We start from the raw sequence: 57,671 nt of genomic DNA, 5'->3' as shown, positions 1-57,671 counted from the left end.
CGCCGTGCTCGATGGGCAACCGGTGGACCTGGGCTTGATTTCTGCCGTCGGCCAAGTACCTGAAGCATCCGCTTCGAGTTTGCTTTGGCAACCGCAGCAGGCCATCGTTCCGGTTCGGGGCGGTGTGGCGGCGCAAGGGCAAAGTCTTTCGGCGCAACTGGAGCTGACAGCCTGGGCGTCGGAAAAAGCCTTGCAGGTACGTGACGCCGTAGTCTGGGAAACCACCGGCCTGTTCGACGCGGTCTCGACGGGCCTCTCAAGAGAAATAACCCTGCGCGCCAGTTTCGCGCCCACCGCGTGCAAAGTGGAACTGTCCAATGGCGGCCGGGTGGAATTCGGTCGGCTAACGAAAAACGATCTGAACGCTGACAAAAGCACCCGACTGCCACTCAAGGATTTGACCCTGCGAGTTGACTGCGACGCCCCGATGGAATTTGCCCTGGTCATGCATGACAACCGCCCGGGCTCGGCAACGATCAACAGCGAGATTTACTACGGGCTGGGTCTGGATCACCGCAGCAACAAGATCGGCCTGTACTCACTGAATGTCGATCCCGCTAACGCCAGCGCCGACAGCTTCGCCCGCGTGTATCGAACCGACTCCACCACCCAGGGCAGGGCCTGGAGCACCTCCAGTTCGACCCCCATACCCTTCGCCCAGAGAAGCTATCTGGGCTTTACCGACAGCGCCGGTAGCACCGCAGGCCCGGCCAATATCCAGAATCTCACAACCACGGTGACGGTCGAGGCCGTCATTGCCCCCACCGCGAGCCTGGACCTGAGCACCGCCGTTCACCTCGACGGCTCGGCGACGATCGAAATTCTTTACCCGTAACACCCAACCCTGCCTTGTTGAAGCCGCGGAGCACTTACGCCCCTCGGAACATTCAAGGCCAACAACGAAAGAAAGGAAGTTTTATCCATGAAAAAGTACCTCGCTGCACTTGCTACAACAGCCGCGATCAGCACCACCCCTCAGGCCTTCGCCGTGGGCGATACCCTGGAGGTCAAAGGCACTATCACACCAGTAGCTTGCACACCGACATTCTCCAATGGCGGTCTCATTGATATTGGCAAGATCTCGTCATCACAGCTTAAGCAAGATCAGAATACGAAGGTTGGGGATGCACATCCGATGCAATTGACCATAGCCTGTGATGGTAAAATCAGTTTCGCACTGAAGCCAACTGACAATACCGGCAACTCATCACCGGTTGGTCAGTTTGCGTTTGGCCTTGGTCTGACCCCCAAGAACGAAAAGTTGGGCTTCTTTGTCCCCAGCGTCACGAAAGTCACAGCGGATACAGCTGAAGGGGAGGCAATCGAATCAACCGACGGATTATCCTGGGCGAAAGCCACCGCAGCCAAACCGGGATATTTCTTGTCCTTTACCACTACTGGCGGCTCCCTACCGATTGACGCTAAAGATGTCACCTATGATTTTACGGTCGACACCTTTATCGCTCGCGCCGACTCGCTGGACCTGACTGACGAAATCGCCTTTGAAGGCTCCGCGACGTTCGACGTGGTTTACTACTAAGCGTCAAGGCACTGAACCGTTCGTTGCCTGAATGAACGGTTCAGCGCCTATACCTCTACGAAAAAAAGGAATTTATCGATGAAGCGTATTCCCATGGCTCTGACCACCGGACTGCTGATGGGCATGGCGACTGCTGCTCTTGCGGTGTCCCCCAATGCACTCTTGGTCAAAGGCACCATCACCCCGGTCGCCTGCACCCCGACTTTCTCCAACAACGGTCTTGTCGACTACGGAAAAATCTCCCGACAGGACCTGAACGTCGACAAAAGGACGCAATTGCGTGACGAATCACTCGACCTCAACATCAGCTGCAACACAGAAGCACGTTTCGCATTGAAAATGCGCGATAACCGCGAAGGTTCGGCCATCGTCAACAGTGAGATCTACTACGGCCTGAACGTCGACCGCAGCGGCAACCGGATCGGTCTGTACTCACTGCACTTCGATCCTGCCAGCACCGTAGCGGACCCTCTGCCGCAAGTGTATCGAACCGACTCCACCACCAAGGGGCAGGCGTGGAGTACATCCAGTTTCAGCTCCATACCAATTGCCGCCAACAGCTATCTGGGCTTTACCGATGTGGCGGGCAGCACCGCAGGTCCTGTCAAGATCAAGAACCTGAGCAGCCGGGTCACGCTCGTCGCCATCATTGCCCCCACCTCAACGCTGGACCTGAGCGAGGATGCAATACTCGACGGTTCCGCGACCCTGGAGGTTGTCTATTTATAGGCATCCGTCACGGTTGAATTTTCTCGCTGCTGACTTGCACATACAGCGCCCTCCCGGCACCCAGACCGGCGATGATCGCCCCCAGGCCGATGACGCCGAAGATCCAGCCCACCGCCGTCCAGCCACCGGTCCAGTCATGCACGAGACCGACCGCGAACGGCCCCATGGACGCCAGGGTGTAACCAAAACCCTGGGCCATGCTCGACAGGTTCGCCGCCACGTGGGAATCCCGCGAGCGCAGCACGATCAGGGTCAAGGCCAGGCTGAACGTGGCGCCCTGCCCCAGCCCCAGCACGATCGCCCAGCCCCACAAACCTTCGATCGGCGCATACAGGCAACCGAACAGACCGCCGAGGGTCAGGACCATCACGATCACGATCGCCAGGCGCTGGTCCTTGCCACGAGTCGCCAGCCAGGGCGCGGCGAGTGAGCTGACCAGTTGCACGATCACCGAACCCGACAGCACCAGCCCGGCCTGGGTCGGGGTCAGGCCGCGACCGATCAGGATCGACGGCAACCAGCCGAACACGATGTAGGCCAGGGACGATTGCAGGCCCATGTACAAGGTCACCTGCCAGGCCAGCGGATCGCGCAGCAAGCCTCGAACACGATAGGCAACGTTGTGCGCGCCGTGTTTCTGGCTGACTTGCGGCAGCCAGAACAGCGCCGCCGCCAATGCCGGAATAACCCAGAAGCCGAGGCCCAGCGCCCAGCGCTTGTCGAAGTGCTCGCTCAGCGGCACGGTCGCACCCGCCGCCATCGCCGCGCCCAGGCACAGGGCCATGGTGTAGACGCCGGTCATGGTCCCGGCCTGTTTCGGGAAATCGCGCTTGACGATGCCTGGCAGCAACACACCGATCACGCCGATGCTGGCACCGGCTAGCACACTGCCGGCAAACAGGCCGATCCCACCGAATGAACTGCGCAGGATGATCCCGCCAGCCAGGGTCAGAAGAATGCCCAGCACCACCCGCTCCGCCCCAAAACGTCTGGCCAGCAGCGGTGCCAGCGGCGCAAACAGGCCAAGGCAAAGCACCGGCAACGTGGTCAGCAATCCTGCCGCAGACGCCGACAAGCCGAGGGACTTCGAGACCTCGCTGAGCATCGGCGCCATGCTCGACAGCGCCGGGCGCAGGTTCAGCGCCACCAGAATCAGGCCCAGCAGCAACAGCCACGGCCGGCGCAGAACCGGGTGGGTTTGCTGAACCTGTTCGTCATCGGCCTCGGCGTCGATCAGCAGTTCTTCCAGCTCTGCCGAACGTTTAGCGGCTGTGGATAAATCACCGCGCGGTATCGACTTCTCGGTTTCAAGGTTCATTGATCAACTGCCTCGACAAGGATTTGGCCCGCTCCGGGTCGCGTTGTTCGACGGCATCGAGCAATTCGATATGCAGGTCGAACACTTCCTGGCGGCGCGGGACGATGCTCAGGGTCTGGCGCAACTGCGCGCCGACGATGCTGGAGAAATAGCGATACAGCTCGCTGAGGGTCGGGTTGTGCGCGGCGTCCACCAGGCGGCGGTGGAACACCAGATCGCAGGCGATGTAGGTGTCGAGATCGCCGTGGTAGTGACTGCCGCTGACACCCAGCGCCTCGCGCAATGCCACCAGGTCCTCATCGGTACGGCGCATGGCAGCCAGACCGATGGCCTCGACTTCGAGGATGTGTCGGGTTTCCCGGGCCTGCTCAAGGGAGCAACGGGACAGCGCCTTCAGGGTATCGAGCGGATCGACCACCGCCCGCACGTAACTGCCGTCGCCCTGGCGGATTTCGATCAACCCGGAAAACGCCAACACACGCATGGCTTCGCGCACGGTGTTGCGGCTGATGCCCAGTTCCGCCGACAACTCGGGCTCGGTGGGCAAACGCTGGCCAACGACCCAGATGCCCTGGTTGATACGCTGGCGCAGTTGGTCCAGGGCCTGATCGACCAGGGATCGTTTCACCAACGGAGAGATTTCTGACATGGAATTCGCCCTCTCATCCAATCATAGGATGAATTTTCTGACATGTTAGTCAGACAAGGCAATCCACACAACCCATCTGTAGGAGCTGGCTTGCCAGCGATGCAGGCGACGCGGTGATCCGTGAAGAACCTTTTTTTGGGGGCTTCCATTTGAGCGTGGGCACGACCCCTTGTAGGAGCCAGCCTGCTGGCGATGGTCGTTAACGATGACGCGTATGAACTGGATAAACGCAGCGCACTTGAGTCCATCGCCAGCAAGCTGGCTCCTACAGTTTCCCGGGATTGCGCGCAGAACCAAAAAATAAACCCGGAACATGTCCGGGTTTATTTCAGTGCCTGGGTTCGATCAATGCAGGATCTGGCTCAGGAACAGCTTGGTGCGCTCGTTCTGAGGGTGATCGAAGAAGTCGTTCGGCGCGGCCTGTTCGACGATTTCGCCCTTGTCCATGAAGATCACGCGGTTGGCCACGGTGCGGGCGAAGCCCATTTCGTGGGTCACGCAGAGCATGGTCATGCCGTCTTCGGCCAGGCCGATCATGGTGTCCAGTACCTCTTTGACCATCTCCGGGTCGAGAGCCGACGTTGGCTCGTCGAACAGCATGATTTTCGGTTTCATGCACAGCGCGCGGGCGATCGCCACACGCTGTTGCTGACCGCCAGACAACTGCCCCGGGTATTTATGCGCCTGCTCCGGAATGCGTACGCGTTCCAGGTAGTGCATGGCGATTTCCTCGGCCTTGCGCTTGGGCATCTTGCGCACCCACATCGGCGCCAGGGTGCAGTTCTGCAGGATGGTCAGGTGCGGGAACAGGTTGAAATGCTGGAACACCATGCCGACTTCGCGGCGGATCGCTTCGATCTGCTTGAGGTCGTTGGTCAGTTCCACGCCATCGACCACGATGCGGCCCTGCTGGTGTTCTTCCAGGCGGTTGAGGCAGCGGATGGTGGTGGACTTGCCGGAACCCGACGGGCCGCACAACACGATACGCTCGCCCTGCTTGACGTTGAGGTTGATGTCTTTCAGCACGTGGAACTGGCCGTACCACTTGTTCACGCCCTGCATCTGAATAATGCCTTCAGGGCTCACAGGCTTTTTATTTGCTTCGCTCATAAAAGAACTCCTAACGCTTGTGGCCTGTGTCGAGCTTGCGTTCCAGATGCATGGAATAGCGCGACATACCAAAACAGAAAATCCAGAACACCAGGGCGGCGAACACATAGCCTTCGGTGGCCATGCCCAGCCATTTCGGATCGGCGGCGGCTTGCTTGACGCTGTTGAGCAGGTCGAACAGGCCGATGATGATCACAAGGCTGGTGTCCTTGAACAGCGCGATGAAGGTGTTGACGATGCCGGGGATCACCAGTTTCAGGGCTTGCGGCAGAATCACCAGGCCCATGCTGCGCCAGTAGCCCAGCCCCATCGCTGCAGCCGCTTCGTACTGCCCCTTGGGAATCGCTTGCAGACCACCGCGCACCACCTCGGCCACGTAGGCCGACTGGAACAGGATCACGCCGATCAGGGCCCGCAGCAGCTTGTCGAAGTTCATGCCTTCAGGCAGGAACAGCGGCAGCATCACCGAGGACATGAACAGCACCGTGATCAACGGCACACCGCGCCAGAACTCGATGAAGGTCACGCAGACCACCCGAATCGCCGGCATGTTCGAACGACGCCCCAAGGCCAGGACAATCCCCAGCGGCAGCGCACCGGCGATGCCGACGGTGGCGATCACCAGGGTCAGCATCAGGCCGCCCCACTGGCTGGTCGCTACCTGGGTCAGGCCGAAGATGCCGCCGTGCAACAGGAAGTAGGCAATGATCGGGTACAACACCAGGAAGCTCAGGCCATACACCGCTTTACGATGAAAGCGCGAGATGAACAACGGGGCCACGCCGATGACCGCCAGCCACACGGTCAGGTCCACTCGCCAGCGCAGTTCCGGCGGGTAGTAGCCGTACATGAATTGGCCGAAGCGCTGCTGGATGAACACCCAGCAGGCGCCGTCCTTCGTGCAGTCGGCGCGGGTCGTGCCCACCCAGTTGGCGTCGAGGATGGCCCACTGCAGGATCGGCGGCACCACCAGGTAGATGAGGTAGAACGCAAACAGGGTCAGCAGGGTATTGAGCCAGCTGGAGAACATGTTCGCGCGCATCCACGCCACCACACCGATGCTGCTGCTCGGTGGTGGCATGTCAGGTTTGAAAGTATGAGTGCTCATGCGCTTTTCCTTACCGCTCGATCAGCGCAATGCGCTTGTTGTACCAGTTCATCAGCAGGGAAATGCTGATACTGATCGCCAGGTACACGCTCATGGTGATCGCAATCACCTCGATCGCCTGGCCGGTCTGGTTGAGCACGGTCCCGGCGAACAGCGAGACCATTTCCGGATAACCGATACCGGCCGCCAGCGAGGAGTTCTTCGCCAGGTTCAGGTATTGGCTGGTCAGCGGTGGAATGATCACGCGCAGGGCTTGCGGGATGATCACCTTGCGCAGGGTCGGACCGTTGCGCAGGCCGAGGGAATGCGCCGCTTCGGTCTGGCCGTGGCTGACCGACTTGATGCCCGAGCGCACGATCTCGGCGATGAACGCCGCGGTGTACACGGTCAGGGCCAGTGTCAGCGCCAGCAGTTCCGGGATCAGCACCCAGCCACCGACGAAGTTGAAGCCTTGCAGCTTCGGCATTTCCCAGTGCAGCGGCGCGCCGAAGATCAGTGCGCACAAGGCCGGGATCACCAGGAACAGCGCCAGGCCGGTCCAGAACTTGTGGAACGGCACGCCGGTTTCTTCGAAGCGCTTGGTGGCCCAACGACTCATCAGCACGATGGCGACGATGGCGACTACAACGCTGACCACAAACGGCCAGAAACCATCTGCCATCAACGCCGCCGGCATGTTCAGACCACGGCTGCTGACAAAGAAGGTGTCGCCGAAATTGTGACTGTTGCGCGGCCCCGGCATGGTCAGGAACACCGCGAAGTACCAGAACAGGATCTGCAGCAGCGGCGGAATGTTGCGGAAAACTTCCACATACACCGTCGCCAGCTTGGCGATGATCCAGTTCTTCGACAGCCGCGCCACACCCACGATGAAACCCAGGATCGTCGCCAGGATCACGCCGATGAAAGTCACCAGCAGCGTATTGAGCAGGCCGATGACAAACACCCGGGCGTATGTGTCCGCTTCGGTGTAGTCGATCAGGTGTTGAGCGATGCCGAAACCGGCACTGCGCTCCAGAAAGTCGAAACCGGAGGTAATGCCCCGGTGCTGCAGGTTGGTCTGGGTGTTATCGAACAGATACCAGCCCAGCGAGACCACCCCGATAATCGTGATGATCTGGAATACCCACGCACGCACTCGTGGATCGCTGAGGCTGAGCCTCTGCTTAGGTGCGCCGATTGAATTTTGCATGAAGTGCCCCGGAAATAATGGAACAGAACATCACCCGGTGGTTGGCCCACCGGGTGATAGAACCATCAGCGCACTGGTGGTGCGTATTGAATGCCGCCAGCGTTCCACAGAGCGTTCAGCCCGCGGTCGATTTCCAGCGGGGTGCTCTTGCCGAGGTTTTTCTCGAACACTTCGCCGTAGTTGCCCACTTGCTTGACGATTTGCACGACCCAGTCTTTCTTCACTTTCAGGTCTTTGCCGTATTCACCGTCGGTGCCGAGCAGACGGGCAACGTCTGGGTTCTTGGTGCCCTTGGCTTCGGCTTCTACGTTCTTCGAAGTGATGCCGGCTTCTTCAGCGTTGAGCATGGCGTAGCCAGTCCAGCGCACGATGGCCAGCCACTCGTCGTCGCCATTACGCACGACCGGGCCCAGGGGCTCCTTGGAAATGGTTTCCGGCAGAACCACGTAGTCCTTCGGCGAAGCCAGCTTGCTGCGCTGGGCGAACAGCTGGGATTTGTCGGAGGTCAGTACGTCGCAACGACCGGATTCCAGCGACTTGGCGCTTTCGTCGGAGGTGTCGAAGGTGATCGGGGTGTATTTCAGGCCGTTGCCGCGGAAGTAGTCGGAAACGTTCAGCTCGGTAGTGGTACCGGCCTGGATGCAGATGGTTGCACCATCCAGCTCTTTAGCGCTTTTCACGCCCAGCTTGTTGTTTACCAGGAAGCCGATGCCGTCGTAGTAGGTGATGAAGCCCGGGAATTTCAGGCCCATGCCCGCGTCACGGGAACTGGTCATGGTGGTGTTGCGCGACAGAATGTCGATTTCGCCGGACTGCAGCGCGGTGAAGCGCTCCTTGGCGTTCAACTGGCTGAACTTGACCTTGGTCGCGTCGCCGAAGACAGCCGCCGCCACTGCACGGCAGTAGTCAGCATCGATACCGACGATCTTGCCGGTGGAATCCGGAACCGAGAAGCCTGGCAGGCCATCGCTGACGCCACACTGCACGAAACCTTTCTTCATCACTGCATCCAGGGTTGCACCCGCCTGGGCAAACCCGCTGACACCGAGTACCGCGGCTGCAGTCACGATAGCCAGGGTGGATTTCAACATCTTCATTCAAACCTCCAGTTTTGCTCTTGTTGTGTCGGAGCGTGAGTCCTGTCGCACCCTTTTGAGGCGTAGTCGACCCGTGTTGGCTTGTTTTGGGGTCAACCGACGTAAGACGTTAGCTATGAGTCTAGTAGGAGAAAATCCACGTCATGGAAAACTCACTCTCACCAGTCGGCCGAACGGGCTGTAGCCCTTTCACGTTCGCGAAGCCCCGTATCGGCCTTTGGCGAACATCCATCACCGGATTCTTTTCAATCCCACTAACAACCTCGGCCTGATAGTGTTACCGACAGGCGTAGGATTTTTCATACAGAGTTCGCCATAGCAAAGCCCGTACCAGACCGCTCGCCGAAGCGGTTCAGCTGCAGGTCAATAGCAAAACTTGTAACCTTGCGACATCTTCGTAACTGATCAACCAGTCACGCACTCAGCCCTCGCACTCAATGAGCGCGCACGCACACTTTTGGAGCAGCCATGACCAACCCCTTGATTCTTGAACCCGTCAAGACCGCAGACGCCTGCGTTATCTGGCTGCACGGCCTGGGTGCCGATCGCTACGACTTCCTGCCCGTGGCCGAAGCCCTGCAGGAATCCCTGTTGAGCACCCGCTTTGTTTTGCCCCAGGCGCCGAGCCGTGCCGTCACCATCAACGGCGGATACGAGATGCCGAGCTGGTACGACATATTGGCCATGAGCCCCGCGCGCGCGATCAACCGCGAGCAACTGGAAGAGTCTGCCAACTGGATCATCGAACTGATCGAATTGCAGAAGGCCAGCGGAATAGACGCCTCGCGGATTTTTCTGGCCGGTTTTTCCCAGGGCGGTGCCGTGGTGTTCCACACCGCGTATCTGAAGTGGCAGGGACCGCTGGGAGGCGTCGTTGCCCTTTCTACTTATGCACCGACCTTCAGTGACGATCTGGAACTGTCCGCCAGCCAGCAGCGCATACCGGTACTGTCGATGCACGGCCAATACGACGATGTGGTGCAGAACTCGATGGGACGCAGCGCCTACGAGCACCTTAAGCATCGTGGTGTCACCGTGACATGGCAGGAATACCCAATGGGCCACGAAGTGTTACCCGAGGAAATTCGCGACATCGGCGCCTGGCTCACCGAGCGCTTGCGTTAACCCTTCAGGTTCCTTTCTTTGTTTAAAAGGCCCCTTTGATCCATCCCACTACGCCGCGCCCGATTCTTGCATTACACTGGCCGGCGTACATTCCTTAACCAATTGATGAGATGACCGTGCTCAAAGCACTCAAGAAAATGTTCGGTAAAAGCGAGACTGAGCAACTCGCGCCAGTCCCCAGCGCTCCGTCTCACGCTCCCAGCCACCGCACCGACGGTAATCAGCCTGAACGGGCCGCCACCACGGCGGCACCCAAGCATGAGCCGAAGCCCGCACCCGCTGCCCAGCCTGTGGCGATAGCAGCCCCGGAACAGCCGCTCAGCGAAACGCCGAAACCCGCTAAACCGCGCCGCGAACCCAAGCCCAAGGCGCCGGTCATCCCATGGAAACTCGAAGACTTCGTTGTCGAGCCCCAGGAAGGCAAAACCCGCTTCCACGATTTCAAGCTGGCCCCTGAACTGATGCATGCCATCCAAGACCTGGGCTTCCCGTATTGCACACCGATCCAGGCACAGGTGCTGGGCTTCACCCTCGCTGGCAAAGACGCCATCGGCCGCGCCCAGACCGGTACCGGCAAGACCGCCGCATTCCTGATCTCGATCATCACCCAGTTGCTGCAAACCCCGCCGCCGAAAGAGCGCTACATGGGTGAGCCACGGGCACTGATCATCGCGCCGACCCGCGAACTGGTGGTGCAGATCGCCAAGGACGCCGCCGACCTGACCAAGTACACCGGCCTCAACGTCATGACCTTCGTCGGCGGCATGGACTTCGACAAGCAGCTCAAGCACCTCGAAGCCCGCCACTGCGACATCCTGGTGGCCACGCCGGGCCGCCTGCTGGACTTCAACCAGCGCGGCGACGTGCATCTGGACATGGTCGAAGTGATGGTGCTGGACGAAGCCGACCGCATGCTCGACATGGGCTTCATCCCGCAAGTGCGCCAGATCATTCGCCAGACGCCGCCGAAGGCCGAGCGCCAGACGCTGCTGTTCTCCGCGACCTTCACCGAAGACGTGATGAACCTGGCCAAGCAATGGACCACCGACCCTGCCATCGTCGAAATCGAAGTCACCAACGTGGCCAACGAAAACGTCGAGCAGCATATCTACGCCGTGGCCGCTGCCGACAAATACAAACTGCTCTACAACCTGGTCAACGACAATGGCTGGGAACGGGTGATCGTGTTCGCCAACCGCAAGGATGAAGTGCGGCGCATCGAAGAACGCCTGGTGCGCGACGGCATCAACGCCGCGCAACTGTCCGGCGACGTGCCGCAGCACAAGCGCATCAAGACCCTCGAAGGTTTCCGCGAAGGCAAGATCCGCGTCCTGGTCGCCACCGACGTGGCCGGTCGCGGTATCCACATCGACGGCATCAGCCACGTGATCAACTTCACCCTGCCGGAAGTGCCCGACGACTACGTGCACCGCATCGGACGGACCGGGCGTGCTGGCGCCGACGGTGTGTCCATCAGCTTTGCCGGTGAAGACGACTCCTACCAGTTACCGTCCATCGAGGAAAAACTGGGGCGCAAGATCAGCTGTGAAACACCACCGACGCATCTGTTGCGGGCGGTTGAGCGCAAGCGTCCACATTAAACGACGCTGAAAAGACAAGCGCAGCCGGAAACGGACTGCGCTTTTTTTTCGCCCGGATATTGTGAGATACAACTAAAAGTCCATAATGGACAAATTAGTTTACTTTCAGTCCCGGAGCCGACCATGTCCAATACGCCCCAAGTGATCAACCAGAACCAGGCTCGCGAGTGGCTGGCGCAGGTCGACGTGCCGCAGATCCTGCGCAAAATGTTCCGTGACCTGGCGGCCGGGCAAGCCGTGCAACCGGCACAACAACTGGTGGAATTTCCCCAGGGCGCCGGCGACTTCATCAACTACCTGGGGGTGTTGGCCGAAGACGGCGTGTACGGCATCAAGACTTCGCCGTACATCGTCCGTGAGCAGGGACCCTTGGTGACCGCGTGGACTGTGCTGATGTCGATGCAGACCGGCCAGCCGCTATTGCTGTGCGACGCAGGTGAACTGACCACCGCACGCACCGCCGCGACCACTGCCGTGGCGGTCGATGCCCTCGCGCCGCTGACTGCCAATCGCCTGGCCATCATCGGCAGCGGCAAAGTGGCCCAGGCGCACCTGCATTACGTGAAAGGCCTGCGCGACTGGCAGAGCATCAGCCTGTACGCGCCGAACCTGAGCGAGGATGCTCAAACCGTGAGCCTGTTGAAAAACATCGAGCCACGCCTGAACATCGTCGAGAGTCGCGAAGCTGCCGTGCAGGACGCCGACGTGATCATGCTCTGCACCTCATCCGCCGGTCCGGTGATCGATCCGTCGAGCTTGCGTAAACCGGCGCTGATCACCTCCATCAGTACCAACGCCCCGCGTGCCCACGAAGTGCCGCCGCAAAGCCTCAATGACATGCAGGTGTTCTGCGACTATCGCCTGACCACCCCGGGCGCGGCCGGTGAAATGCTGATCGCCGGCGAACAACACGGCTGGGACAAGAGCGCAATTGTCGGCGATCTGCCGGACCTGCTCAGCGATAAAGTCCAGCGCCCCGGTTACGATCGGCATGTGTTTTTCCGCTCCATCGGCCTGGGCCTGGAAGACATTGCGCTGGCCAATGCGATCTACCGCTTGCAGCCTTAACCTCACAAACCTGTAGGAGCTGGCTTGCCAGCGATACAGACGCCGCGGTCCATCAGATAAACCGCGGTGATGCTATCGCCGGCAAGCCGGCTCCTACAGGGACTAGCCATTTGTGCTCTTTCAGGAGACGTTCATGAGCCAGGCAGATTTCATCATCATCGGCGGCGGTATCGCCGGCGCTTCCACCGGTTTCTGGCTGTCGCAGCATGGCCGTGTGATCGTACTCGAACGCGAATCCCATCCGGCCTACCATTCCACCGGACGTTCGGCGGCGCTGTACACCGCCGCCTACGGCACCCCGCAAGTTCGCGCACTGACCCTGGCCAGCCGGGATTTTTTCGACAATCCGCCCAGCGGTTTCTGCGAACACCCGTTGCTGACGCCACGCGGTGAAATGACCGTGGATTTCACCGGCGACCCGGACGAACTGAACAGGCAATACCAGAGCGCGAAAGCCACGGTGCCGGAGATGCAATTGCTCAGCACCGACGAGGCCTGCGCGCTGGTACCGATCCTGCGCCGGGAAAAAGTCCACGGCGCGATCTACGATCCGACCGCCACCGACATCGACACCGATGCCCTGCATCAGGGATACCTGCGCGGCATCCGCCGCAATCAGGGCGAAGTCCACACCGACGCCGAAGTCGTCAGCCTGAGCCGCGATGACCAGGGTACATGGCACGTCCAGACCGGCACTCAGACCTTCAACGCCCCGGTCATCATCAACGCCGCCGGCGCCTGGGCCGACAAGATCGGCGAACTGGCTGGCGCCAGGCCCCTGGGCCTGCAACCGAAACGCCGCGCCGCGTTCATCTTCGCCGGCCCGGAGGGCGTGGACATCCATCATTGGCCAATGCTGGTCAGCCTCGACGAATCCTTCTACATGAAACCCGACGCCGGGATGTTCCTTGGTTCGCCGGCCAACGCCGACCCGGTGGAGCCCCATGACGTACAGCCTGAAGAGCTGGACATCGCCATGGGCATCTACCAGATCGAAGAGGCCACGACCCTGACCATTCGCCGCCCGACCCGCACCTGGGCCGGCCTGCGCAGCTTCGTCAGCGACGGCGATTTGCTGTCCGGCTTCGATCCACAGGTGCCGGGGCTGTTCTGGGTCGCGGCGCAAGGCGGGTATGGCATCCAGACGTCGCCGGCCATGGGCCAGGCCAGCGCCGCTCTGGTGCGCGGTGCAGCGTTGCCCGAGTCGCTCGGTCGTTTCGGCCTGAATGCCGACATGCTCTCCCCTGCCCGCCTCGGCTGAGCCTGATCCTCAGGTGACGTGCCCCCACGATTACGGCACACTTTCAGCGCCCCTTTGATGGGGCGCTGACGCTGCCTGGAGTTCCACTGTATGAACGCCCCCGAAAAAGACTCGGCCCTGGACGACACGTCCCTGGATAACTTCCACGCGATCGCCGACGCCATCGCCACGTTGTTTTTCCCCCACGCCGAAGTGGTGCTGCACGACCTGCGCACGCAAAAGGTCGACTACATCGCCAACAACCTGTCCAAGCGGGAAATCGGCGACGACTCGGCGCTGGAAGACATGCTCAGCGACGATGTCAGCGAACGAAACATCGGGCCGTATGAAAAGCTCAATTGGGATGGCCAGAAGATTCGCAGCCTCAGCACGGTGCTGCGCGACAGCGAAGGTCATCCGCTGGCGGTGCTGTGCATCAACCTGAATATTTCGCTGTTCGAAAATGCCAAGGCCGCTTTGGACCTGTTCCTGTCGCCGACCAAGCTGATCCCGCAACCGGATGCACTGTTCCGCGATGACTGGCAGGAGCGGATCAACACCTTCCTCCACGCCTGGCTGCGCGAACGTCAGTTGAGCCTGAACCTGCTGACCCGCGACCACAAACGTGAGCTGGTGCTGGCGTTGCACGCCGAAGGCGCGTTCAAGGGCAAAAGCGCCTCGAACTACGTCGCCAATGTGCTGAACATGGGCCGGGCGACGGTGTACAAGCATTTGAAGGAATTGAAGGGCTAGGCCCTGAGATTTGTATTGCTGGATCTGGCCTCTTCGCGAGCAAGCCCGCTCCCACACTGGTTCTGCGTCGAACACAAAATCTGTGTTTGGTAGAGATCCATTGTGGGAGCGGGCTTGCTCGCGAAAGCGGACTATCAGTCGCCGTAAATGTCGGACTTGAAGTACTTGTCCGAAATCTTCTGGTACTCACCACTGGCACGAATGCCATCAATGGCCGTGTTCAACTCGCTGACCAACTCGGTGTTGCCCTTGCGCACGGCAATCCCCGCACCCTCGCCCACATACTTCGGATCTTTCAGCTCAGGCCCGACAAAGGCGTAACCCTTGCCACGCGGCATCGACAGAAAGTCATTGAGTGGAATGGTGTCGGCAAAAATCGCGTCGAGGCGACCGGCCGCCAGGTCCATGTAGATTTCTTCGTTGTTGCTGTAGCGCTTGACGTTGATGCCCTTGGGCTCGAACACCTCGGTGGCGTAACGGTCGGTGGTGGTGGCACGCTGCACGCCGACGGTCTTGCCCTTGAGGCTGGCGTACTGGTCATCCACCACCGCGCCGTCCTTCATCACCAGGCGCGACGAAGTGAAATAGTACTTGTGGGTGAAGTCCACCGACTTCTTGCGGTCTTCATTGATGGTCATGGACGACAGCGCCATGTCGATTTTCTTCACCTTCAGGGAAGGAATCAGACCGTCGAACTCGCCTTCGACCCACACACACTTGACCTTCATCTGGGCGCACAGGGCATTGCCGATGTCATAGTCGAAACCGACGATCTCGCCTTTGTCGGTTTTCGAAGCGAAGGGTGGATACGCGGCTTCGATGCCGATGCGCAGGGTTTTCTCGGCGGCGAACACAGAACTGCACGCCAACAGGCTCAGGGCCAGACCGGTGATGAGGGGGAACTTCTTCATGTTCGTTTTCTCGCGGTTGTTGTTGGTTTGGCAAGACAGAAGAAAAAGCTGAAACGGGGTGGAAACCTTTTTTGTACTTATAATTCCATACTGGACTTTTATGTATAAATCGTCAATGAGGCAAATACAGCCCGTGCCGGCCGATGGTCGGGTGGTGGTTCTGCAAGGTATTGGGTGAGTCAGATGGCCCCTTCGCGAGCAAGCCCACTCCCACAGGGTTCTGTGTCGTACACAAAATTTGTGTTCAACCAGATCCACTGTGGGAGCGGGCTTGCTCGCGAAGACGGACTAAAGAACGCCGCAGAAACTACTGCTTCCAGCGATCCGCCGCCGCATGGTCACTGTCACGCCCTTCCACCCAACGCGGCCCGTCGCTGGTGTTTTCTTTCTTCCAGAACGGCGCGCGGGTTTTCAGGTAATCCATGACAAAGGCGCAGGCATCGAATGCCGCCTGGCGATGGGCGCTGGCCGCGCCGACGAAGACAATCGGCTCGCCCGGTTCCAAGGCGCCAATGCGGTGCAGCACTTCCAGCTTGAGCAGCGGCCAGCGCTGCCCGGCCTCGACGGCGATCTTGCCCAGGGCCTTTTCAGTCATGCCGGGATAGTGTTCAAGGAACATCCCGGCGACGTCCAGGCCGTCATTGAAGTCGCGCACATAGCCGACAAAGCTCACCACCGCACCCACACCGACATTGGCGTCGTGCATGGCGTTGACCTCGGCGCCCGGATCGAACGGCGTGGACTGCACGCGAATGGCCATGGTTCAGCCTCCGGTCACAGTCGGAAAGAACGCCACTTCATCGCCCTCGCTGACCGGCTCGTCGAGCTGGCAGAGGTCTTCATTGCGGGCGCACATCAGGTTCTGCTCGCTCAAGACCTCGGCACCGTCACGCTGGGCCAACAGGGCCCGGACGTCGTCAACGGTAGCGAAATCACCTTGAACCTTCACCGAGTCCAGCCCCAGCGCTTCACGATAACGGGCGAAAAACTTCACGGTCACGTTCATGGCTGGTCCGCCTGGAAATGTCCGCTCTTGCCGCCGACCTTCTCCAGCAGACGCACGCTTTCGATGGTCATGCCACGGTCCACGGCCTTGCACATGTCGTAGATGGTCAGCGCGGCGACACTGGCGGCGGTCAGGGCTTCCATCTCGACGCCGGTCTGCCCGGACAGCTTGCAGCGCGCCACGATGCGCACCGAATCGTCGCCTTCGGCACTGAGCTCGACCTTGACGCCGGTCAGCATCAGCGGATGGCACAGGGGAATCAGATCGCTGGTTTTCTTCGCCGCCTGGATGCCGGCAATGCGCGCCACGGCAAACACATCACCCTTGGGATGGCCGCCGCTGACGATCATCTGCAGGGTCTCGGGCAGCATGCGCACCAGCGCTTGGGCCGTCGCCTCACGGAACGTCACGGCTTTTTCAGTGACGTCGACCATGTTGGCGCGGCCTTGGGAATCGAGATGAGTCAGCACGGGATTACTCCTGATCAGGAGCGTCGATTGTAAACCTGTGGGTCAATTTTTCGCACGCACGATTATCGGTCCACACATCCCCCTGTAGGAGCGAGCCTGCTCGCGAAAAACGCAAGGACAACGTGGTCATTCAGGCAACACGCATTATCGTTCACGTCCATCGCGAGCAGGCTCGCTCCTACAGGGGTTATGTGTCGGGCATAAAAAACCGGGCGGCCCGCGAAGGCCGCCCGGTTTGGGTGAAGGGTTACAAATGCGATTCGGCGTATTCGGCCAGGATCGAACGTGGCACCCCTTGCAGGGTGATGTGTACCCCGTTCGGGAAGTCCTTGAAGCGTTCAGTGAGGTAGGTCAGCCCGGAGCTGGTCGCGGACAGGTAAGGGGTGTCGATCTGTGCCAGGTTGCCCAGGCACACCACTTTGGAACCGGCGCCGGCACGGGTGATGATGGTTTTCATCTGGTGCGGCGTGAGGTTCTGGCATTCGTCGATCAGGATCAGGCTCTGCTGGAAGCTGCGACCCCGGATGTAGTTGAGGGATTTGAACTGCAACGGCACTTTGCTGAGGATGTAGTCGACGCTGCCATGGGTGCTTTCGTCATCCATGTGCAAGGCTTCGAGGTTGTCGGTGATGGCGCCCAGCCACGGCTCCATTTTTTCCGCCTCGGTGCCGGGCAGGAAGCCGATTTCCTGGTCCAGGCCCTGCACGCTGCGGGTGGCGATGATGCGGCGATAACGTTTGCTGACCATGGTCTGCTCGATCGCAGCGGCCAGCGCCAGGATGGTTTTACCCGAGCCTGCGGCACCCGACAGGTTGACCAGGTGGATGTCCGGATCGAGCAAGGCGTACAACGCCAGGCTCTGATAGATATCACGCGGTTTCAGGCCCCAGGCCTCCTGATGCAGCAGCGGTTCCTGGTGCAGGTCGAGGATCAGCAAGCGGTCCTCTTCGATCTCCTTGATCCAGCCGACAAAGCCCTGTTCATCAATGATGAACTCGTTGATGTGCACCGCCGGCAGGTTGTCGATCAACTGCACCTGATGCCAGGTGCGACCGTGGTCCTGACGGGTTTCGACCTTGCTTACACGGTCCCAGAAAGAGCCGGTCATGTTGTGGTAGCCATTGGGCAGCAAGGACACGTCATCGACCAGTTGGTCGGTGCTGTAGTCCTCGGCCGCGATCCCGCAGGCGCGCGCCTTGAGGCGCATGTTGATGTCTTTGGTGACCAGCACCACGGGCTTCTTCGGGTCGCGTGTGTGCAGATCGATCAGTTGGTTGATGATTTTGTTGTCATTCAGGTGCTCGGGCAGAATCAGGTTCGGCTCGGCATGCTTGCTCATCAGAATTGACAGCAAACCCTTGGGTCCGCTTTTGCCACGCTGGATCGGCACACCCTGCTCGACGTCCTCGGGTGAGGCATCGCCCAGGGTCTTGTCGATCAGGCGGATGGCCTGGCGGCATTCGGCGGCAACGCTGTGATGCCCGCTCTTGAGCTTGTCGAGCTCTTCAAGCACGGTCATCGGGATCGCGACGTGGTGTTCTTCGAAGTTGAGCAGGGCGTTTGGATCGTGAATCAATACGTTGGTATCGAGTACATAAAGGATTGGCTGGTTGGAAGAAGAGCTACGTCCGTGATCATCCATACTCGGTCACCTTTGTGGGAGCCATTCGACGCAATACCCTGACGGTGCTGCGCCTCGAAGTGACTGCCGAATACACCTGCGGGGACTCAAGTGTTTTGCCTGCATGGCGGGGTCTTGGGAGACGCCACCTGTGTTGCAGGTTTCGGCGGTCTGTCTTCGTAATACTCCAAAACGTGTGACAAAAAAAATACTTTGACGCTTTTTTGAAGTTTATTTTTCAGAGTGACCAATAACACTTGGCGGACTGCCATCACCCGTTTACAGTCGGAAGTCAACCTGCAACGAATCCCCCTGCGAGATCGCCAAAAACCCAATGTTTACTGGGTCTGGTCGTTTCAGCGAAACGCATCCTGGCAATCCTCCCAACCGATCCCGACCGGCGCCGTTTGCGTGACCAGCCACGGCAACGCCGTTTTCACCCCCTCCTGTTTCACGTTGAAATTGATGACCCCGTGCCGCCACAGCAGCATCAGGGTCAGCACCCGTTGCGCACTCGGGTTGCCCTTGAGTTTGCCGGCGCCGTCCTGGGCGTCGATGTCCCACAGGGCTACCTGCAAACCCTGAGCCTTGAAGAAGCCTTCGGCATCGGAACGGCGCTGGCCATCGGGCGGACGGAACAGTGGCACGAAGTTCTCCGGCAGCTTGCTTTTGACCAGTTCGGCGCTGCGGCGCACCGAGTCCTGCCAGTCCTGCCAGTGACTGTGGGAGCGAAATTCCCAGCCTTGCACGCCGATGCACTGGGTCGAGTAGGTCGCTTGCAGGTGACTCACCGATTGCTCGGTCAAACGGGACTGGATGTCCTTGCCGAGGACGAAGAACGTCCCGCTGATGTTCGACTTGCGCAGGTACTCGGCGACCCAGGCGGTGTTGTCCGGCGCGGCGTTGGCAGCACTGTCGAAGGTCAGCAGAAACAGCCGGTCGTGCATCCCTTCGCCGGAGCGCTCATAGTCGCCAAAATGATCGACTTCGCTGCTGGTTTGCGGGAACAGGGCGGCCTTGCGCAATTGTTCGTCCAGGTACTGGGTGTGGAACACACGACTCGGTTCGGCCCACTTGATGTAGTAGCTGTCTGCACTGACCTGGAACCTGGCGGCTTGTTCGCGCAGGGTGGGCATGTCTTCGACCAGAAAACAGAACGAGGCATCCTGGTCGCAACTCTGCTGGGCGTAGTTGTAGTTGGCCAGCAGCCGTTGCCACAGATGCTGGCGAACCCGGTTGACCGATTCCAGGTTGATCGTACGCAAGCCCAGGCGCTGGGCCAGGGCGGGTTCATCCAGCGATTCGCTGGCCAACAGCACACTGGAAAACATGAGGATCTCGGCCCTCGACGCCACGTCGAACAGCGTTGGACTGACGAGCTTTTCTGGCCAGGTGCTGCGATCAAGCGTCGCCACATCGCCCGGTGCCGCGATGGCGCCGAAGCTCAGTAGCCAGATCGAGATGAGCAAAGCGATACGCAATGGGATGTCTCCATAACAAAACCCGCGCGGCACTATAGCTGATCGCGGACCTCATTCCCGCAGCAACCCCAATCTCCTGTGGGAGCGAGCTTGCTCGCGATGACGGTGCATCAGCCAACATCTTTTCCGAATGTCAGACCGCTATCGCGAGCAAGCTCGCTCCCACAGGGTTTGGTGCAAGGCCACCGGCCATCACCTATTACCCCGATAGCTGGAGTCAAGGCCGACAACCCCCTAGAATCGCGGCCACGATTAAAGGAGACGACTTCATGCTGATGGTGATTTCACCCGCCAAGACCCTCGACTATGAAACACCGCCGGCGACCCAGCGTTTCACTCAGCCGCAATACCTCGACCACTCCCAGGAGCTGATCCTGCAGTTGCGCGAGTTGTCACCGGCACAGATCAGCGAATTGATGCACGTTTCCGACAAGATCGGCGGGCTCAATGCCGCGCGTTTCGGCAGCTGGACGCCCGCGTTCACCCCGGAAAACGCCAAGCAGGCGCTGCTGGCCTTCAAGGGCGATGTGTACACAGGCCTGAATGCACAAACCTTCAGCGAAGCCGATTTCGACTATGCCCAGCAGCATCTGCGCATGTTGTCCGGCCTGTACGGCCTGCTGCGCCCACTGGACCTGATGCAACCCTATCGCCTGGAAATGGGCACCCGGCTGGCCAACGCCCGGGGCAAGGACCTGTATGCCTTCTGGGGTACACGCATCAGCGAATGGCTGAACGAAGCCCTGGTCGATCAAGGCGATGACGTGCTGCTCAACCTGGCGTCCAACGAGTACTTCTCGGCGGTCAAGCGCAGCGCCTTGAACGCACGCATCATCAATACCGAATTCAAGGACCTGAAGAACGGCCAGTACAAGATCATCAGCTTCTACGCGAAAAAGGCCCGGGGCTTGATGAGCCGCTTCGTCATCGAAGAGCGCATCAACGATCCGGCCACCCTCAAGCAATTTGACGTTCAAGGCTATCGCTACAGCGCTGAACAGTCCAAACCGGACAACCTGGTGTTTCTGCGCGATCACGCACCAGAGTGATGCAGCCGGTCGGCGCATGAGCGAAAAACCCCTCATGCGCTGCCCATTGATCGTCCGACAATTCCCCCTCCAGATCGCCAGCCTATTGGCGTCAAAAAACCATCGATCGTTTTCCTAACTTTAGTTTCACTCGACTTCAATCATTTTTTTGCGTAGTGGCACTGACTTTTTTTAACGGTAGTGGCAAAAAACTATCCGCCCCAATTATCCGCCTATATATAAAGGGCCAAACGGCAAGTGCTATCAATTTGAGAGCAGTGCCATCTTTCTCAATATTTCAAGAAATTTCAGATTTCACGATGAGCGGACTGGAACTATGTCCAAACGCGCCGTTCATACCACCGGTAACGATTCTCGCCGAGCCTGTACGAGATAACTTACGCAGATAAGCGATTCTTGTAGCGAAGTTGCAATAATAACTTGCGCTGACTAATCACTGATTTGAACAACAGCGAGCGGACAGGAGATAACGCGGTATGACTATCCCCTACAAGGCCACGGCAGCGCCCCTATAAACGTGCTCACCCGAGCACCCAACCGCTTGATCTACGGGCTTTCGGCCTGACATCAAGCGTGCAAGGCCGTTGCACCTGCATCCTTCGAAAGGAGGATCGGCTGCATAACAGGGCAAATCATAACAACAAGGCCTAGTTGCGCACCCCTTGAGTGCATTTATTTAGACACTCGTAACTTATATGCCAACACAGGGCATTGCTGCGCCTGTAAGGCGCACTTGCGAGTGCACTAAAACACGCTGAACACCATTAACTCCGGCCATCTAATGGCTTGATCAATACAGAGGTAATTGCGATGCGCATCAGCATATTTGGTTTGGGTTACGTTGGCGCAGTATGTGCCGGTTGCCTGTCTGCACGGGGTCATGACGTCGTTGGCGTCGATGTGGCCAAAGACAAGATCGATATGATCAATGCCGGCAAATCGCCGATTGTTGAACCAGGCCTGGGCGAACTTCTGGCCCAGGGCATCCAGACCGGTCGCCTGCGTGGCACCACCAACTTCGCCGAGGCGATTCGCGACACCGACTTGTCGATGATCTGCGTGGGCACGCCGAGCAAAAAGAACGGCGACCTGGAACTGAACTACATCGAGGCAGTGTGCCGCGAAATCGGTTTTGTCCTGCGTGACAAGACCACCCGCCACACCATCGTCGTGCGCAGCACCGTGTTGCCGGGCACCGTGGCCAACGTGGTCATCCCGATTCTCGAAGACTGCTCCGGCAAGAAGGCCGGTGTTGATTTCGGCGTGGCCGTGAACCCTGAGTTCCTGCGCGAAAGCACCGCGATCGCCGACTACGACCAGCCACCAATGACCGTCATCGGCGAGTTCGACAAAGCGTCCGGTGACGTTCTGCAATCGCTGTACGAAGAGCTCGACGCGCCGATCATCCGCAAGGACATCGCGGTCGCCGAGATGATCAAGTACACCTGCAACGTGTGGCACGCCACCAAGGTCACCTTCGCCAACGAAATCGGCAACATCGCCAAGGCGGTCGGCGTCGACGGTCGCGAAGTGATGGACGTGGTCTGCCAGGACAAGACCCTCAACCTGTCCCAGTACTACATGCGCCCGGGCTTCGCCTTCGGCGGCTCGTGCCTGCCAAAGGACGTGCGTGCACTGACCTACCGCGCCGGCTCCCTGGACGTGGAAGCACCGCTGCTCAACTCGCTGATGCGCAGCAACGAATCCCAGGTGCAGAACGCTTTCGACATCGTTTCCAGCCACGACAAACGCAAAGTCGCCCTGCTGGGCCTGAGCTTCAAGGCCGGTACTGACGACCTGCGCGAAAGCCCGCTGGTTGACCTGGCGGAAATGCTGATCGGCAAGGGCTACGACCTGAGCATCTACGACAGCAACGTCGAGTACGCCCGCGTTCACGGCGCGAACAAGGACTACATCGAGTCGAAGATCCCTCACGTTTCGTCGCTGCTCAACGCGGACTTCGACGACGTGATCAACAACTCCGACGTGATCATCCTCGGCAACCGTGACGAAAAATTCCGCGCCCTGGTGCAGAACGTTCCGCAAGGCAAGCAGGTGATCGACCTGGTCGGCTTCATGTCCAAGGCCACCAGCGTCAGCGGCCGCACCGAAGGGATCTGCTGGTAAGCCCTCTGTAGGGAGCGAGCTTGCTCGCGATGCACCTGAGAACACCGCTGGGTATCAGATACCCAGCGTCATCGTTGGCGACCATCGCGAGCAAGCTCGCTCCTACAGGTTTGTACGCCTGCGTTAACCCGAGATCTAGACGGATGCAGATTATGCACAGGCTAAAGCACGGCCTACTCCAGGCCGCCGGTTGGCTGTTCTACCTGAGTTTACTGATGGGCCTCGCCATGGCGTTGCCCGTGTCCACGTTCGACTCCGAGTCGAAGGACTTCATTTTCCTGATTGGCGCCGTGGGTATCTGGCGCTACTCGATGGGTGCCACGCACTTTGTGCGCGGCATGATTTTTCTGTACATCGTCTACCCGCACCTGCGGCGCAAAGTGCGCAAGCTGGGCAAAGCGGCTGACCCGTCCCACGTGTTCCTGATGGTCACCAGCTTTCGTATCGACGCGCTGACCACTGCGCAGGTCTACAGCTCGGTGATCCGCGAAGCCATCGACTGCGACCTGCCGACCACCGTGGTCTGCTCCATCGTGGAAATGTCCGATGAGCTGCTGGTCAAAAGCCTGTGGAACCGGATGAACCCACCGGCCCGGGTCAAGCTCGACTTCGTGCGCATTCCCGGCACCGGCAAGCGCGATGGCCTGGCCTACGGCTTCCGCGCCATCTCCCGGCACCTGCCGGACGATCGCGCCGTGGTCGCGGTGATCGATGGCGACACCGTGCTCGGCGAAGGCGTGGTGCGCAAGACCGTGCCGTGGTTCCAGTTGTTCGGCAATGTCGGCGGCCTGACCACCAACGAATTTTGCGAAGTGCGCGGCGGCTACATCATGAGCGAATGGCACAAGCTGCGTTTCGCCCAGCGTCACATCAACATGTGCTCGATGGCCCTGTCCAAGCGCGTGCTGACCATGACCGGACGCATGTCGGTGTTCCGTGCCACCGTGGTCACCAACCCGGAATTCATCGCCGACGTGGAAAGCGACTCGCTGCAACACTGGCGCCTGGGTCGCTTCAAGTTCCTTACAGGCGATGACAAGTCGAGCTGGTTCAGCCTGATGCGCCTGGGCTACGACACCTTCTACGTGCCCGACGCGGCGATCAACACCGTTGAACACCCGCCGGAAAAGAGCTTCATCAAGGCCAGCCGCAAACTGATGTTCCGCTGGTACGGCAACAACCTGCGGCAGAACTCCCGTGCCCTGGGCCTGGGGATCAAACGCCTCGGCGTGTTCACTTCGGTGGTGCTGTTCGACCAGCGCGTGTCGATGTGGACCTCGCTGCTGGGCCTGACCGTGGCGCTGATCGCCAGCTTCAAGTACGGCACCGCGTTCATCCTGGTGTACCTGCTGTGGATCGGCATCACCCGGTTCATCCTGACCTTGTTGCTGTCGTGCTCCGGACACCGGATCGGCCCGGCCTACCCGGCGATTCTCTATTACAACCAGATCGTCGGCGCGCTGGTGAAGATCTACGTGTTCTTCCGCCTCGACCAACAGTCCTGGACTCGCCAACCCACTTCTCTGACCCGTGATCTCGCCAGCTTTCAACGTTGGTTCAACACCTGGTCGTCTCGGACCATGACCTTCTCTGCCGGCAGCATTTTTGTCGCCGTGCTGCTGTTGATGGTCTGACCGCCCCCTTATTGAATTAACCAGGAAATCGCCCTTATGAATACCGCCGTCAACGCCAACGTAGTGCACGAATCCGAAGCCCAGCGCCAACACGCCCGCGTGAAAATCCCGGCCAAGTTGCGTTTCTTCGGCCCTGACCGGACGCCGGTCGAAGCCCGGGTGATCGACCTGTCCGCCGGTGGCCTGGCGTTCAACGCCGGTCAGTTGCCGCTGAAAATTGGCGATGTGTACAAGGCCCGCCTGCAATTCGTCATCGACAACCTCGGCCTGGCCATGGACGTCGAGTTGCAGGTCCGCTCCTTCGACCGCGAGACCGGACGCGCCGGCTGCCAGTTCCAGAACCTGGAACCACGGGACATCTCGACCCTGCGTCACCTGATCACTTCGCACCTGGCCGGCGACATCGTCAGCGTGGGTGAAATGCTGGCGACCCTGCAGCGCGACAACTTCACCAAGGCGCGCAAAATGAAGGACGGCGGCCACGGCATGACCGCGTTCGGCCGCATGAAAGCCGTGACCTTCAGCCTGGGGGTCTTCGTTGTCGGTCTGGCCGCCTTCGGTTTTGTTTTCAAATCGGTGTACGGCATGTACTTCGTCAGCCACGCCCAGGCCGGTCTGGTCAGCGTACCGGGCGTGAACATCACCATGCCCCGCGACGGCACCGTACAGAGCCTGGTGAAAGCCGACGGCGTGGCCGCCAAGGGCGCACCGCTGGCGACCTTCAGCACCAGCATGCTCGACGTGCTCAAGGGCCATCTGGACGAAGACCAACTGCAGCCGGCCAAGGTTGAAGAACTGTTCGGCAAGCAGATGACCGGCACCCTGACCTCGCCTTGCGATTGCACCGTGGCCCAGCAAATGGTCGCCAACGGTCAGTACGCCAGCAAGGGCGACGTGATCTTCCAACTGGTGCCGCGTAACAGCGAAGCCAATGTTGAAGCGCGCTTCTCCTATCGCCAGTTCGGCGACGTACGCCCGGGCACTTCGGTGCGCTTCCAGATCGCCGGCGAGGACAAGAGCCGCACCGGCAAGATCGTCAGCAGCACCAGCCTGAAAAGCGCCGACCTGTCGTCGGACATCCGTGTGCTGATCCAGCCGGACGAAACCCTGGACAGCTCCCTCGCCGGCCGCCCGGTGGAAGTGAACAGCGACCGTGGCCCGAACCTGAACTGGCTGATCGACAAAGCCATGGCTGTCGGTCTTTAAGTCGAGGACATGCCTGTGACCATTATCAGTCTGTTGAAAACGCCGCGATCCCTGTGGGAGCTGGCTTGCCAGCGATGGGATCAATGCGGTCCCTCTGAAACACCGAGTCGCCCGCATCGCTGGCAAGCCAGCTCCCACAGGGGTCATATGGTGTGCTCACTGGCATTGGCGGTGAGCCTGGCCGGCTGCGCCGGCCTCCCCGACCAGCGCCTGGCCAACGAAGCGCTCAAGCGCGGCGATACCGCCACCGCGGCGGCGAACTATCGGCAACTGGCAGACCTGGGCTACAGCGAAGCGCAGGTCGGCCTGGCCGATATCCAGGTCGACAGCCGTGACCCGGCGCAGATGAAACAGGCCGAGGCGACTTACCGCGCCGCGGCCAGCGTTTCGCCGCGCGCCCAGGCACGCCTCGGTCGCCTGCTGGTGGCCAAACCCGGTTCCACCGAAGCCGAGCAGCACGAAGCCGAAACCCTGTTGAAAAAAGCCGCCGCTGCGGGCGAAGGCAACACGCTGATTCCGCTGGCGATGCTGTACCTGCAATACCCGCACAGCTTTCCCAACGTGAACGCCCAGCAGCAGATCAGCCAATGGCGTGCCGAGAACAAGCCGGAAGCCGGCTTGGCGCAAGTGCTGCTCTATCGCACCCAGGGCACCTACGACCAGCATCTGGATGACGTGGAAAAGATCTGCAAGGCCGCGCTCAATACCAGTGACATCTGCTACGTCGAACTGGCCACGGTGTACCAGAAACAGGCCAAGCCAGAACAACAGGCCGAGCTGATCAAGCAGATGCAAGCGGCTCACGCTCGCGGCAGCGTTTCGGCGCAGCGCGTCGACAGCGTCGCCCGCGTGCTCGCCGATGCGACCCTGGGCAAGACCGACGAGAAGACCGCGCAATCGCTGCTCGAGCCGATCGCCCCGGGCTACCCGGCGTCGTGGGTCACCCTCGCGCAGTTGATCTACGACTTCCCCGAACTGGGCGACGTCGACCAGATGATGAAGTACCTGGACAATGGCCGCGCCGCCGACCAGCCACGCGCCGAGCTGTTGCTGGGCAAGCTCTACTTCGAAGGCAAACTGGTGCCGGCCGACGCCAAGGTCGCCGAGGAGCATTTCCAGAAAGCCGTCGGCCGTGAAGTCGCCGCCGATTACTACCTCGGCCAGATCTATCGCCGTGGCTACCTGGGCAAGGTCTATCCGCAGAAGGCCCTCGACCATCTGTTGACCGCTGCGCGCAACGGCCAGAACAGCGCCGACTTCGCCATCGCCCAACTGTTTTCCCAAGGCAAGGGCACCAAGCCTGATCCGCTGAACGCCTACGTCTTCAGCCAACTGGCCCTGGCCCAGAACACGCCGCAAGCCACCGAGCTTGCGCAAACAATCCAAACGCAATTGCCGCCCGACCGGTTGGCCGAAGCCCAACGCCTGTTGAAACAAGAACAGGCCGTGCGCGGTGCCCTGAGCCCGAACACGCCGGAACTGCATGCCCTGCAAGAAGAAGATGGCGAGGAATCCCAATGAATATGAATCCATTCATGAAGGCCGGCATACCAGGCCCGGTGAAAACTACCGCGCTCGGAAATGCTGCGTTGAAAACTGGCTCGGACTGCTCATTTACAACACGTAAACTCCGCGTCCTCGCCAGTTTTCGCCTTGCCTTTCCTTCGCTCGCTACGTTTTCACCGGGCCTGGTAGGCCTGACATTCGCGCTGATCTGGTCTTGCCCGACGCTTGCTGCGATGACTGAAGAAACCAAGAACTTCGGCCTGGACGTGAAGATCACCGGCCAGTCCGAAGACGACCGTGACCTCGGCACCCAGCGCGGCGGCGACGTCAACGGCCTCGGCCTTGACCTGCGCCCGTGGGTGTATGGCGAAAGCGGCGCGTGGAGCGCTTACGCCATGGGTCAGGCGGTGACGTCCACCGACATCATCGAGACCGACACACTGCAAGAGTCCGAAGGCACCGAGAACACCAGCAACAATGACCGCCAGACCAAGAAGAACTACCTGGCGATGCGCGAATTCTGGGTCGGCTACAGCGGTTTCACGCCCTACCCCGGCGAGATCCTGAAACTCGGTCGTCAGCGTCTGCACAACGACGACGGTCAATGGCGCGATACCAACATCGAAGCCCTGAACTGGACCTTCGACACCACCTTGTTGCGCGCCAACGCGGGTGTCGCCGAGCGCTTCAGCGAGTACCGCACTGACCTGAAAGAACTGTCCCCCAAGGACAAGGATCGCCTGCACGCCTACGCCGATGCCGAATACCAATGGACACCGGGTCACTGGGCCGGCATTCGCGGTCACCACACTCACGATGACGGCAAGCTCGACTATCCGGAACCGGGCGTACCTTCCGATTCGCTGGACAAAAAACAGAATGGCGACATCAGCTGGCTGGGCTTGCAGGCCAACAGCGATGCCTACAACTGGCGCAACACCAATACCTTCAACTACTGGGGCAGCATCACCGGCATGAGTGGCGACCGCGACACGGTCAACCCGCTGAACGCTGATGGCACCGCTCCGGCACAACCCAAGAGCAGCGGCAATGTCGATGGCTGGGCCACCGACCTGGGCGTGCGCCTGCGCCTCGATCCGCAATGGCAAGTCGGTGCGGCCTACGCCCGGGCCAGCGCCGATTACGAACAGAACGGCCTGGAAAGCAACCGCTCGAACTACACCGGTACACGTTCACGCGTGCACCGTTTCGGCGAAGCCTTCCGTGGCGAAATGAACAACATGCAATCGGCCACGCTGTTCGGTTCGTGGATGCTCAACGACGAGTACGACGCCAGCCTGATCTACCACAAATTCTGGCGCGTCGACGGCAACAAGCCGATCACCAGCGACGGCATCGACGCCGTGCAGAACAACACCGACGACGTGACCGGCGCCGTGTTGTCCAGCACCTCCCTGCCGCTGAACGATGGCGAAAAAGACCTCGGCCAGGAAATGGATCTGGTCGTCACCAAGTACTTCAAGCAAGGCCTGTTGCCAGCGGCGTTGAGCCAGAAGATCGATGAACCTTCGGCCCTGGTGCGGTTCCGTGGCGGTGTGTTCAAGCCCGGCGACGCCTATGGCAAGGAAGTCGATTCGTACATGCATCGCGCGTTCATCGACGTGGTCTGGAAATTCTGATGCAGAGCGCGAAGGGAGTCCCCGACATGAACAGTGCCAAGAAAGGTTCCTTGACCTTGCTGGCCGGCGCGATGCTACTGGCAAGTGCGGCAGCCTTCGCGACTGTGGAGCCCGCTGCGCCCGCCAAGCCGGCCACTGTTGCCAAGGAATTGCAACAGGCCAAGACCTACACCGTCAGCAGCGCGCCGACCGCGCCGCTGGAACTGGCCAAGCCGACGCTGCCGGACGTCTCGGGCTACACCGCCGAGGCCATCGCGAAAAAAATCGTGCGCAGCAAGGTCGGCAAAGTCAGCCTGCGCCGGATGATGCAGGAAGACGCCCTGAAGGACTTCATCGGTGGCGACAACAAGATGGCCGAATGGGTGGTGCGTCAGCACGGCATCCCCCAGGCGATCTTCGTCGACGACGGCTACATGAACCTCAAGGACCTGGCGAAAAAAGTCCCCAAGCAGTACTTCAGCGAAACCTCGCCAGGCGTGTTCCTGTCCCGCTTGCCGATCGTGGTCGGCCGTCACGGCATCCTCGAAATCGACAAGCAGACCCAGGAACTGCGCCTGTCCCAGGAGGGCGGTGCGTTCCTGGTCAACGACGGCCAGTTGTTCGTACGCGATACCAAAATCACTGGCTGGCGGGAAAAGGACAACGGCCCGGCGACGTTCAATTCGCCGAAGGAATTCCGTCCGTTCCTGCTGTCCTGGGGCGGCACCGAGACCTACATCGCCAACAGCAAGATCGCCAGTTTCGGCTATGCCAATAGTAAGTCCTACGGCGTGAGTATTTCCCAGTACACACCGAACATGGCCAAGGTGCTCAAGCGTCCTGAGCCGACAGGCTGGATCGTCGGCTCCGAGTTCTCGGACATGTGGTACGGCTTCTACTGCTACGAAACCCGCGACTTCGTGGTCAAGGGCAACACCTACAAAGACAACATCGTCTACGGCATCGACCCGCACGACCGTTCCCACGGTCTGATCATTGCCGACAACACGGTGTACGGGACCAAGAAGAAGCACGGGATCATTATTTCCCGTGAGGTCAACGACAGCTTCATCTTCAACAACCGCAGCTACGACAACCACCTCTCGGGGCTGGTGATCGACCGTAACAGCGTGAACAACCTGATTGCCCACAACGAGATCTACCAGAACCACACCGACGGCATCACCCTCTACGAGAGTGCCGACAACCTGCTGTGGGGCAATCGCGTGTTGAGCAACAGGCGCCACGGCATCCGCATTCGTAACAGCGTGAACATTCGCCTGTACGAAAACGTCGCCATGGCCAACGGCCTGACCGGTGTCTACGGCCACATCAAGGACCTGAGCAACACCGACCGTGACATCAAGCTCGACCCGTTCGACGCCCAGGTGTCGCTGATCGTGGTCGGCGGTGAGCTGGCGGCCAACGGCAGCGGCCCGCTGTCCATCGACTCGCCGCTGAGTGTCGAGTTGTATCGCGTGTCCATGCTCGCACCGACCAAGTCCAGCGGCATCAGCTTCACCGGCATCCTTGGCGAGCGCCAGGATGAAATTCTCGACCTGCTGGTGCGCCAGCAGAAAGCCGTGCTGATCGACCCCGTCGAACGCCAGACCGAAATGCGGGACTGAGGATAATCTTATGCACCCACACTTGATCAAATTACTCAGCCTGTCGGCCCTGACCGCCGGCATTCTCGCGGCCAGCACCGGTGCGCGCGCCGATGAGGTGCAAGCACCGAAATTCTCCGCCGAGCCGTGCTGTAGCCTGTGCCCGGCCGCCCATGATCCGAAGAACTACACCACCCGCTATCAGCAGAACTTCACCACGCTGGTGCAGGCCCAGGGCGACTGGCTGTTCCGTACGCAGGAAGACTTGCGCACCGAATTCGACACCACGCCCGCCGGCTACAAACGCATGAAGCAATTGCACGATGCGTTCAAGAGCAAAGGCGTGGAACTGGTTGTCGTGTACCAACCGACCCGTGGCCTGGTGAACCGCAACAAGCTCAACCCGGCGGAGAAAGCCAGCTTCGACTTCGACAAGGCGCTGAGAAACTACAAGACCATGCTGGGCCGTTTCGCGCAGATGGGCTACGTCGTTCCGGACCTGTCGCCGCTGACCAACGAGTCGTTGCCAGACACCCTGCCCGCCCACGATTTCTACTTCCGTGGCGACCAGCACTGGACCCCGTACGGTGCCCAGCGCACGGCGAAAATCGTCGCCGAGAAGGTCAAGCAATTGCCTGAATTCGCCGACATTCCCAAGCGCGAATTCGAGACCAAAAAATCGGGGCGCATGGGCAAGACCGGAACGTTGCACAACATGGCCGGTCAACTCTGTGGCACCAGCTACGCGATCCAGTACATGGATCAGTTCACCACCGAGCCGAAGGGCGAAGCGGGCGATGGCGACTTGTTCGGCGATTCCGGCAACCCGCAAATCACCCTCGTGGGGACCTCCCACAGTGGCAAGAACTACAACTTCGTCGGTTTCCTCGAGGAGGCCATCGGCGCCGACATTCTCAACGTGGCGTTCCCCGGCGGCGGCCTGGAAGGTTCGATGCTGCAGTACCTGGGCAGCGACGAGTTCCAGAAGAACCCGCCGAAGATTCTCATCTGGGAGTTCTCGCCGCTGTACCGCCTCGACCAGGAAACCATCTACCGCCAGATGATGGCGCTGCTGGACAACGGTTGCGAAGGCAAGGATGCACAGATGTCCGGCAGCGCCACGCTCAAGCCGGGCAAAAACGAGTTGATGGTCAACAGCAAGAACATGGACCTGCGCAACAGCAGCCACCAGGTCGACATCCGCTTCGCCGATACGTCGGTGAAAACCCTGCAAGCCACCCTCTGGTACATGAACGGTCGCCACGAGGACATCAAGATCGACAAACCGGAAACTTCCGAGACTGACGGGCGTTTCGCTTTCGAGTTGCGCACGGACGAAGACTGGGCCTCGCAAAACCTGCTGGCCGTTGAAGTCCAGGGCCCCGAAGCCGGTGCCGCGCCTCAGAAAGTCGAAGCGAAAATTTGCAAACGCAACGTATTCCCGGGTGCCGAGCAGCGTACTGCTTCGGTCGGGCAATGAGGTCTGCTATGCGCAATCCGAAATTATCAACACTGTTGGCACCAACGCTTTTGAGCCTGGCGATGTTCGCCGGGGCCACGCAAGCGGCGGCGCCACTGCGTCCACCCCAAGGCTATTTTGCGCCTGTGGATAAATTCAAGACGGGCGACAAGAGCGAAGGCTGCGATGCGATGCCGACGCCGTACACCGGCTCGTTGCAATTTCGCAGCAAGTACGAAGGTTCGGACAAGGCCCGCGCGACCCTGAACGTGCAGTCGGAAAAAGCCTTCCGCGACAGCACCGCCGACATCACCAAGATCGAGCGCGGCACCAGCAAGCGCGTGATGCAGTTCATGCGTGACGGTCGCCCGGAACAACTGGAATGCACGCTCAACTGGTTGACCGCTTGGGCCCAGGCCGACGCGCTGATGTCCAAGGACTTCAACCACACCGGCAAGTCGATGCGCAAATGGGCGTTGGGCAGCATGGCGTCTTCATACATACGCCTGAAGTTTTCCGACTCCCACCCGCTGGCCACCCATCAACAGCAAGCGCAGTTGATCGAAGCCTGGTTCAGCAAGATGGCCGACCAGGTGGTCAGCGACTGGGACAACCTGCCGCTCGAACAGACCAACAACCACTCGTACTGGGCCGCCTGGTCGGTGATGGCCACCTCCATCGCCACCAACCGCCGCGACCTGTTCGACTGGGCGGTGAAGGAATACAAGGTCGGCGCCAACCAGATCGACGCCGACGGCTACCTGCCCAACGAACTCAAGCGTCAGCAACGCGCGCTGGCCTACCACAACTACGCCCTGCCGCCGCTGGCAATGATCGCCAGTTTCGCCCAAGTCAACGGCGTGGACTTGCGTCAGGAAAACAATGGCGCACTCAAACGCCTGGGAGACCGGGTGCTGTCCGGGGTGAAAGACCCGGATGAGTTCGAGAAAAAGAACGGCAAGGAACAGGACATGACCGACCTCAAAGAGGACATGAAATTCGCCTGGCTCGAACCGTACTGCTCGCTCTACACCTGCTCGCCCGAGGTGCTGGCGAAGAAGCACAAGATGCAACCGTTCAAGACCTTCCGCCTCGGCGGTGACCTGACCAAGGTCTACGACCCGGCCAATGAAAAGGGCAAGGGTTCCTGACGTAACGCGGTGTACCTGTCACCGCAATCCTGTAGGAGCCGGCTTGCTGGCGAATGGTACGACGCGCTGTACCTGATACACCGCCATCGCTGGCAAGCCAGCTCCTACAGGGTCGGTGTCGATAGTGAGTTTTGTGTGATGCCCCCCGTTTTTCTGTGGGGGGTTTGGGGGGGCCGTTGGCCCTTGACTGTTGGTTCAAACAAGGAGAGATCGGGATGGTTTTTTCGTCCAACGTGTTCCTGTTTTTGTTCTTGCCGATCTTCCTCGGCTTGTACTACCTGAGCGGGCAACGCTATCGCAATTTGCTGCTGCTGATTGCCAGTTACGTGTTCTACGCCTGGTGGCGTGTGGACTTCCTCGCACTGTTCGCCGGCGTCACGCTGTGGAACTACTGGATCGGCCTGAAAGTCGGGGCCGCCGGGGTCAAGACCAAACCGGCTCAGCGCTGGCTGCTGCTCGGCGTGGCAGTCGACCTGTGCATCCTCGGCTACTTCAAGTACGCCAACTTCGGCGTCGACAGCATCAACGCGATGATGACGTCGGTGGGCCTGGAACCATTCATCCTGACCCACGTACTGCTGCCGATCGGGATCTCGTTCTACGTCTTCGAGTCCATCAGCTACATCATCGACGTCTACCGTGGCGACACTCCGGCGACCCGCAACCTGATCGACTTCGCGGCGTTCGTGGCGATCTTCCCGCACCTGATCGCAGGCCCGGTTTTGCGTTTTCGCGACCTGGCCGACCAGTTCAACAACCGCACCCACACCCTCGACAAGTTCTCCGAGGGCTGCACGCGGTTCATGCAGGGCTTCATCAAGAAAGTCTTCATCGCCGACACCCTCGCGGTGGTGGCCGACCACTGCTTCGCCCTGCAAAACCCGACCACGGGCGATGCCTGGCTCGGCGCCCTGGCGTACACCGCGCAGCTGTATTTCGACTTCTCCGGCTACAGCGACATGGCCATCGGCCTGGGCTTGATGATGGGTTTCCGCTTCATGGAAAACTTCAAGCAGCCGTATGTCAGCCAGTCGATCACCGAGTTCTGGCGGCGCTGGCACATCAGCCTGTCGACCTGGCTGCGTGACTATCTGTACATCACCCTGGGCGGCAACCGCAAAGGTACGCTGATGACCTATCGCAACCTGTTCCTGACCATGCTGCTCGGTGGTCTGTGGCACGGCGCGAACATCACCTACATCGTCTGGGGTGCATGGCACGGCATGTGGCTGGCGATTGAAAAAGCCATCGGTCTGAATACTTCGCCACGCAGCTTCAACCCGATCCGTTGGGTGCTGACCTTCCTGCTGGTGGTGATGGGCTGGGTGATCTTCCGCGCGGAAAACCTGCACGTTGCCGGTCGCATGTACGGCGCGATGTTCAGCTTCAGCGACTGGTCGCTGTCGGAACTCAACCAGGCCAGCCTCACCGGCCTGCAAGTGGCAACGCTGATCGTGGCCTACGTGACCCTGGCGTTCTTCGGCCTGCGGGATTTCTACACCAATCAGCCTCCGGTGAAGACCAAGCCTGCAGTGAACGTCGACGCCGACGGCCCGGCCGCTGCGACAGCGGGAACGATCAAGGCCGTGCCTGGGGATAACCCGGCGAGCATCCACCAGCCTGGCTACACCGTCGGCGTCGAAGCCCAGGTGCAACCGGCCTACTGGACCGCTGACTGGTCGCGCTACGTGATGCGTGCGCTGGTGCTGCTGCTGTTCATCGCCTCGATTCTCAAACTCTCGGCGCAAAGCTTCTCGCCGTTCCTTTACTTCCAGTTCTGAGGGATCTGACCATGACCCGCTCATTACGCATCTTCTACATCGCGCTGTTCCTGGTGACCCTGCTGGTGCTCGGTCTGTGGTCGGTGCGCAGCTTCTTCGGCTTCAGCACCAACGCCGACGCGACGGTGCTCAACGGTCGCTGGACCAAGGCCGTGGAAACCCACTACGACGACGAGTTCCCGATCAAGCGCCTGGGCACCAATCTCTGGGCCGCGCTGGATTTCAAACTCTTCAACGAAGGTCGTCCGGGCGTGGTGCTCGGCCGCGACCAGTGGTTGTACAGCGATGAAGAATTCCACCCGGTGGTCAACGAAGAGCTGAACCTGCAAGGCAACTACGCGCTGGTCGAAGGCGTGCGCCAGACCCTGAAAGAAAAAGGCGTGCAACTGGTGATGGCGGTGGTGCCGGCCAAAGTGCGTCTGTACCCGGAACACCTCGGTGAGGTGAAACCGGCGAGCATCCACGCCAACCTCTACAAGGACTTCCACCAGCGCCTGGCCGCCGACCGGATTCCGGCCCCTGACCTGCTCGGCCCGCTGCAACAGGCCAAGCAGAACGGTCAGCAAGTGTTCCTGCGCACCGACACCCACTGGACCCCGGAAGGCGCCGAGATCGCGGCCAACCGTCTGGCCAAGACCATTGCCGACAAGTACCCGCTGAGCGGCGAACCTCAGCGCTTCGTCACCGAACCGGCCGAAACCGTCACCCACAAGGGCGACCTGCGTCTGTTCCTGCCACTGGACCCGCTGTTCGAAAACCTGATGCCTAAACAAGAACAATTGCAAAAGCGCAATACGGTCGCCGCTGAAGGCCAGCCCGCCGGCGACGACGCCCTGTTCGCCAACACCGAAGTGCCCGTGGCCCTGATCGGCACCAGCTACAGCGCCAACCCCAACTGGAATTTTGTGGGAGCACTCAAGCAGGCGCTGCACAGCGACGTGGTCAATTACGCCGAAGACGGTCACGGCCCGATTCTGCCGATGCTCAGCTACCTGAAAAGCGATGCCTTCAAGAACAGCCCGCCTCAGGTGCTGATCTGGGAGTTCCCTGAACGATATCTGCCTGTGAACAACGAAATCGGCGACGCCGACCCGCAGTGGGTCGCAGAGCTTAAACAAGCCGGCGCTCGCCAACAAAACGTAGCCATCAACAACAAATCCGAGACGCCCGACCGGGCGCAAAACTGAAAGAGAGGTACACCATGACTTTCACTACAACGTATCAAAGTCTCGTGAAAAGCTTTGCCCTGGTTGCCGGCCTCAGCGTGCTGTCGGTGCAGGCTTTCGCCGGTGGCGACGCCGCCCTGTACGGCCCGACCGCACCGAAAGGCTCGACCTTCGTGCGCATCTACAACGCCAGCAACGCCGAAGTCAGCGCCACCGTCGGCAGCACCAACCTGAGCGATGTCGCGCCCCTGTCGAGCAGTGACTTCAGCTTCATGCCGGGCGGCGACTACAGCGCCAAGGTCGGCAGCCAGTCCCTGCCGGTAAAACTGGCCGGCGACCACTATTACACCCTGGTCAACAACGCCAGCGGCGCGCCGCAACTGATCGAAGAACCGCCGTTCAAGAACAAGCAGAAGTCCCTGGTCCGCGTGCAAAACCTCAGCGACAAGGCGCTGACCCTGAAAACCGCCGATGGCAAGACCGACGTGGTGCCGAACGTTGCCCCCAAGGGTCGCGGCGAACGTGAAATCAACCCGGTGAAGGTCAGCCTGGCGCTCTATGACGGCACCACCAAAGTCGGCGACGTGAAACCGGTCGCCCTGGAACGCGGTGAAGCCGCGGTGCTGTACGTCACCGGCAGCGGCAGCAGCCTGTCGCCGGTCTGGGTGAAACGCCCGGTATCGACGCGCTAATACATTTGCCGGATTGACCCATGTCCCCCCTGTAGGAGCGAGCTTGCTCGCGATGAACTCAAGGGCACCGCGTTTTTTCTGGTGCCCAACTTCATCGTTAGCCTCCATCGCGAGCAAGCTCGCTCCTACAAAGGCCAATCCGGACACGGAACAAAAACAAGAGTGAAACGACAGAACGCAGTAGCTCTAACCAATCGATATTCAAGGAGTAACAACATGATTCCGGTGATCTTGTCAGGTGGTAGTGGCTCACGTCTTTGGCCGCTTTCCCGCAAACAATTCCCTAAACAGTTCCTGGCCCTGACCGGCGAACACACCCTGTTCCAGCAAACCCTGGAACGCCTGGTGTTCGAAGGCATGGACACGCCCATCGTGGTCTGCAACAAGGACCACCGCTTCATCGTCAACGAGCAATTAGCGGCGCGCAAACTGGAATCCCAGCGCATCCTGATGGAACCGTTCGGTCGCAACACTGCGCCGGCCGTGGCCCTGACCGCGATGATGCTGATCAATGAAGGTCGCGACGAACTGATGCTGGTATTGCCGGCCGACCACGTCCTGGAAGACCAGAAAGCCCTGCAACGCGCCCTGGCCCTGGCCACAGTCGCCGCCGAAAACGGTGAAATGGTGCTGTTCGGCGTGCCGGCCACCAAGCCGGAAACCGGTTATGGCTACATCAAGTCGACCAACGACTCGCTGCTGCCTGAAGGCGTCAGCCGTGTCTCGCACTTCGTCGAAAAACCCGACGTGAAGCGCGCCACCGAGTTCGTCCAGTCCGGCGGTTACTTCTGGAACAGCGGCATGTTCCTGTTCCGCGCCAGCCGCTTCCTCGAAGAGCTGAAGAAGCATGATCCGGACATCTACGACACCTGCCTGCTGACCCTGGAACGCAGCCACCAGGACGCCGACACCATCACCTTCGACGAAGCCACCTTCGCCTGCTGCCCGGACAATTCCATCGACTACTCGGTGATGGAAAAAACCCAACGCGCCTGCGTCGTGCCACTGACCGCCGGCTGGAGCGATGTCGGTTGCTGGTCGTCGCTATGGGAAGTCAATGCAAAAGACGCCAACGGCAACGTCACCAAGGGCGACGTGGTGATCCAGGACAGCAAAAACTGCATGATCCACGGCAACGGCAAGCTGGTGTCGGTGATCGGCCTGGAAAACATCGTCGTGGTCGAAACCAAGGACGCCATGATGATCGCCCACAAGGACAAGGTCCAAGGCGTGAAACAGATGGTCAACACCCTCAACGAACAGGGCCGCAGCGAAACCCAGAACCACTGCGAAGTCTACCGTCCGTGGGGCTCCTACGACTCGGTGGACATGGGCGGGCGCTTCCAGGTCAAGCACATCTCGGTCAAACCGGGCGCCTGCCTGTCGCTGCAGATGCACCACCACCGCGCTGAACACTGGATCGTGGTCAGTGGCACGGCGGAAGTGACCTGTGATGAGAATGTGTTCCTGCTGACCGAGAACCAGTCGACCTACATTCCGATTGCTTCGGTGCATCGCCTGCGTAACCCGGGGAAGATCCCGTTGGAGATCATCGAGGTTCAATCCGGGAGTTATCTGGGTGAGGACGATATCGAGCGGTTTGAAGATATCTACGGGCGGTCGACGCCGGTTGAGCGTGGGGTTGCGGTGAAGACCATTGCGCAGTAATTGATTGGTAATACCGCAAGAACAGTCCCCCCTCCAGCCGACTGCATCCCCTATCTGCAGTGGTTGGGTGGGGGCTTTCAATTTTCTAGATCTGATTCGCTCATCCAATAAACTCTTTCCTCCACCCTTAAGTCTCCACTTTGACTGCGGTCGGACACGCTATCAACGTTTCATTGCATTAGAAGCGCCAACATAACAATGCCTGCAATCTCACAAGTGCTTGTATATGCCAAGTGCTTTATTTTTTTCATAAACAGCTAATGCTCTTTTGTGCGAGACCTGCATGATGGCCGGATATTCATCTGCATACATATCTCGAGCATACCCCAGCCACTCTTTTTCATTCTCATACTGCCCAGCCATAAAATATATAAACTGAAGTGCCTCCTCCTGATCTTCCGGTGGCCGTGAAGTCGGGTCTTCCTTAAATGCAGCATTTGTTATTTCAGGGTCGGCGGCATTCTTCATTCGGGATAAAAATTCATTTCTCACCGACTCAGGAATGCGTTTTTTTTGTCTATCCACAATCTGCTCTGTCCACTTATGTAAATCTGACGTTACATTTTGTAGGCAGTAATTTTCAGAGTTAACCTCCCTACTTACATAAGGTGTGAGAAATGAATATAAATCATTTTTTGCTCGGGATTGATTAACCATGTCCCGCGGAGGTTGTTTAAAGCCTTTGGATCTTTGCAGAATATCTTTTCCACTTGACAGTTTTCCACCCGCCTCCATATCAATATAAAACGCAGACAACTTAATCATTGTCTGATCAAATTGTTGCCCCAACAACGCCCTCATCCCCCCTCTTCCTGTTTCCACAATATCAACAAGTCTTTCAACAATTGTTACTACGAGCTCATTCTTTGAAGGGGGCTGCTGAGAGTTCCTTTCACCTGACGATGGACCCGGAATATCCTGAGACGCTCTACCATTGGTGGAGATAACAGCTATTTCCTGAGATCGACCACGGCTACTAGATGTTAAGTCCCTGATCGCTCTCATCATTAATCCATTTTCATCAATGCGCGCAACCGGATTACTTCCTACCATCCGATACATATTCAACCCATCCACATCGCCCGCCGGATCCGGGCTCAACCATCGCTGCCACCCCGCCACGTAATACCTGAACCCATAATAATAAAGCCCCGTCGCATCCCGCTCTTTCCCCGAATAACGCACCGTTCTGTAACTCGCCTCCACCTCCCCGCGTCCAGCGAACCACGCGGTGGTGCCAAACGGGTGATAACGCTCCTGGCTGATCACTTCACCGTCATCGTCAAGCTCCAGGGTGCAGGAGCCCAAATGGTCGTTCAGGTGGTAGCGGTATTGATCATTGGCGCTGTCCTTCGGCGGCTCTGAGTCCCAATGCAACACTCGTACGCTGCTGCGCCCGGTCTGCACACTGATCACCTGCAACACTTCACCCGTGCCGCTGTAATTGCGCAGTTCCAAGTTCGGCAGATAGCGGGTTTCAGCGACCAACGTCCGGGCATGGGCCAGCGTCTCGCGGACTTTGCGCAGGCGCATCCCGTCGGCACCGTAGACATAACGCTCGCGGTCATTGAGGCCCGAGTCGCGCACCACTTGCCGCACTTCGCCCAACTGGTTGCGTAGGTCCCAGGCCAAGGCCTGCCCCGGTTGTAACTTCAGCAAGTTACCGTTGGTGTCGAAGCCTCGGCGGAAGTCCTCTTCGTCCGGTTCCACGCCTTCCAGCACCGGCAAACAACGGTTGCTGTGCGCCGCTGCGACTAGCCGATGACCATGGCTTTGCGGGCCTTCGTGGGTCAACTCCAACAGATTGCCGCCCAAGTCGTAGTGATAGGTCTGGCGATAGTTCGCACAAGGTGAGGGATCTTCGAACGTCGAAAACTGTGGACCTTGATTAGCGCCGCCCGCTTCCCAGCCGATGGCTTCGATCAGTTGCGACAGGCTGTCGTAGGCGTAGCGATTGACCGGTTCGACCCGTTGGTTGGCGAAGTAGCGAATCGGCAGTGCGGCATCTTCGATGCTCAGCACATTGCCCACCGGGTCGTAGGTGTAGCTCAGGTCTTGCAGGGCTTCGTTGCCGCGTTGCGCCTGGAGGCGGGTCAGGCGGCCATTTTGCTCATCGTACTCCAGCGTGGTGATTACGCCATTGCCGGCGACTTCCCGTTCGGTCTGGCCGTGGGCGTTGTAAGTGATGGCGCTGAGCAGCGTTTTCGGGGTGGGTGTGCCATTGAGTTGCAGGCCAACCTCGCGCAACTGGCCATCGAGGGTCTGGCTGAACAACTGGCGGTGACCCTTGGCATCGGTTTGATGGGAGACCTCGCCCAACGCATTGACCTGCGAACGAGTGGTGGCGCCCTCGCCCGGTTCCAGCAGCCACTCGCGATCCACTGTCGGCTCCGGCCAATCCGGCAGCGTCAGATCGTTCAGAAAATGCCGCGTCTGCTCCAACGCCGTGCCGTGCAGTCCGAACTCGGCAAACCGCTGCGAGCCCGCCGGGTCATCGTGGCGGATCAGTTGGCCGCATTGGTTGCGCTCGGCAGCAGCCTGATCGCTCGCGCCGTAACTCAAGCGCTCCGTGCAAATCGCTTCGCCGTCCTGCGGCTGCTCGAACACCGATACCGGGCGCAACTGAGTGTCGTATTGCATCCAGCGCTGCGAGCCCCGGCCATCCCAGTGGTGGACCGCTTGCCCCGCCTCACCCAACAGCGCCACACGCCACCCGGCATCGACGCTGTTCGTACTCAACTCTGCACCGGACAGGGCATGAGTCGTTTGCAGATTGGCTGGAGCCGAAGCGTCCAGAAACAGTCGCGGGTCCCGCTGCGCAATCGGTCGCCCCGCCCAATCATGCACCGTGTGGTTGACCCGTGCCTGAGGTCGCATGCCGTCGTTGTCACGCCAGTAACCCACGGCACGCAGCGCTAACCCACGCGGGTCACTTGCAGTCAGGCTCGGGGTGTGGCGGTGGACTGAAAGGGTTGAGGACACAGTATTCGCTCTGAAATAATCCCCCCTCATCTAAGCCTGTTGATCAAGGGCCCGGCTACTGTCAGAAATTACAGGGCAGACGGACGGCCTCAAACGCCATCGCCACGCCCTGCCCATCGCCAACCCCACCTGCGCTTAGGTAGGATGACCCTCTCTATTCCCGAGATTTACGTCATGTTCATCGGCGTCCTGCTGGTCATCACCTGGCTGATCCTGTTGCTGCGCTATCCGGCCAAGGCCTTGCCCGTATCCGTGGCCGCCGCCGTGGGGTTGGGGATCGTCGCGACCTGGGTCATCTGGATGGACCACCGCGAACTCAAGCAACTGCAACGCCTGGAGTTGCGCATCAGCTATGCGCCCGAGCACTGCCCGGCCGACCGACCGCTGAAACTGACGATGAACAATGGCAATGACGTGCCGCTGACCGAGCTGCGCTGGCGGGTTGCGGCCTATGCTCCGGGCGATACGGTGAACCTCGCTGACAACCAATATACCGCCCCGCGTTATCGCGGCCCCGGCGAATTGCAGGCCGGTGGCAACTGGGAAGATTGCTTGCCGCTGCCGCCATTGCGCCCTGGCTACCGGCCAGAAACCCTGGAGTTTCGCGCCGAGCGATTGCAGGGTAGTTTTTCCGACTGATCCCTCCCCCATTTTTTGCACAAGGAATGCGCCATGCCCGTTGCGTTGATTACCGGTTGCTCCAGCGGCATTGGCCGTGCCCTTGCCGATGCGTTCAAGGTCGCCGGCTATGAAGTCTGGGCCAGTGCCCGCAAGGCCGAAGATGTCGCAGCACTCACCGCCGCGGGTTTCACTGCCGTGCAACTGGATGTCAACGACGCTGTTGCGCTCGAAACCTTGAGCGAGCGAATCAACCAGCAAACCGGCGGCCTCGATGTGCTGATCAACAACGCGGGGTATGGCGCCATGGGTCCGTTGCTCGATGGTGGCGTACCGGCCATGCAGCGCCAGTTCGAAACCAATGTGTTCGCCATCGTCGGCGTCACCCGCGCCTTGTTCCCGGTACTGCGCCGGGCCAAGGGGCTGGTGGTGAATATCGGTAGCGTGTCCGGCGTACTGGTCACGCCATTCGCCGGTGCCTACTGCGCCTCGAAAGCCGCCGTGCATGCCTTGAGCGATGCCTTGCGCATGGAGCTGGCGCCGTTCGGCGTGCGGGTCATGGAGGTGCAGCCGGGGGCCATCGCTTCCAGCTTCGCCAAGAATGCCGGGCACGAAGCCGAGCAATTGATCAGCGAGCAATCGCCGTGGTTTCCGCTGCGTGAAGGCATACGCGCCCGGGCCAGGGCTTCCCAGGACAGACCGACCCCGGCCAGTGAGTTTGCCGCCGGATTGCTCAAGGCCGCGCAGCAAGCCAAACCGCCACGGCTGATCCGCCTGGGCAATGGCAGCCGCGCGTTGCCGCTGATGGCCAGTTTGCTGCCCAAGGGTTTGCTCGAATCCGGGCTGATGAAGCGGTTCGGGTTGCGTGGGCAGCTCTGAGACCGCGTCATCGTTCTTCGCGGGCAAGCCCGCTCCCACTGGATCAGCTGCGTATGACCTGTGGGAGCGGGCTTGCCCGCGAAGGCGTCAGAACAGACACCACAGAATTTCAGGAAACAACATGACCGACTACACCGAATACTTCGACGAAGTGATCCAGGCCCACGTGGCCATTGAACAATGGCTGGCCGAGGAACGCGACGCGTCCGATCTCGAAAAACTGCTGACGCGTTTTTCGCCGCAGTTCTCCATGGTCTCGCCGCTCGGTCGGGTGCTGGATTTTGACGCGCTGAACGAACTGTTCACGCTGGCGGGCGGCAAGAAACTCGGGTTCAGGATCGAGCTCAGCGAGTTGCGTGGTATCGCGTTGTACGAGGGCGGCGCCACCGTGAGTTACCGCGAGCAACAGACCGATGCGACCGGGCTGCACTCGGATCGTCGTTCCACCGTGGTCTTCGAGAAACACGCCGATGGCCGGGTGATCTGGCGGCATCTGCATGAGACGTTTTGCAAGGAGTGAATACGCGATGCCTGCCTGATGGACCGCGTTGGCCCCTTCGCGAGCAAGCCCGCTCCCACACTGGATCTTCAGTGAACTCAAAACCCGCACACGAAAGAGATCAGATGTGGGAGCGGGCTTGCTCGCGAAGCAGGCGACTCGGTCTACCGGCTATGCCCCACCCTCTTGCTTCACCACCACCGTACAGGTAATCCCCGCCGCCAACACCACGCCCTCCGGCACTTCATCGATGTGAATGCGCACTGGTACCCGTTGCGCCAGGCGTACCCAGTTGAAGGTCGGGTTGACGTCGGCGATCAGTTCGCGGCTCTCCGGGTTGTCACGGTCGTAGATACCGCGCGAGATGCTTTCCACATGGCCCTTGAGCACTTCGCCGCTCATCAGTTGCATGTCGGCCTTATCGCCGACGCGCACGCGGGGCAACTTGGTTTCTTCGAAGAAGCCGTAGACCCAGAACGAGTTCATGTCGACCACGGCCATTTTCGCCTCGCCGATGCGCGCGTAGTCGCCGCGATGCACATTGAGGTTGGTGACGTAGCCGTCTACCGCGGCGCGCACTTCAGTGCGTTTGAGGTTGAGTTCGGCGGCTTCCAGTTGCGCCTGGGCCTGCTGGTAATCAGCCAGGGCCGAGTCGGCGAGGTTACTGGCATCGTCGCGGTTTTCCCGGGAGATCACCAGGTTGTCCATATCGGCGCGACGATGGGCGTTGACCTTGCGCATCTCCCAGGTCGCCTTGCGCGACGCGACCAGACTCTGCGCTTGCTTGACTGCCAGACGGTAGTGCTCGGGGTCGATCTGCATCAGCAAATCGCCTTTTTGCACCAGCTGGTTGTCACGCACCGGCACGTCCACCACCTCGCCGGTGACGTCGGCGGCGACGTTGATGATGTCGGCGCGCACACGGCCGTCGCGGGTCCACGGCGTGTTCATGTAGTGCTCCCACAGGGAGCGGCCGATCCACAACGCGAGGGCCAGCACCAGCAGGGTCGCGAGCAGGCTGAAAAACTTTTTCATCGGGGCATTCTCAGTGATAGAGAGTCAACGGTAGACAGTCAGCGCCATGGCGCCGAACAGACAGGTAAACAGACTCAGGCGCAGCAGCGCCGGGTGCCAGAAGAAGCGGTACAGGTCGAACCCTGACAGGAACCGGTCCAGCGCCCAGGCCAGGGCCGCCGCGATGAAAAACATCAGGGTCATGGTCGGCATGTACACGCCGTGGAAAGCGATTTCACGAGGCATGTTCAAGTCCTTGTGGCTGGCTGCTTGCGAAGGCTGCGAGCGGTGATTGCGGATCGAGCAGCGAGGTACGGATGAAGTGCAGGTAGCTCTTCACCCGGCGCAACGCCGAGGTATCGAAATGCGGGGCGAAAGGTTCGTCGGTGGACTGCACACGGCTGATCGCGTGATCGACCGCGATCAGCGCGCGTTCGAGGTTGCTGCTGTTCGGTTGCAGAAACAGCCGCACCAGCGCACGCCCCATCACCCGGATCGCCTGGCGCCACGGCTGGGATTCGGCATAGGCCGGATGCACCGGCAGAATCGCCTGCTCCTTGCGCAACTCGATGATCGCGTGGCCGACTTCCAGCACCACGAACATCCAGCGCAGCAAGTCCCGCTGCACCTGCGGTTGACCCGCCGCGAAACCGTAGGCTTGATGCACCAGGTCGCGGGTGCGGCTTTCGAAACTCGACGCCAGGCCCTTGAGCTTGCCGCTGATGGCGTACACCACCTGGCCACGCAGATCCTGCTCCAGACGACGCCACAACCAGCGACTGTTGGGCGGCAGAATGATCGCTCCGGCCGCTGCGCACACCAGCATGCCCATCACCATGGCGATGTAGTCATTGATGAAGGTATAGGGGTTGTAGACCGTGAGGTTGTCCGGCACCGAACCGGTGCTGAAGAAGATCAGCAAACCCAGGCCGACGCCGATGTATTGCGGCCGCGAGGTCAGGAACGAGCCGAATACGATCACCGGTGCGAGCATCACGCACAGCAACGGAAATCCATCGATCCACGGGAAAATGAAAAACATCTCGACAAAGCCGATCAGCGCCCCGAGCAATGTCCCGCACGCCATCTGAAAGGCCATGCGCTTGGGGTTCGGGGTAGCGGCGGACAGGCCCACGGTCGCGGCGGCAATCAGGGTCATGGTCGCGCCGCTCGGCCAGGCGGTCGCCACCCAGTAGCTGCCCAATACCACCAGAATGAACGCCGCGCGTATCCCCGATGCTGCCGCTGCCATCCAGTTGGTTTGCGGGGTGAACGGCTCGTCCCAACTCTCTCGTTCGTGACTGTGATCGGCCAGCGACGCGTGGGTCTGGGCATAACTGTGCAAGTCGTCGACGAAGCGATAGAGCAGTTCGTAGGCGGTGTGGAAATCCAGTTGCCCGGCCTCGCTCGGGTTGCTCTGCTGGAACGTCGCCCGCAGACAGCGCACCCGCGCCGGCAAACCTTCCTTGTAGGCGCTCAGCACCGTGACCAGACGCGCTGCATCGGTGCTGGTCAGGGCACGGCCGCTGAAGCCGTCGAGCAGCTCGGCGAGGTCCTGCAAGCCGGGTTTGATCGCCTCCACCACCTGGTCCGCCGCGCTGCTGCGCAGGCGTTCGAGCAACTGGTGCAAGGCGTTGAAGCGCGTGGTGATGCCCATGAATTCGCTGTTCAGGCGACTGAGCCGGCCATTGCGCCGACGCATGTGCGGGTCTTCGAAAACAGTGACGCTGCGCAAGCCTTCAAGACCCACGGCTTCGGCGATGAAACGTACGTTGCCGGCCTCGAACGCCTCACGCTGACTGCGACCGCGCAAGCCGTCGGTGACGAACAGGGCGAACACGCCGAAGCGCTGGTACAAGGCATTGCGCATCGCCGCGCTGGCCGATTGCGGCAGGATCGCCGCACTGACCAGGGTCGAACAGAGAATGCCCAACGAGATCTCCAGCACCCGCCAGACCGCCGCCATGAACGCGCCATCCGGATGGGCCAGCGCGGGCAAACCGACCATCGCGGCGGTGTACCCGGCGAGTACGAATCCATAGGCGCGGAAGTTGCGGCAGCGCGCGGCACCGGCCGTGCAGATCCCGACCCAGATCGCCAGCGAACCGAGGAACAGTTCAGTGTTCTGCGCAAACAGGGCGATCAGCGCAACCATCACCGCCGACCCGGCCAGGGTGCCGAGAAAACGATAGAAACTCTTGGCGAACACCTGGCCGCTCTGCGGCTGCATGACGATGAACACGGTGATCATCGCCGTGCGCGGTTGCGGCAGTTCCAGGCGCATGGCCAGCCAAAGCGTCAGGAATGCCGCGAACAGCACCTTGAAGATGTAGACCCAGGTCACGCCGTCGCTGCGTGCCCAGTCGAAGAAACCCCGGCGCCATTCAAGGGAGTAGAGCCAGCGCAAGGGTGCGGGCAAGGGAGTCATCAAATCCTGCTCAGTGAAAAATCAGCCAAAACTCGGAACCTGTGGGAGCGGGCTTGCTCGCGAAGAGGGAGTGTCAGGCAACAAAAGTGTCATCAGACACACCGCCTTCGCGAGCAAGCCCGCTCCCACAGGTTTTGTGTTCAACGCAAAAGACTCGGGGTTTTCGGCACTTGAGTCTGTTCGGCATTCGGCACGTCGTTGCCGGCACCCAAACCACCGCCCAACGCCGTCACCAATTGCGCATGGGCACTCAATCGCGCCGCCTGGACCTGCTGCTGCACTTGCTGCTGCTTGAACAGCAGAGTCTGGGCGTTGAGCACGTTGAGGTAGTCGGTCAGGCCACGCTGGTAGGCGATCATCGCGATGTCGTAGGTCTTCTGCGCGGTGGCCACCGACTCGGCGGCGAACGCCTGTTGCTTGTCCATGGACTCGCGGCGGATCAACTGGTCGGAGATGTTCTTCAGGGCATTGACCAGGGTCTGGTTGTACTTGGCCACGGCGATGTCATACCCGGCCGAGGCTTCACCCAACTCGGCACGCAAACGCCCGCCATCGAAAATCGGCAACGAAATCGCCGGACCCACGCTGTAGTTGAGCTTCTTGCCGGTCAGGAACTCCAGGGCCCCGCCACCGGTGGCCATATAGCCGAGGCTGCCGACCAGATCGACGTTAGGATAAAACCCGGCATGGGCGACATCGATGCCCCGCGCCTGCGCCGCCACTTGCCAGCGACTGGCGACCACGTCCGGGCGCTGGCCGAGCAATTGCGCCGGCAGCGACGACGGCAGTTTCAATGGCGCCCCCAGCGACAGCGTTGGCCGCTGCAGCTGCGCGCCTTCACCCGGCCCCTTGCCGGCGAGGGCGGCGAGCTGGTTGCGGCTCAAGGCGATTTCTTCGTCGAGGGCATCGAGCTGGCGATGGGTTTCCGGCAGCGGCGTCTCGGCCTGGCTGACTTCGAAATGGGTGCCGATGCCGCCCTTCAAACGCTTCTGCGCCAGCTCAAGGATCTGCTGTTGCTGCTTCAAGGTTGCATCAACGATGTCCCGTTGCGCGTAATGCAGCGAGAGTTCGATGTAGACGCGCACGATGTTGTCCTGCAATTCGAGCTGGGCCTGTCGCGCTTCGGCGACGCTCATGTGCGCCATGTCCACGGCGCGCTCGGTGGCATTGCTTTCACGGCCCCAGAGGTCGAGGGCATAACTGAAACCCAGCGCCGCGTTGTTGTCCCAGGTGGTGCTGTTGGCCAGCTCGCCGGGGCCATAGAACTGGTCGGTAGGCCAGTTGTGACGCTTGAGGGTCGAGTCCCCATTGATCTGCAGCGACTCGGCCGCTTCGGCCACGCCGGCCATGGATTTGGCCTGACGCACCCGGGCGGCGGCCATGGCCAGGGTCGGGCTGCCTTGCAGGGCGAGGCCGATCCAACGGTTCAGTTGCGGGTCGCCATAGGCTTGCCACCATTGCGCGGTGGGCCAATTCGCGTCTTGCGCGGCGCTCTGGATTGCTGCGTCGGTGGCCAGCGAATTGGCCTCCAGCGCCTTGCCCTGCGGGGCAATACCTCCGGTTCCGATGCAGCCGCTGATTGCCAGGGTTAAAGCCAAAACACTGAGCGGCTGAAGCGCTCTGCTGATGCGACGCGGCACTGCTGCGATTTCCTGAAAATAGGGGGAGGCATGAGATTTTCTGGAAACCGGAGATCCGCTTTTGTGGGAGCGGGCTTGCTCGCGAAAGCGGTCTGTCAGTCAACATTTCTGTTGAATGTGATGCCCTCTTCGCGAGCAAGCCCGCTCCCACAGGTTGTGCGGTGGGTCGAGCCCCGGTTGCCCAGTTACGCAATTCTATGGGGCGGCCTGAATGGCGATAAGCTGGGATTCCTGTGAATCTTTGTTACCGTTAACGAGATAATCCGTAAGTCGATCTTTAGTCGCCTGTAAATAAACAGAAACTTCGTGTCACAATTTGCCATCGCACCCGAGAGCACCCCATGGACACTTTGCAAAACATGCGCGCCTTCAGTTACGTGGCCGAAGCCGGCAGCTTCACCGCCGCCGCCGTGCAACTGGACACCACCACGGCCAACGTCTCGCGCGCGGTCTCCAACCTGGAAGCCCACCTGCAAACCCGCCTGCTCAACCGAACGACCCGCCGCATCGCCCTGACCGAAGCCGGCAAGCGTTACCTGTTGCGCTGCGAGCAGATCCTGGCCTACGTCGAAGAAGCCGAAGCCGAGGCCAGCGACGCCCACGCCCGCCCGGCCGGGCAACTGAAAGTGCACACCATGACCGGCATCGGCCAGCACTTCGTGATCGACGCCATCGCCCGCTACCGCAAGACCCACCCGGACGTAACCTTCGACCTGACCATGGCCAACCGCGTGCCGGACCTGCTCGACGAGGGTTACGACGTGTCCATCGTCCTCGCCCGCGAACTGCCGGACTCGGGTTTCGTCTCCCAGCGCCTGGGCATCACCTACAGCATCGTTTGCGCCTCGCCGGCCTACGTCAAAGCCAACGGCTGCGCACAAAAACCCAGCGACCTGCTCAACCACGCCTGCCTGCGCCTGGTCAGCCCGGTGATCCCGCTGGAAAAATGGGCCTTCGACGGTCCTGACGGCCAGGAAATGGTCACCATCAACAGCTCACCGTTTCTGGTGAACTCCGCCGACGCGATGAAATCCGCGATCATCAGCGGCATGGGTGTTGGCGTCCTGCCGCTGTACGCCGCCATTGAAGGCCTGCGCAACGGCACGCTGGTGAGGGTGATGCCCAAATACCGCTCGCAGGAACTGAACCTGTATGCGATCTACCCTTCGCGCCAGTACCTGGATGCGAAGATCAAGACCTGGGTCGAGTATTTGCGTGGATCGCTACCGGAGTTGCTGGCAGCGCATCAGGCGGAACTGGCGGCTTATGAATTGAGCGGGAGTCTGGGTGGGGTTCGGGTGGCGAATTGAGCCACGGTTTTATGCTGTAGGAGCTGCATACATCCGAAAGTAATGGGTTGGCTGGCAGGCCGCCATCGCCAGTAAGCCGGCTCCTACAGTGCATCGGCGTACACCCACGCTCTTCACCACTCATCAGGCCGAGCGTTAGCTCGCCTGCCACTCTTGATCTTGATCCACCCGCCCCCTCGGAAGGCTGAGTGCAGGTGTTCATCCGGGGATGGGCGCGCAGCGCCGTTCGACGCAGTCGAACTCATTGCATGTAGGTCGAAGCGAAGCCGACCGGAGGGCAATGCCCCCGGATGAATACCGCAGCGAAGGAACCCCGAGCCTCAGCGAGGGGCCGTACGTTCGGGGCGAGCGTTTTTTTGCTTACTTTTTTTAGGCGCTTGTAAAAAAAGTGAGTCGCCGTAAGGGCGAAACCATAAGCCGCCGTCACCGAAGCAACGGATATGTACTCGATCAACAACGAACATGGTCGGCCCAGAGGCCGCCAAGACCAAGCCAAACTGACAGCACCGTCAGTTAGCCGTCACCCTCCTGACCGCCAAACAGGTTTATAAAGGAAACTCCCCTTCGACCAAAAACCCAGCCCCGGCGCCCCACTCGCATGCGAACCCAGAAAAAACCCGCCCTGCTCGTCGCCCTTCTGATCGTCCTGGCAGCGCTGGGCCTGTGGTACGCCACCCAACCGGCCAAGACCAAACTTGCCACCCCCACCGCCATCCCGGTGCGCGTGGTCGCCGTCGCCGAAAAAGACGTGCCACGCTACGTCAGCGGCATCGGTTCGGTGCTGTCCCTGCACAGCGTCGTGGTCCGCCCGCAAATCGACGGCATCCTCACCAAAATCATGGTCAAGGAAGGCCAACTGGTGAAAAAAGACGACCTGCTGGCCACCATCGACGACCGCTCGATCCGCGCCAGCCTCGACCAGGCCCGGGCACAGCTGGGCGAAAGCCAGGCGCAGCTGCAAGTGGCGCTGGTCAACCTTAAACGCTACAAATTGCTGAGCGTTGACGACGGCGTTTCCAAGCAGACCTACGACCAGCAACAGGCGCTGGTGAACCAACTCAAAGCCACCGCCCAAGGCAATCAGGCTTCAATCGACGCAGCTCAGGTACAACTTTCCTACACACAGATTCGCTCCCCAGTGACCGGTCGCGTCGGCATTCGCACCGTGGATGAAGGCAACTTCCTGCGCATGACCGACACCCAAGGCCTGTTCACCGTGACCCAGATCGACCCGATCGCTGTGGAGTTCTCCTTGCCGCAGCAAATGCTGCCGACCTTGCAGGGCCTGATCAACGACCCACAGCACGCCCGGGTCAAGGCCTACATCGGAGCTGACACCGACGGCGAAACCGGCAACCTGCTCGGCGAAGGTCACCTGACCCTGATCGACAACCAGATCAATGCCAACACTGGCACCATCCGCGCCAAGGCCGAGTTCGACAATCCGGGACAGAAGCTGTGGCCGGGTCTGCTGGTGACGGTAAAGATTCAGACAGCCCTGGATAAAGATGCGCTGGTGGTGCCGCCGACGGTCGTACAACGCGGCCTCGACCAGCACTTCGTGTACCGGGTCAATGGCGACAAGGTCGAAGCCGTTCAGGTGCAAATGGTCTATCAAGGCAGCGGCCAGGACATCATCAAGGGCGTGAAACCGGGTGATGTGCTGGTCAGCGATGGTCAGTCGCGGCTCAAACCGGGGTCGACGGTGCAGGTGATGACCGAGCCGCCGCAAGTGGTGCAATCGGAGGCGGCACAATGAAGGGCCACGGTTCGGTATCCGCCTGGTGCATCGACCACCCGGTGGCCACGGTCCTGCTGACGTTCGCCCTGGTGTTGCTGGGCGTCATCGCCTTTCCGCGCCTGCCGGTAGCGCCGTTGCCGGAGGCAGAATTCCCGACCATCCAGGTGGCCGCGCAGTTGCCCGGCGCCAGCCCGGAAACCATGGCCTCCTCGGTGGCCACCCCCCTTGAAGTGCAATTCAGTGCCATTCCCGGCGTGACCCAGATGACCTCGAGCAGTGCACTGGGCTCGACCATCCTGACCCTGCAATTCACCCTCGACAAGAGCATCGACACCGCCGCCCAGGAAGTGCAGGCGGCGATCAATACGGCCGCGGGCAAGCTACCCAAGGACATGCCGAACCTGCCGACCTGGCGCAAGGTCAACCCGGCCGACAGCCCGGTGCTGATCCTCAGCGTCAACTCCTCGCTGATGCCTGGACCGGAGCTCAGCGACCTGACGGAAACCCTGTTGTCCCGTCAGCTGAGTCAGGTCGACGGTGTAGGCCAGGTCGCCATTACCGGTCAGCAGCGTCCGGCGATCCGCGTCCAGGTTTCGGCAGACAAACTCGCGGCCATCGGCCTGACCCTTGCCGACATCCGCCTGGCGATCCAGCAGACCAGCCTCAACCTGGCCAAGGGGGCGCTGTACGGGGAGTCGAACATCTCGACCCTGTCCACCAACGATCAGTTGTTCCACCCGGAGGACTACAGCCAGCTGATTGTTTCCTACAAGGACGGCGCGCCGGTTCATCTGCGCGATGTCGCCAAAGTCGTCAACGGTTCGGAAGATGCCTACGTCCAGGCTTGGGCGGGCTCGCAACCAGGGGTGAACCTGGTGATCTTCCGCCAGCCGGGCGCCAACATCGTCGAAACCGTGGACCGCATCCAGGCCGCCTTGCCGGCGCTGGAAGCGATGCTCCCCGCCTCGGTGCAGGTCAAGGTGCTGATCGACCGGACCCAGACCATTCGCGCGTCCCTGCATGAAGTGGAAATCACCCTGCTGATCGCGATCATGCTGGTGGTGGCGGTGATGGCGCTGTTCCTGCGCCAGTTGTCGGCGACCCTGATTGTGTCGGCGGTGCTGGGGGTTTCGCTGGTCGCCAGTTTTGCGCTGATGTACGTCATGGGCTTCAGCCTGAACAACCTGACGCTGGTGGCGATCGTGGTGGCCGTGGGCTTTGTGGTCGACGATGCGATCGTGGTGGTGGAAAACATTCACCGGCACCTGGAGGCCGGCGACAGCATGCGCGAAGCGGCGATCAAGGGCGCGGGCGAGATTGGTTTCACCGTGGTCTCGATCAGCTTTTCGCTGGTGGCAGCGTTCATTCCGTTGCTGTTCATGGGGGGCGTGGTCGGGCGACTGTTCAAGGAGTTCGCCCTGACCGCCACCTCGACCATCTTGATTTCGGTGGTGGTGTCGCTGACCCTGGCGCCAACCCTGGCCGCGCTGTTCATGCGCGCGCCGGTGCATCATGCCCACGACAAACCGGGCTTTGGTGAGCGCCTGTTGGCCTGGTACGAAAAAGGCCTGCGCCGCGCCCTCGCCCATCAGAAAACGATGATCGGCGTGTTCGCTTTGTCGCTGGGTCTGGCCGTCGCCGGTTACATCTTCATTCCTAAAGGCTTCTTCCCGATCCAGGACACCGGCTTCGTCCTCGGCACCACCGAAGCCGCTGCTGACATCTCCTACGGCGACATGGTGAAAAAACACCTCGCCATGGCGGAAATCGTTGCCGCCGACCCTGCCGTGGAAACGTTCTCGCACTCGGTCGGTGTCTCCGGCAGCAACCAGACCATCGCCAACGGCCGTTTCTGGATCACCCTGAAAAAACGCAGCGACCGCGATGTCTCGGCCAGTCAGTTCATCGACCGGATTCGTCCGCAACTGATGAAAGTACCGGGCATCGTCCTGTACCTGCGCGCCGGCCAGGACATCAACCTCAGCTCAGGCCCGAGCCGTGCCCAGTATCAATATGTGCTCAAGAGCAACGATGGCCCGACCCTGAGCACCTGGACCCAGCGCCTGACGGAAAAACTGCGCGCCAACCCGGCCTTCCGCGATATTTCCAACGATTTGCAACTGGGTGGCAGCATCACCCACATCAGCATCGACCGCAGCGCTGCGGCGCGTTTCGGCCTGACCGCCAGCGACGTCGACGAAGCCCTGTACGATGCCTTCGGCCAGCGCCAGATCAATGAATTCCAGACCCAGGTCAACCAGTACAACGTGATCCTGGAGCTGGACACCCAGCAACGCGGCAAAGCCGAAAGCCTCAATTATTTCTACCTGCGCTCGCCCCTGAGCGGGGAAATGGTACCGCTGTCGGCCCTGGCCAGGTTCGATGCGCCCACCATCGGCCCACTGTCCATCGCCCATGACGGCATGTTCCCGGCCGCCAACCTGTCGTTCAACCTGGCGCCGGGCGTGGCGTTGGGCGATGCGGTGATCATGCTCGACCAGGCCAAGGCCGACATCGGCATGCCAACCGCCATCAGCGGTAATTTCCAGGGCGCGGCCCAGGCGTTCCAGAGTTCGCTGGCCAGCCAGCCGTGGCTGATCCTGGCGGCGCTGGTGGCGGTGTACATCATTCTCGGCGTGCTCTACGAGAGCTTCGTGCACCCGCTGACGATCATTTCGACCTTGCCTTCGGCGGGCCTCGGCGCGGTGATCATGCTGTGGATCTGCGGTCAGGACTTTTCGATCATGGCCTTGATCGGCCTGGTGCTGTTGATCGGTATCGTCAAGAAAAACGGCATCCTGATGATCGACTTCGCCCTCGAAGCGCAGCGCAATGGCGGACTGTCGCCTGAAGAAGCGATCTTCAAGGCCTGCATCACGCGGTTCCGGCCGATCATCATGACCACCCTCGCCGCCCTGCTCGGCGCCCTGCCGCTGATGCTCGGCTACGGCACCGGTGCCGAGTTGCGCCAACCCCTGGGGATCGCGGTAGTCGGCGGCCTGCTGGTGAGCCAGGCGCTGACGCTGTTCACCACGCCGGTCATATACTTGTGGCTGGAGCGGTTATTTCATAGGGCTAAACCTTCGCCATTACCGGCGCTGGCGACCACAGACTGAGGCGGGTCATGCGCGTCCTGATTATCGAAGACGAAGAAAAAACCGCGGACTATCTGCACCGCGGCCTGACGGAACAGGGTTACACCGTGGACCTGGCGCGGGATGGGGTCGAAGGCCTGCATCTGGCGCTGGAAAGCGACTACGCGGTGATCGTCCTCGACGTGATGTTGCCAGGCCTCGACGGCTTCGGCGTGTTGCGCGCCTTGCGTGCGCGCAAGCAGACCCCGGTGATCATGCTCACCGCCCGCGAACGTGTGGAAGATCGCATCAGGGGCCTGCGTGACGGCGCTGATGATTACCTGGGCAAACCGTTTTCCTTCCTTGAGCTGGTGGCACGCCTGCAAGCGCTGACCCGACGCAGCGGCGGTCATGAACCGGTGCAAGTGAGCATCGCCGACCTGTGGATAGATTTGATCAGCCGCAAGGCGACCCGGGGTGGCGCACGGCTGGACCTGACCGCCAAGGAGTTCTCGCTGCTCAGCGTATTGGCGCGCCGCCAGGGTGAAATACTCTCGAAAACCGCCATCGCCGAGATGGTCTGGGACATCAATTTCGACAGTGACGCCAATGTCGTCGAAGTCGCGATCAAACGCCTGCGGGCCAAGCTCGACGGACCGTTCGAAGAGAAACTGCTGCACACCATTCGCGGCATGGGTTATGTGCTGGAGAGCCGTGGTGTCCAGTAACAGCATCGCCTTGCGCCTGAGCGGGATGTTCACGCTGGTGGCGCTGCTGGTGTTCCTGTTGATTGGCTGGGCCTTGTACCAGCAGGTCGACAAAGGCCTGGGCCTGTTGCCCGAAGCCGAGCTGGACGCGCGCTACAGCGTGCTCGAATCCACGGTCGGCCGTTACGGCACGCCTGAGCATTGGGTGAAGATCAACAACAAGCTCAACCTGCTGAGCGAAGAAGACAAGCGCATCAGCTTCTGGATCATCAGCGGAGATTCCCATTACGAATACGGCAACCTGACCCCGCAGATCCGCACCTTTGCCCAAGGGCCACTGGGTATGCGCGACATGCATCTGCCGGATCACCCCTATCCGCTGAAAGTGCTGGTCAGCGAGTTCCCGGCCAAGGACCAGCGCCCACCGCTACGCTTCATGATCGCCATCGACACCGAGACGTTTTTCCATACCCAGCATCAACTGTTGATTGCGCTGATCAGCCTGGCGATTGTCGGCGTACTGCTGGCCTCGGCACTCGGTTACTGGGTGGCGCGGATCGGCCTCAAGCCGCTGATCAAACTGTCCCAGGAAGCGCGGCGCCTGGCCCCGCCGTTGCGCTCGGGACGCTTGCGATTGTCACCGTTGCCGCCGGAGCTCGATCAGTTCGTCAGCTCGTTCAACTCGACCCTGGAGCGGGTCGAGCAGGCCTACTCACGCCTTGAATCCTTCAATGCCGACGTCGCCCACGAACTGCGCTCGCCACTGACCAACCTGATCGGCCAGACCCAGGTCGCCTTGACCCGCGGACGCTCCGCCGAGCATTACTTCGAAGTGCTGCAATCGAATCTCGAAGAGCTTGAGCGGCTGCGTTCGATCATCAACGACATGCTGTTCCTGGCCAGTGCCGATCAGGGGAGCAAGGCAACCAGATTGACGTCCACGTCGCTGGCCGATGAGGTGGCCACGACCCTGGAATACCTGGATTTCATTCTCGAGGACGCTCAGGTCCAGGTAGAGGTCAGGGGTGACGCGCAAGTGAGCATCGAGATCGCCCATCTGCGCCGGGCGTTGATCAATCTGCTGAACAACGCGGTGCAGCACACCGCGCCCGGTCAGGTGATTGAAGTGCACATTGAAGCTGCAGAACATCAGGTCAGCATCGGCGTCGCCAACCCCGGCTCACCGATAGCCCGCGAACACCTGCCACGGCTGTTCGAGCGTTTCTACCGGGTCGATGCATCGCGCAGCAACAGCGGCCACAACCATGGCCTTGGGCTGGCCATCGTCAAGGCGATTGCGTTGATGCATGGCGGCGATGTGTTCGTGCGCAGTGACCATGGGATGAATACCTTCGGCATTCATCTTCCTGTCTGAAGGACACACCCCTGTGGCGAGGGGGCTTGCCCCCGTTGGGCTGCGCAGCGGCCCCAAAACCTACATCCACGGTTTATCTGATATACCTTGCATACCGGATTTACGACGGCTTCGCCGCCGAACGGGGCGGTGCGGCGGTCCGACAAGCCCCCTCGCCACAGTGAATGTGTGTTCCCTCCAATCGATCTTTGCTCTTGCTGTAACAGTCCTTTCATGAATCCGCTCTTTTTCCCCTCGCACAAGATCCTTATCTTTGCCCGCACCAAACAGCACTTGCCAAGCAAGAAGGTTTTAAAGATGTCCAACAGTATGGGTATTGCCAGCGCTTTCGTTTTGTCCTCTTTGTTCCTGTCGCCGCTGGCGATGGCGGAAGAATCGCAGACTTTCGTCGCACATAACGCCGCACGCGCTGCAGCGTTCGAAGAGCAGCAGATCGAGATGACGGCCAAGGCTGCGCAAGAGGCCCAAGCCCCGCAAGCCTCGACCACTCAGGCCCTGCCACAGGTCGAGAAGGACAGCTGATACGCTCCGTTCACTCCCGTTTCCCTCGACACTTTTCATCGGCTCTTCCCTTTGAAAAGTTGTCTGCAAAGCCGCTGCTTTTTCAGCGGCTTTTTTTATCGTGGCGATTCAACTTTCATTGCAATTTTCGCAACGACAAGCGCTGATGCCCACGCCATTGCTCAATGGTTCGAGCAACAGGCACGATTCACCCGGCTG

At 60.4% G+C, this 57,671-nt stretch carries 47 protein-coding genes (1 of these 47 cut by a window edge); 30 read left to right on the top strand and 17 right to left on the bottom strand.

All coding sequences use genetic code 11. From position 1 onward, the window contains the following. The 3 genes from AB7M25_RS05855 to AB7M25_RS05845 all read left to right on the top strand — a co-directional run. On the top strand, positions 1-835 hold the 3' portion of the coding sequence (locus tag AB7M25_RS05855; protein WP_429396667.1) for a DUF1120 domain-containing protein. 308 nt of this gene lie to the left of the window's left edge; only the last 835 of its 1,143 coding nucleotides appear in the window; its start codon lies beyond the left edge, outside the window; the stop codon is at positions 833-835. 87 nt (positions 836-922) lie between these two features. Further along, positions 923-1,540, top strand: a complete 618-nt coding sequence (locus AB7M25_RS05850; protein ID WP_454237057.1) for a DUF1120 domain-containing protein — start codon at positions 923-925, stop codon at positions 1,538-1,540. A gap of 78 nt (positions 1,541-1,618) precedes the next feature. Next, complete coding sequence (locus AB7M25_RS05845) at positions 1,619-2,269, top strand: DUF1120 domain-containing protein (RefSeq protein WP_454237056.1); 651 nt, start codon at positions 1,619-1,621, stop codon at positions 2,267-2,269. Positions 2,270-2,276: 7 nt separating this feature from the next. Here AB7M25_RS05845 and AB7M25_RS05840 read toward each other — a convergent pair whose 3' ends face one another. The 6 genes from AB7M25_RS05840 to AB7M25_RS05815 all read right to left on the bottom strand — a co-directional run bounded on the left by AB7M25_RS05840 (position 2,277) and on the right by AB7M25_RS05815 (position 8,743). Beyond that, positions 2,277-3,587, bottom strand: coding sequence for a CynX/NimT family MFS transporter (locus AB7M25_RS05840; RefSeq protein WP_429518564.1), 1,311 nt, complete (start codon positions 3,585-3,587; stop codon positions 2,277-2,279). Continuing rightward, on the bottom strand, positions 3,577-4,236 hold the full coding sequence (locus AB7M25_RS05835; RefSeq protein ID WP_218482049.1) for a FadR/GntR family transcriptional regulator: 660 nt from the start codon (positions 4,234-4,236) through the stop codon (positions 3,577-3,579). The genes AB7M25_RS05840 and AB7M25_RS05835 overlap by 11 nt, the downstream gene beginning before the upstream one ends. Positions 4,237-4,581: 345 nt before the next feature. Continuing rightward, positions 4,582-5,346, bottom strand: a complete 765-nt coding sequence (locus AB7M25_RS05830; RefSeq protein WP_104449323.1) for an amino acid ABC transporter ATP-binding protein — start codon at positions 5,344-5,346, stop codon at positions 4,582-4,584. 10 nt (positions 5,347-5,356) lie between these two features. Next, positions 5,357-6,454, bottom strand: a complete 1,098-nt coding sequence (locus AB7M25_RS05825) for an amino acid ABC transporter permease (RefSeq protein WP_429385067.1) — start codon at positions 6,452-6,454, stop codon at positions 5,357-5,359. 10 nt (positions 6,455-6,464) lie between these two features. After that, the gene (locus AB7M25_RS05820) at positions 6,465-7,646 is read right to left on the bottom strand and encodes an amino acid ABC transporter permease (protein WP_104449325.1); all 1,182 of its coding nucleotides are present in this window, start codon (positions 7,644-7,646) and stop codon (positions 6,465-6,467) included. A 65-nt stretch (positions 7,647-7,711) separates the two neighbouring features. Next, the gene (locus tag AB7M25_RS05815; protein WP_007972676.1) at positions 7,712-8,743 is read right to left on the bottom strand and encodes an amino acid ABC transporter substrate-binding protein; all 1,032 of its coding nucleotides are present in this window, start codon (positions 8,741-8,743) and stop codon (positions 7,712-7,714) included. A 468-nt stretch (positions 8,744-9,211) separates the two neighbouring features. Here AB7M25_RS05815 and AB7M25_RS05810 point away from each other — a divergent pair, with 468 nt between their 5' ends. The 5 genes from AB7M25_RS05810 to AB7M25_RS05790 all read left to right on the top strand — a co-directional run bounded on the left by AB7M25_RS05810 (position 9,212) and on the right by AB7M25_RS05790 (position 14,530). Beyond that, positions 9,212-9,868 carry an alpha/beta hydrolase gene (locus AB7M25_RS05810; protein ID WP_429561050.1) on the top strand — a complete coding sequence of 219 codons (657 nt, stop codon included), beginning with the start codon at positions 9,212-9,214 and terminating at the stop codon, positions 9,866-9,868. Positions 9,869-9,978: 110 nt separating this feature from the next. Continuing rightward, a complete protein-coding gene (gene rhlB, locus AB7M25_RS05805; RefSeq protein ID WP_429385076.1) occupies positions 9,979-11,469 on the top strand; it encodes an ATP-dependent RNA helicase RhlB in 1,491 nt (496 codons plus the stop codon). Positions 11,470-11,592: 123 nt separating this feature from the next. After that, positions 11,593-12,537, top strand: a complete 945-nt coding sequence (locus AB7M25_RS05800) for an ornithine cyclodeaminase family protein (protein WP_429385078.1) — start codon at positions 11,593-11,595, stop codon at positions 12,535-12,537. 133 nt (positions 12,538-12,670) lie between these two features. Continuing rightward, entirely contained in the window at positions 12,671-13,798 is a 1,128-nt protein-coding gene (locus AB7M25_RS05795) for an NAD(P)/FAD-dependent oxidoreductase (RefSeq protein ID WP_429385081.1), read from the top strand. Positions 13,799-13,888: 90 nt separating this feature from the next. Then, positions 13,889-14,530, top strand: a complete 642-nt coding sequence (locus AB7M25_RS05790; protein WP_007972668.1) for a helix-turn-helix transcriptional regulator — start codon at positions 13,889-13,891, stop codon at positions 14,528-14,530. A 134-nt stretch (positions 14,531-14,664) separates the two neighbouring features. Here AB7M25_RS05790 and AB7M25_RS05785 read toward each other — a convergent pair whose 3' ends face one another. The 6 genes from AB7M25_RS05785 to AB7M25_RS05760 form a co-directional block, all read right to left on the bottom strand. After that, positions 14,665-15,441: an ABC transporter substrate-binding protein gene (locus AB7M25_RS05785; protein ID WP_015096730.1), complete on the bottom strand. Its 777-nt coding sequence runs from the start codon at positions 15,439-15,441 to the stop codon at positions 14,665-14,667. Positions 15,442-15,748: 307 nt separating this feature from the next. Next, complete coding sequence (gene moaE, locus AB7M25_RS05780; protein WP_429561052.1) at positions 15,749-16,201, bottom strand: molybdopterin synthase catalytic subunit MoaE; 453 nt, start codon at positions 16,199-16,201, stop codon at positions 15,749-15,751. Between the two features lie 3 nt (positions 16,202-16,204). Beyond that, complete coding sequence (gene moaD / locus AB7M25_RS05775) at positions 16,205-16,447, bottom strand: molybdopterin converting factor subunit 1 (RefSeq protein WP_007989957.1); 243 nt, start codon at positions 16,445-16,447, stop codon at positions 16,205-16,207. After that, on the bottom strand, positions 16,444-16,917 hold the full coding sequence (gene moaC, locus AB7M25_RS05770; RefSeq protein WP_034148967.1) for a cyclic pyranopterin monophosphate synthase MoaC: 474 nt from the start codon (positions 16,915-16,917) through the stop codon (positions 16,444-16,446). Before moaC ends, moaD begins: the two co-directional genes overlap by 4 nt. A gap of 247 nt (positions 16,918-17,164) precedes the next feature. Then, positions 17,165-18,559, bottom strand: a complete 1,395-nt coding sequence (locus AB7M25_RS05765) for a PhoH family protein (protein WP_007972659.1) — start codon at positions 18,557-18,559, stop codon at positions 17,165-17,167. A 335-nt stretch (positions 18,560-18,894) separates the two neighbouring features. Continuing rightward, positions 18,895-20,019 (bottom strand): polysaccharide deacetylase family protein, encoded by a 1,125-nt coding sequence (locus AB7M25_RS05760; RefSeq protein ID WP_429385090.1) that lies wholly within the window; start codon positions 20,017-20,019, stop codon positions 18,895-18,897. A gap of 269 nt (positions 20,020-20,288) precedes the next feature. On the opposite strand from AB7M25_RS05760, the gene yaaA reads away from it, so the two are divergent. The 13 genes from yaaA to AB7M25_RS05695 all read left to right on the top strand — a co-directional run bounded on the left by yaaA (position 20,289) and on the right by AB7M25_RS05695 (position 38,684). Continuing rightward, on the top strand, positions 20,289-21,068 hold the full coding sequence (yaaA, locus tag AB7M25_RS05755) for a peroxide stress protein YaaA (RefSeq protein ID WP_007972655.1): 780 nt from the start codon (positions 20,289-20,291) through the stop codon (positions 21,066-21,068). A gap of 810 nt (positions 21,069-21,878) precedes the next feature. Continuing rightward, positions 21,879-23,195, top strand: coding sequence for a nucleotide sugar dehydrogenase (locus AB7M25_RS05750; RefSeq protein ID WP_429385093.1), 1,317 nt, complete (start codon positions 21,879-21,881; stop codon positions 23,193-23,195). Between the two features lie 152 nt (positions 23,196-23,347). Beyond that, entirely contained in the window at positions 23,348-24,829 is a 1,482-nt protein-coding gene (gene alg8 / locus AB7M25_RS05745; RefSeq protein ID WP_371319511.1) for a mannuronan synthase, read from the top strand. A gap of 36 nt (positions 24,830-24,865) precedes the next feature. Then, positions 24,866-26,035 (top strand): alginate biosynthesis protein Alg44, encoded by a 1,170-nt coding sequence (locus tag AB7M25_RS05740; protein ID WP_104449337.1) that lies wholly within the window; start codon positions 24,866-24,868, stop codon positions 26,033-26,035. 9 nt (positions 26,036-26,044) lie between these two features. Beyond that, the gene (gene algK / locus AB7M25_RS05735) at positions 26,045-27,556 is read left to right on the top strand and encodes an alginate biosynthesis TPR repeat lipoprotein AlgK (protein WP_429518562.1); all 1,512 of its coding nucleotides are present in this window, start codon (positions 26,045-26,047) and stop codon (positions 27,554-27,556) included. A gap of 167 nt (positions 27,557-27,723) precedes the next feature. Next, positions 27,724-29,181, top strand: coding sequence for an alginate export family protein (locus AB7M25_RS05730; protein ID WP_454238333.1), 1,458 nt, complete (start codon positions 27,724-27,726; stop codon positions 29,179-29,181). A 26-nt stretch (positions 29,182-29,207) separates the two neighbouring features. Beyond that, positions 29,208-30,788 (top strand): mannuronan 5-epimerase AlgG, encoded by a 1,581-nt coding sequence (gene algG, locus AB7M25_RS05725; protein WP_104449339.1) that lies wholly within the window; start codon positions 29,208-29,210, stop codon positions 30,786-30,788. Between the two features lie 10 nt (positions 30,789-30,798). Then, on the top strand, positions 30,799-32,247 hold the full coding sequence (locus AB7M25_RS05720) for an alginate O-acetyltransferase (protein WP_454237055.1): 1,449 nt from the start codon (positions 30,799-30,801) through the stop codon (positions 32,245-32,247). An 8-nt stretch (positions 32,248-32,255) separates the two neighbouring features. Further along, positions 32,256-33,377: a mannuronate-specific alginate lyase gene (locus tag AB7M25_RS05715; RefSeq protein ID WP_429385102.1), complete on the top strand. Its 1,122-nt coding sequence runs from the start codon at positions 32,256-32,258 to the stop codon at positions 33,375-33,377. Between the two features lie 215 nt (positions 33,378-33,592). Continuing rightward, positions 33,593-35,158: an MBOAT family O-acyltransferase gene (locus tag AB7M25_RS05710; RefSeq protein ID WP_454237054.1), complete on the top strand. Its 1,566-nt coding sequence runs from the start codon at positions 33,593-33,595 to the stop codon at positions 35,156-35,158. Between the two features lie 11 nt (positions 35,159-35,169). After that, positions 35,170-36,345 (top strand): alginate O-acetyltransferase, encoded by a 1,176-nt coding sequence (locus AB7M25_RS05705; protein WP_429385106.1) that lies wholly within the window; start codon positions 35,170-35,172, stop codon positions 36,343-36,345. A 14-nt stretch (positions 36,346-36,359) separates the two neighbouring features. After that, positions 36,360-37,016 (top strand): alginate O-acetyltransferase AlgF, encoded by a 657-nt coding sequence (locus tag AB7M25_RS05700; RefSeq protein WP_454237053.1) that lies wholly within the window; start codon positions 36,360-36,362, stop codon positions 37,014-37,016. A gap of 216 nt (positions 37,017-37,232) precedes the next feature. Then, positions 37,233-38,684 (top strand): mannose-1-phosphate guanylyltransferase/mannose-6-phosphate isomerase, encoded by a 1,452-nt coding sequence (locus AB7M25_RS05695; protein WP_429385110.1) that lies wholly within the window; start codon positions 37,233-37,235, stop codon positions 38,682-38,684. Between the two features lie 210 nt (positions 38,685-38,894). Here AB7M25_RS05695 and AB7M25_RS05690 read toward each other — a convergent pair whose 3' ends face one another. Next, the gene (locus AB7M25_RS05690; protein ID WP_454237052.1) at positions 38,895-41,423 is read right to left on the bottom strand and encodes an RHS repeat domain-containing protein; all 2,529 of its coding nucleotides are present in this window, start codon (positions 41,421-41,423) and stop codon (positions 38,895-38,897) included. A 417-nt stretch (positions 41,424-41,840) separates the two neighbouring features. Here AB7M25_RS05690 and AB7M25_RS05685 point away from each other — a divergent pair, with 417 nt between their 5' ends. The 3 genes from AB7M25_RS05685 (at position 41,841) to AB7M25_RS05675 (ending at position 43,683) form a co-directional block, all read left to right on the top strand. Then, positions 41,841-42,305, top strand: a complete 465-nt coding sequence (locus tag AB7M25_RS05685) for a multidrug transporter (RefSeq protein ID WP_104449346.1) — start codon at positions 41,841-41,843, stop codon at positions 42,303-42,305. 33 nt (positions 42,306-42,338) lie between these two features. Then, positions 42,339-43,163, top strand: a complete 825-nt coding sequence (locus AB7M25_RS05680; RefSeq protein ID WP_102698508.1) for an SDR family oxidoreductase — start codon at positions 42,339-42,341, stop codon at positions 43,161-43,163. Between the two features lie 121 nt (positions 43,164-43,284). Then, positions 43,285-43,683, top strand: a complete 399-nt coding sequence (locus AB7M25_RS05675; RefSeq protein WP_429518555.1) for a DUF4440 domain-containing protein — start codon at positions 43,285-43,287, stop codon at positions 43,681-43,683. A gap of 150 nt (positions 43,684-43,833) precedes the next feature. Here AB7M25_RS05675 and AB7M25_RS05670 read toward each other — a convergent pair whose 3' ends face one another. From AB7M25_RS05670 to AB7M25_RS05655, 4 genes are all read right to left on the bottom strand, one after another. Then, positions 43,834-44,697: an efflux RND transporter periplasmic adaptor subunit gene (locus tag AB7M25_RS05670; protein ID WP_429385115.1), complete on the bottom strand. Its 864-nt coding sequence runs from the start codon at positions 44,695-44,697 to the stop codon at positions 43,834-43,836. A gap of 24 nt (positions 44,698-44,721) precedes the next feature. Further along, positions 44,722-44,922, bottom strand: coding sequence for a DUF1656 domain-containing protein (locus AB7M25_RS05665; RefSeq protein ID WP_015096751.1), 201 nt, complete (start codon positions 44,920-44,922; stop codon positions 44,722-44,724). Continuing rightward, positions 44,912-47,104: an FUSC family protein gene (locus AB7M25_RS05660; protein ID WP_454237051.1), complete on the bottom strand. Its 2,193-nt coding sequence runs from the start codon at positions 47,102-47,104 to the stop codon at positions 44,912-44,914. The genes AB7M25_RS05665 and AB7M25_RS05660 overlap by 11 nt, the downstream gene beginning before the upstream one ends. 140 nt (positions 47,105-47,244) lie before the next feature. Further along, positions 47,245-48,744 carry an efflux transporter outer membrane subunit gene (locus tag AB7M25_RS05655; protein ID WP_454237050.1) on the bottom strand — a complete coding sequence of 500 codons (1,500 nt, stop codon included), beginning with the start codon at positions 48,742-48,744 and terminating at the stop codon, positions 47,245-47,247. A gap of 341 nt (positions 48,745-49,085) precedes the next feature. Between AB7M25_RS05655 and AB7M25_RS05650 the strand changes: the two genes are divergently transcribed. From AB7M25_RS05650 to AB7M25_RS05625, 6 genes are all read left to right on the top strand, one after another. Further along, positions 49,086-50,054: a LysR family transcriptional regulator gene (locus tag AB7M25_RS05650; RefSeq protein WP_007972623.1), complete on the top strand. Its 969-nt coding sequence runs from the start codon at positions 49,086-49,088 to the stop codon at positions 50,052-50,054. A 598-nt stretch (positions 50,055-50,652) separates the two neighbouring features. Then, positions 50,653-51,813 carry an efflux RND transporter periplasmic adaptor subunit gene (locus AB7M25_RS05645; protein WP_429385121.1) on the top strand — a complete coding sequence of 387 codons (1,161 nt, stop codon included), beginning with the start codon at positions 50,653-50,655 and terminating at the stop codon, positions 51,811-51,813. Then, complete coding sequence (locus tag AB7M25_RS05640) at positions 51,810-54,911, top strand: multidrug efflux RND transporter permease subunit (protein WP_454237049.1); 3,102 nt, start codon at positions 51,810-51,812, stop codon at positions 54,909-54,911. Before AB7M25_RS05645 ends, AB7M25_RS05640 begins: the two co-directional genes overlap by 4 nt. 8 nt (positions 54,912-54,919) lie before the next feature. Further along, complete coding sequence (locus tag AB7M25_RS05635) at positions 54,920-55,597, top strand: heavy metal response regulator transcription factor (protein WP_102698516.1); 678 nt, start codon at positions 54,920-54,922, stop codon at positions 55,595-55,597. After that, positions 55,587-56,951 (top strand): heavy metal sensor histidine kinase, encoded by a 1,365-nt coding sequence (locus AB7M25_RS05630; protein WP_429518549.1) that lies wholly within the window; start codon positions 55,587-55,589, stop codon positions 56,949-56,951. The genes AB7M25_RS05635 and AB7M25_RS05630 overlap by 11 nt, the downstream gene beginning before the upstream one ends. Before the next feature lie 297 nt (positions 56,952-57,248). Next, complete coding sequence (locus tag AB7M25_RS05625; RefSeq protein ID WP_429385126.1) at positions 57,249-57,473, top strand: hypothetical protein; 225 nt, start codon at positions 57,249-57,251, stop codon at positions 57,471-57,473. Positions 57,474-57,671 lie beyond the last annotated feature (198 nt).

It is taken from the genome of Pseudomonas sp. AP3_22 TE3818, assembly GCF_053628995.1.
Note: the sequence above shows the minus strand (reverse complement) of the source record. Positions and strands in the feature narration are given on the sequence as shown.

What these genes read in the sequence shown, in the direction of transcription:
- AB7M25_RS05700 (WP_454237053.1), top strand. Translation starts at nt 36,360, where the DNA reads ATGACTTTCACTACAACGTATCAAAGTCTCGTGAAAAGCTTTGCCCTG.
- AB7M25_RS05640 (WP_454237049.1), top strand. Translation starts at nt 51,810, where the DNA reads ATGAAGGGCCACGGTTCGGTATCCGCCTGGTGCATCGACCACCCGGTG.
- AB7M25_RS05660 (WP_454237051.1), bottom strand. Translation starts at nt 47,104, where the DNA reads ATGACTCCCTTGCCCGCACCCTTGCGCTGGCTCTACTCCCTTGAATGG.
- moaD (WP_007989957.1), bottom strand. Translation starts at nt 16,447, where the DNA reads ATGAACGTGACCGTGAAGTTTTTCGCCCGTTATCGTGAAGCGCTGGGG.
- AB7M25_RS05675 (WP_429518555.1), top strand. Translation starts at nt 43,285, where the DNA reads ATGACCGACTACACCGAATACTTCGACGAAGTGATCCAGGCCCACGTG.
- yaaA (WP_007972655.1), top strand. Translation starts at nt 20,289, where the DNA reads ATGCTGATGGTGATTTCACCCGCCAAGACCCTCGACTATGAAACACCG.
- AB7M25_RS05715 (WP_429385102.1), top strand. Translation starts at nt 32,256, where the DNA reads ATGCGCAATCCGAAATTATCAACACTGTTGGCACCAACGCTTTTGAGC.
- AB7M25_RS05790 (WP_007972668.1), top strand. Translation starts at nt 13,889, where the DNA reads ATGAACGCCCCCGAAAAAGACTCGGCCCTGGACGACACGTCCCTGGAT.
- algG (WP_104449339.1), top strand. Translation starts at nt 29,208, where the DNA reads ATGAACAGTGCCAAGAAAGGTTCCTTGACCTTGCTGGCCGGCGCGATG.
- AB7M25_RS05670 (WP_429385115.1), bottom strand. Translation starts at nt 44,697, where the DNA reads ATGAAAAAGTTTTTCAGCCTGCTCGCGACCCTGCTGGTGCTGGCCCTC.
- AB7M25_RS05810 (WP_429561050.1), top strand. Translation starts at nt 9,212, where the DNA reads ATGACCAACCCCTTGATTCTTGAACCCGTCAAGACCGCAGACGCCTGC.
- AB7M25_RS05665 (WP_015096751.1), bottom strand. Translation starts at nt 44,922, where the DNA reads ATGCCTCGTGAAATCGCTTTCCACGGCGTGTACATGCCGACCATGACC.
- AB7M25_RS05710 (WP_454237054.1), top strand. Translation starts at nt 33,593, where the DNA reads ATGGTTTTTTCGTCCAACGTGTTCCTGTTTTTGTTCTTGCCGATCTTC.
- AB7M25_RS05650 (WP_007972623.1), top strand. Translation starts at nt 49,086, where the DNA reads ATGGACACTTTGCAAAACATGCGCGCCTTCAGTTACGTGGCCGAAGCC.
- AB7M25_RS05635 (WP_102698516.1), top strand. Translation starts at nt 54,920, where the DNA reads ATGCGCGTCCTGATTATCGAAGACGAAGAAAAAACCGCGGACTATCTG.
- AB7M25_RS05800 (WP_429385078.1), top strand. Translation starts at nt 11,593, where the DNA reads ATGTCCAATACGCCCCAAGTGATCAACCAGAACCAGGCTCGCGAGTGG.
- AB7M25_RS05645 (WP_429385121.1), top strand. Translation starts at nt 50,653, where the DNA reads ATGCGAACCCAGAAAAAACCCGCCCTGCTCGTCGCCCTTCTGATCGTC.
- AB7M25_RS05720 (WP_454237055.1), top strand. Translation starts at nt 30,799, where the DNA reads ATGCACCCACACTTGATCAAATTACTCAGCCTGTCGGCCCTGACCGCC.
- moaE (WP_429561052.1), bottom strand. Translation starts at nt 16,201, where the DNA reads ATGGCCATTCGCGTGCAGTCCACGCCGTTCGATCCGGGCGCCGAGGTC.
- alg8 (WP_371319511.1), top strand. Translation starts at nt 23,348, where the DNA reads ATGCACAGGCTAAAGCACGGCCTACTCCAGGCCGCCGGTTGGCTGTTC.
- algK (WP_429518562.1), top strand. Translation starts at nt 26,045, where the DNA reads ATGCCTGTGACCATTATCAGTCTGTTGAAAACGCCGCGATCCCTGTGG.
- AB7M25_RS05705 (WP_429385106.1), top strand. Translation starts at nt 35,170, where the DNA reads ATGACCCGCTCATTACGCATCTTCTACATCGCGCTGTTCCTGGTGACC.
- AB7M25_RS05765 (WP_007972659.1), bottom strand. Translation starts at nt 18,559, where the DNA reads ATGGATGATCACGGACGTAGCTCTTCTTCCAACCAGCCAATCCTTTAT.
- AB7M25_RS05830 (WP_104449323.1), bottom strand. Translation starts at nt 5,346, where the DNA reads ATGAGCGAAGCAAATAAAAAGCCTGTGAGCCCTGAAGGCATTATTCAG.
- AB7M25_RS05850 (WP_454237057.1), top strand. Translation starts at nt 923, where the DNA reads ATGAAAAAGTACCTCGCTGCACTTGCTACAACAGCCGCGATCAGCACC.
- AB7M25_RS05845 (WP_454237056.1), top strand. Translation starts at nt 1,619, where the DNA reads ATGAAGCGTATTCCCATGGCTCTGACCACCGGACTGCTGATGGGCATG.
- AB7M25_RS05840 (WP_429518564.1), bottom strand. Translation starts at nt 3,587, where the DNA reads ATGAACCTTGAAACCGAGAAGTCGATACCGCGCGGTGATTTATCCACA.
- rhlB (WP_429385076.1), top strand. Translation starts at nt 9,979, where the DNA reads ATGACCGTGCTCAAAGCACTCAAGAAAATGTTCGGTAAAAGCGAGACT.
- AB7M25_RS05625 (WP_429385126.1), top strand. Translation starts at nt 57,249, where the DNA reads ATGTCCAACAGTATGGGTATTGCCAGCGCTTTCGTTTTGTCCTCTTTG.
- AB7M25_RS05695 (WP_429385110.1), top strand. Translation starts at nt 37,233, where the DNA reads ATGATTCCGGTGATCTTGTCAGGTGGTAGTGGCTCACGTCTTTGGCCG.
- AB7M25_RS05785 (WP_015096730.1), bottom strand. Translation starts at nt 15,441, where the DNA reads ATGAAGAAGTTCCCCCTCATCACCGGTCTGGCCCTGAGCCTGTTGGCG.
- AB7M25_RS05795 (WP_429385081.1), top strand. Translation starts at nt 12,671, where the DNA reads ATGAGCCAGGCAGATTTCATCATCATCGGCGGCGGTATCGCCGGCGCT.
- AB7M25_RS05835 (WP_218482049.1), bottom strand. Translation starts at nt 4,236, where the DNA reads ATGTCAGAAATCTCTCCGTTGGTGAAACGATCCCTGGTCGATCAGGCC.
- AB7M25_RS05750 (WP_429385093.1), top strand. Translation starts at nt 21,879, where the DNA reads ATGCGCATCAGCATATTTGGTTTGGGTTACGTTGGCGCAGTATGTGCC.
- AB7M25_RS05815 (WP_007972676.1), bottom strand. Translation starts at nt 8,743, where the DNA reads ATGAAGATGTTGAAATCCACCCTGGCTATCGTGACTGCAGCCGCGGTA.
- AB7M25_RS05740 (WP_104449337.1), top strand. Translation starts at nt 24,866, where the DNA reads ATGAATACCGCCGTCAACGCCAACGTAGTGCACGAATCCGAAGCCCAG.
- AB7M25_RS05685 (WP_104449346.1), top strand. Translation starts at nt 41,841, where the DNA reads ATGTTCATCGGCGTCCTGCTGGTCATCACCTGGCTGATCCTGTTGCTG.
- AB7M25_RS05820 (WP_104449325.1), bottom strand. Translation starts at nt 7,646, where the DNA reads ATGCAAAATTCAATCGGCGCACCTAAGCAGAGGCTCAGCCTCAGCGAT.
- AB7M25_RS05680 (WP_102698508.1), top strand. Translation starts at nt 42,339, where the DNA reads ATGCCCGTTGCGTTGATTACCGGTTGCTCCAGCGGCATTGGCCGTGCC.
- AB7M25_RS05825 (WP_429385067.1), bottom strand. Translation starts at nt 6,454, where the DNA reads ATGAGCACTCATACTTTCAAACCTGACATGCCACCACCGAGCAGCAGC.